General features: G+C 65.3%; 54 protein-coding genes and 1 tRNA gene. 25 read left to right on the top strand and 30 right to left on the bottom strand.

The genetic code is table 11. The features are described from left to right. Positions 1 to 14 precede the first annotated feature (14 nt). Positions 15 to 1,055 (top strand): gentisate 1,2-dioxygenase, encoded by a 1,041-nt coding sequence (gene gtdA, locus AC1RUR_RS30265; protein ID WP_492850854.1) that lies wholly within the window; start codon positions 15 to 17, stop codon positions 1,053 to 1,055. A 223-nt stretch (positions 1,056 to 1,278) separates the two neighbouring features. On the opposite strand, the gene AC1RUR_RS30260 is transcribed toward gtdA, so the two are convergent. From AC1RUR_RS30260 to AC1RUR_RS30245, 4 genes are all read right to left on the bottom strand, one after another. Next, positions 1,279 to 2,103: an ABC transporter permease gene (locus tag AC1RUR_RS30260; RefSeq protein WP_492850852.1), complete on the bottom strand. Its 825-nt coding sequence runs from the start codon at positions 2,101 to 2,103 to the stop codon at positions 1,279 to 1,281. Next, positions 2,096 to 2,869 carry an ABC transporter ATP-binding protein gene (locus AC1RUR_RS30255; protein ID WP_492850850.1) on the bottom strand — a complete coding sequence of 258 codons (774 nt, stop codon included), beginning with the start codon at positions 2,867 to 2,869 and terminating at the stop codon, positions 2,096 to 2,098. Before AC1RUR_RS30255 ends, AC1RUR_RS30260 begins: the two co-directional genes overlap by 8 nt. A 258-nt stretch (positions 2,870 to 3,127) precedes the next feature. Continuing rightward, positions 3,128 to 4,132 (bottom strand): ABC transporter substrate-binding protein, encoded by a 1,005-nt coding sequence (locus AC1RUR_RS30250; RefSeq protein WP_492850848.1) that lies wholly within the window; start codon positions 4,130 to 4,132, stop codon positions 3,128 to 3,130. Between the two features lie 42 nt (positions 4,133 to 4,174). Beyond that, entirely contained in the window at positions 4,175 to 5,539 is a 1,365-nt protein-coding gene (locus tag AC1RUR_RS30245) for an FAD-dependent oxidoreductase (RefSeq protein WP_492850846.1), read from the bottom strand. A 113-nt stretch (positions 5,540 to 5,652) separates the two neighbouring features. On the opposite strand from AC1RUR_RS30245, the gene AC1RUR_RS30240 reads away from it, so the two are divergent. After that, a complete protein-coding gene (locus AC1RUR_RS30240) occupies positions 5,653 to 6,537 on the top strand; it encodes a LysR family transcriptional regulator (protein ID WP_492850844.1) in 885 nt (294 codons plus the stop codon). 206 nt (positions 6,538 to 6,743) lie between these two features. Beyond that, entirely contained in the window at positions 6,744 to 7,007 is a 264-nt protein-coding gene (locus tag AC1RUR_RS30235) for a hypothetical protein (protein WP_492850842.1), read from the top strand. Positions 7,008 to 7,018: 11 nt separating this feature from the next. On the opposite strand, the gene AC1RUR_RS30230 is transcribed toward AC1RUR_RS30235, so the two are convergent. Next, on the bottom strand, positions 7,019 to 7,822 hold the full coding sequence (locus AC1RUR_RS30230) for an enoyl-CoA hydratase-related protein (protein WP_492850840.1): 804 nt from the start codon (positions 7,820 to 7,822) through the stop codon (positions 7,019 to 7,021). Positions 7,823 to 7,976: 154 nt separating this feature from the next. On the opposite strand from AC1RUR_RS30230, the gene AC1RUR_RS30225 reads away from it, so the two are divergent. After that, a complete protein-coding gene (locus AC1RUR_RS30225) occupies positions 7,977 to 8,951 on the top strand; it encodes a ketopantoate reductase family protein (protein WP_492850838.1) in 975 nt (324 codons plus the stop codon). On the opposite strand, the gene AC1RUR_RS30220 is transcribed toward AC1RUR_RS30225, so the two are convergent. Next, positions 8,943 to 9,632: an alpha/beta hydrolase family protein gene (locus AC1RUR_RS30220; RefSeq protein WP_492850836.1), complete on the bottom strand. Its 690-nt coding sequence runs from the start codon at positions 9,630 to 9,632 to the stop codon at positions 8,943 to 8,945. The genes AC1RUR_RS30225 and AC1RUR_RS30220 overlap by 9 nt on opposite strands. A gap of 126 nt (positions 9,633 to 9,758) precedes the next feature. On the opposite strand from AC1RUR_RS30220, the gene AC1RUR_RS30215 reads away from it, so the two are divergent. Beyond that, entirely contained in the window at positions 9,759 to 10,904 is a 1,146-nt protein-coding gene (locus tag AC1RUR_RS30215; RefSeq protein WP_492850834.1) for an acyl-CoA dehydrogenase family protein, read from the top strand. 116 nt (positions 10,905 to 11,020) lie between these two features. On the opposite strand, the gene AC1RUR_RS30210 is transcribed toward AC1RUR_RS30215, so the two are convergent. Further along, on the bottom strand, positions 11,021 to 12,001 hold the full coding sequence (locus AC1RUR_RS30210; RefSeq protein WP_492850832.1) for a helix-turn-helix domain-containing protein: 981 nt from the start codon (positions 11,999 to 12,001) through the stop codon (positions 11,021 to 11,023). Positions 12,002 to 12,152: 151 nt separating this feature from the next. Between AC1RUR_RS30210 and AC1RUR_RS30205 the strand changes: the two genes are divergently transcribed. Next, a complete protein-coding gene (locus AC1RUR_RS30205) occupies positions 12,153 to 12,878 on the top strand; it encodes an alpha/beta hydrolase (protein WP_492850830.1) in 726 nt (241 codons plus the stop codon). A gap of 38 nt (positions 12,879 to 12,916) precedes the next feature. On the opposite strand, the gene AC1RUR_RS30200 is transcribed toward AC1RUR_RS30205, so the two are convergent. Further along, positions 12,917 to 13,801 carry a LysR family transcriptional regulator gene (locus AC1RUR_RS30200; protein WP_492850828.1) on the bottom strand — a complete coding sequence of 295 codons (885 nt, stop codon included), beginning with the start codon at positions 13,799 to 13,801 and terminating at the stop codon, positions 12,917 to 12,919. 104 nt (positions 13,802 to 13,905) lie between these two features. On the opposite strand from AC1RUR_RS30200, the gene AC1RUR_RS30195 reads away from it, so the two are divergent. Genes AC1RUR_RS30195 through AC1RUR_RS30185 form a run of 3 tightly spaced genes read left to right on the top strand, consistent with a single transcriptional unit; the run spans position 13,906 to position 15,414 of the window. Further along, positions 13,906 to 14,334, top strand: a complete 429-nt coding sequence (locus AC1RUR_RS30195; RefSeq protein ID WP_492850826.1) for a DoxX family protein — start codon at positions 13,906 to 13,908, stop codon at positions 14,332 to 14,334. Between the two features lie 20 nt (positions 14,335 to 14,354). Continuing rightward, positions 14,355 to 14,816, top strand: coding sequence for a DsrE family protein (locus tag AC1RUR_RS30190; RefSeq protein WP_492850824.1), 462 nt, complete (start codon positions 14,355 to 14,357; stop codon positions 14,814 to 14,816). Next, positions 14,809 to 15,414, top strand: coding sequence for a TlpA family protein disulfide reductase (locus AC1RUR_RS30185; protein ID WP_492850822.1), 606 nt, complete (start codon positions 14,809 to 14,811; stop codon positions 15,412 to 15,414). Before AC1RUR_RS30190 ends, AC1RUR_RS30185 begins: the two co-directional genes overlap by 8 nt. 7 nt (positions 15,415 to 15,421) lie before the next feature. Here AC1RUR_RS30185 and AC1RUR_RS30180 read toward each other — a convergent pair whose 3' ends face one another. The 9 genes from AC1RUR_RS30180 to AC1RUR_RS30140 all read right to left on the bottom strand — a co-directional run bounded on the left by AC1RUR_RS30180 (position 15,422) and on the right by AC1RUR_RS30140 (position 24,621). Beyond that, positions 15,422 to 16,561 carry an amidohydrolase/deacetylase family metallohydrolase gene (locus AC1RUR_RS30180; RefSeq protein WP_492850820.1) on the bottom strand — a complete coding sequence of 380 codons (1,140 nt, stop codon included), beginning with the start codon at positions 16,559 to 16,561 and terminating at the stop codon, positions 15,422 to 15,424. 122 nt (positions 16,562 to 16,683) lie between these two features. Continuing rightward, positions 16,684 to 18,690: an SPFH domain-containing protein gene (locus AC1RUR_RS30175; RefSeq protein ID WP_492850818.1), complete on the bottom strand. Its 2,007-nt coding sequence runs from the start codon at positions 18,688 to 18,690 to the stop codon at positions 16,684 to 16,686. 202 nt (positions 18,691 to 18,892) lie between these two features. Then, entirely contained in the window at positions 18,893 to 19,612 is a 720-nt protein-coding gene (locus AC1RUR_RS30170; RefSeq protein ID WP_492850816.1) for a DUF2569 family protein, read from the bottom strand. A 119-nt stretch (positions 19,613 to 19,731) separates the two neighbouring features. Further along, positions 19,732 to 19,808 (bottom strand) — tRNA-Arg (locus AC1RUR_RS30165). A gap of 103 nt (positions 19,809 to 19,911) precedes the next feature. Next, positions 19,912 to 20,868 (bottom strand): tripartite tricarboxylate transporter substrate-binding protein, encoded by a 957-nt coding sequence (locus tag AC1RUR_RS30160; RefSeq protein WP_492850814.1) that lies wholly within the window; start codon positions 20,866 to 20,868, stop codon positions 19,912 to 19,914. Positions 20,869 to 20,919: 51 nt separating this feature from the next. Next, positions 20,920 to 21,291 (bottom strand): dimethylsulfonioproprionate lyase family protein, encoded by a 372-nt coding sequence (locus AC1RUR_RS30155; RefSeq protein ID WP_145639128.1) that lies wholly within the window; start codon positions 21,289 to 21,291, stop codon positions 20,920 to 20,922. Between the two features lie 27 nt (positions 21,292 to 21,318). Beyond that, positions 21,319 to 21,957, bottom strand: coding sequence for an RraA family protein (locus AC1RUR_RS30150; protein ID WP_492850812.1), 639 nt, complete (start codon positions 21,955 to 21,957; stop codon positions 21,319 to 21,321). 21 nt (positions 21,958 to 21,978) lie between these two features. Beyond that, on the bottom strand, positions 21,979 to 23,496 hold the full coding sequence (locus tag AC1RUR_RS30145; RefSeq protein WP_492850810.1) for an AMP-binding protein: 1,518 nt from the start codon (positions 23,494 to 23,496) through the stop codon (positions 21,979 to 21,981). Between the two features lie 96 nt (positions 23,497 to 23,592). Further along, on the bottom strand, positions 23,593 to 24,621 hold the full coding sequence (locus AC1RUR_RS30140) for an alpha/beta hydrolase (RefSeq protein WP_492850808.1): 1,029 nt from the start codon (positions 24,619 to 24,621) through the stop codon (positions 23,593 to 23,595). Between the two features lie 207 nt (positions 24,622 to 24,828). On the opposite strand from AC1RUR_RS30140, the gene AC1RUR_RS30135 reads away from it, so the two are divergent. Then, the gene (locus AC1RUR_RS30135; protein WP_492850806.1) at positions 24,829 to 25,446 is read left to right on the top strand and encodes a hypothetical protein; all 618 of its coding nucleotides are present in this window, start codon (positions 24,829 to 24,831) and stop codon (positions 25,444 to 25,446) included. 124 nt (positions 25,447 to 25,570) lie between these two features. Here AC1RUR_RS30135 and AC1RUR_RS30130 read toward each other — a convergent pair whose 3' ends face one another. Further along, on the bottom strand, positions 25,571 to 25,783 hold the full coding sequence (locus AC1RUR_RS30130; protein ID WP_492850804.1) for a hypothetical protein: 213 nt from the start codon (positions 25,781 to 25,783) through the stop codon (positions 25,571 to 25,573). A 36-nt stretch (positions 25,784 to 25,819) separates the two neighbouring features. Continuing rightward, complete coding sequence (locus AC1RUR_RS30125) at positions 25,820 to 26,821, bottom strand: 2-dehydropantoate 2-reductase (RefSeq protein WP_492850802.1); 1,002 nt, start codon at positions 26,819 to 26,821, stop codon at positions 25,820 to 25,822. Between the two features lie 162 nt (positions 26,822 to 26,983). Here AC1RUR_RS30125 and AC1RUR_RS30120 point away from each other — a divergent pair, with 162 nt between their 5' ends. Next, on the top strand, positions 26,984 to 27,577 hold the full coding sequence (locus tag AC1RUR_RS30120; protein WP_492850800.1) for a YidB family protein: 594 nt from the start codon (positions 26,984 to 26,986) through the stop codon (positions 27,575 to 27,577). 42 nt (positions 27,578 to 27,619) lie between these two features. Further along, positions 27,620 to 27,892: a GlsB/YeaQ/YmgE family stress response membrane protein gene (locus AC1RUR_RS30115; protein ID WP_083636342.1), complete on the top strand. Its 273-nt coding sequence runs from the start codon at positions 27,620 to 27,622 to the stop codon at positions 27,890 to 27,892. A gap of 143 nt (positions 27,893 to 28,035) precedes the next feature. Here AC1RUR_RS30115 and AC1RUR_RS30110 read toward each other — a convergent pair whose 3' ends face one another. Beyond that, on the bottom strand, positions 28,036 to 28,821 hold the full coding sequence (locus tag AC1RUR_RS30110) for an SDR family NAD(P)-dependent oxidoreductase (RefSeq protein WP_492850798.1): 786 nt from the start codon (positions 28,819 to 28,821) through the stop codon (positions 28,036 to 28,038). A 260-nt stretch (positions 28,822 to 29,081) separates the two neighbouring features. Here AC1RUR_RS30110 and AC1RUR_RS30105 point away from each other — a divergent pair, with 260 nt between their 5' ends. Genes AC1RUR_RS30105 through AC1RUR_RS30095 form a run of 3 tightly spaced genes read left to right on the top strand, consistent with a single transcriptional unit; the run spans position 29,082 to position 32,152 of the window. Further along, on the top strand, positions 29,082 to 30,146 hold the full coding sequence (locus AC1RUR_RS30105; RefSeq protein ID WP_492850797.1) for an acyl-CoA dehydrogenase family protein: 1,065 nt from the start codon (positions 29,082 to 29,084) through the stop codon (positions 30,144 to 30,146). A 16-nt stretch (positions 30,147 to 30,162) separates the two neighbouring features. Continuing rightward, the gene (locus tag AC1RUR_RS30100) at positions 30,163 to 31,323 is read left to right on the top strand and encodes an acyl-CoA dehydrogenase family protein (protein WP_492850795.1); all 1,161 of its coding nucleotides are present in this window, start codon (positions 30,163 to 30,165) and stop codon (positions 31,321 to 31,323) included. Positions 31,324 to 31,339: 16 nt separating this feature from the next. Further along, entirely contained in the window at positions 31,340 to 32,152 is an 813-nt protein-coding gene (locus tag AC1RUR_RS30095) for an enoyl-CoA hydratase/isomerase family protein (protein ID WP_492850793.1), read from the top strand. 182 nt (positions 32,153 to 32,334) lie between these two features. On the opposite strand, the gene AC1RUR_RS30090 is transcribed toward AC1RUR_RS30095, so the two are convergent. The 4 genes from AC1RUR_RS30090 to AC1RUR_RS30075 form a co-directional block, all read right to left on the bottom strand. Then, positions 32,335 to 34,449 carry an acetate--CoA ligase family protein gene (locus tag AC1RUR_RS30090; protein ID WP_492850791.1) on the bottom strand — a complete coding sequence of 705 codons (2,115 nt, stop codon included), beginning with the start codon at positions 34,447 to 34,449 and terminating at the stop codon, positions 32,335 to 32,337. A 186-nt stretch (positions 34,450 to 34,635) separates the two neighbouring features. Continuing rightward, positions 34,636 to 35,385, bottom strand: coding sequence for a VOC family protein (locus AC1RUR_RS30085; RefSeq protein ID WP_492851074.1), 750 nt, complete (start codon positions 35,383 to 35,385; stop codon positions 34,636 to 34,638). A gap of 2 nt (positions 35,386 to 35,387) precedes the next feature. Then, entirely contained in the window at positions 35,388 to 36,176 is a 789-nt protein-coding gene (locus AC1RUR_RS30080; protein ID WP_492850789.1) for an enoyl-CoA hydratase, read from the bottom strand. Between the two features lie 179 nt (positions 36,177 to 36,355). Continuing rightward, complete coding sequence (locus AC1RUR_RS30075) at positions 36,356 to 37,561, bottom strand: ABC transporter substrate-binding protein (RefSeq protein WP_492850787.1); 1,206 nt, start codon at positions 37,559 to 37,561, stop codon at positions 36,356 to 36,358. Positions 37,562 to 37,976: 415 nt separating this feature from the next. On the opposite strand from AC1RUR_RS30075, the gene AC1RUR_RS30070 reads away from it, so the two are divergent. Next, a complete protein-coding gene (locus tag AC1RUR_RS30070; protein WP_492850785.1) occupies positions 37,977 to 38,747 on the top strand; it encodes a thermonuclease family protein in 771 nt (256 codons plus the stop codon). A 133-nt stretch (positions 38,748 to 38,880) separates the two neighbouring features. After that, positions 38,881 to 40,272: a M48 family metalloprotease gene (locus AC1RUR_RS30065; protein WP_492851072.1), complete on the top strand. Its 1,392-nt coding sequence runs from the start codon at positions 38,881 to 38,883 to the stop codon at positions 40,270 to 40,272. 177 nt (positions 40,273 to 40,449) lie between these two features. On the opposite strand, the gene AC1RUR_RS30060 is transcribed toward AC1RUR_RS30065, so the two are convergent. Beyond that, positions 40,450 to 41,778: an MFS transporter gene (locus tag AC1RUR_RS30060; protein ID WP_492850783.1), complete on the bottom strand. Its 1,329-nt coding sequence runs from the start codon at positions 41,776 to 41,778 to the stop codon at positions 40,450 to 40,452. Positions 41,779 to 41,959: 181 nt separating this feature from the next. Between AC1RUR_RS30060 and cyoA the strand changes: the two genes are divergently transcribed. From cyoA to AC1RUR_RS30025, 7 genes are read left to right on the top strand one after another with little or no spacing between them, the layout of a single operon-like run. Beyond that, positions 41,960 to 43,123: a ubiquinol oxidase subunit II gene (gene cyoA, locus AC1RUR_RS30055; protein WP_492850781.1), complete on the top strand. Its 1,164-nt coding sequence runs from the start codon at positions 41,960 to 41,962 to the stop codon at positions 43,121 to 43,123. Between the two features lie 12 nt (positions 43,124 to 43,135). Then, positions 43,136 to 45,133: a cytochrome o ubiquinol oxidase subunit I gene (gene cyoB / locus AC1RUR_RS30050; RefSeq protein WP_492850779.1), complete on the top strand. Its 1,998-nt coding sequence runs from the start codon at positions 43,136 to 43,138 to the stop codon at positions 45,131 to 45,133. After that, complete coding sequence (cyoC, locus tag AC1RUR_RS30045; protein ID WP_492850777.1) at positions 45,134 to 45,763, top strand: cytochrome o ubiquinol oxidase subunit III; 630 nt, start codon at positions 45,134 to 45,136, stop codon at positions 45,761 to 45,763. After that, complete coding sequence (gene cyoD / locus AC1RUR_RS30040) at positions 45,760 to 46,140, top strand: cytochrome o ubiquinol oxidase subunit IV (RefSeq protein ID WP_492850775.1); 381 nt, start codon at positions 45,760 to 45,762, stop codon at positions 46,138 to 46,140. The genes cyoC and cyoD overlap by 4 nt, the downstream gene beginning before the upstream one ends. A gap of 13 nt (positions 46,141 to 46,153) precedes the next feature. After that, on the top strand, positions 46,154 to 47,014 hold the full coding sequence (locus AC1RUR_RS30035) for an SURF1 family protein (protein WP_492850773.1): 861 nt from the start codon (positions 46,154 to 46,156) through the stop codon (positions 47,012 to 47,014). Next, positions 46,986 to 48,395: an ATP-binding protein gene (locus AC1RUR_RS30030; protein ID WP_492850771.1), complete on the top strand. Its 1,410-nt coding sequence runs from the start codon at positions 46,986 to 46,988 to the stop codon at positions 48,393 to 48,395. Before AC1RUR_RS30035 ends, AC1RUR_RS30030 begins: the two co-directional genes overlap by 29 nt. Then, positions 48,385 to 48,918, top strand: a complete 534-nt coding sequence (locus AC1RUR_RS30025; RefSeq protein ID WP_492850769.1) for a response regulator transcription factor — start codon at positions 48,385 to 48,387, stop codon at positions 48,916 to 48,918. Before AC1RUR_RS30030 ends, AC1RUR_RS30025 begins: the two co-directional genes overlap by 11 nt. Positions 48,919 to 48,958: 40 nt before the next feature. Here AC1RUR_RS30025 and AC1RUR_RS30020 read toward each other — a convergent pair whose 3' ends face one another. Beyond that, a complete protein-coding gene (locus tag AC1RUR_RS30020; RefSeq protein WP_492850767.1) occupies positions 48,959 to 49,663 on the bottom strand; it encodes a glutathione S-transferase family protein in 705 nt (234 codons plus the stop codon). 109 nt (positions 49,664 to 49,772) lie between these two features. Here AC1RUR_RS30020 and AC1RUR_RS30015 point away from each other — a divergent pair, with 109 nt between their 5' ends. Next, positions 49,773 to 50,135 (top strand): winged helix-turn-helix transcriptional regulator, encoded by a 363-nt coding sequence (locus AC1RUR_RS30015; RefSeq protein WP_492851070.1) that lies wholly within the window; start codon positions 49,773 to 49,775, stop codon positions 50,133 to 50,135. Positions 50,136 to 50,226: 91 nt separating this feature from the next. Here the strand turns inward: AC1RUR_RS30015 and AC1RUR_RS30010 are convergent, their stop codons facing one another. The 4 genes from AC1RUR_RS30010 to AC1RUR_RS29995 all read right to left on the bottom strand — a co-directional run bounded on the left by AC1RUR_RS30010 (position 50,227) and on the right by AC1RUR_RS29995 (position 55,587). After that, a complete protein-coding gene (locus AC1RUR_RS30010; RefSeq protein ID WP_492850765.1) occupies positions 50,227 to 51,018 on the bottom strand; it encodes a CarD family transcriptional regulator in 792 nt (263 codons plus the stop codon). A 345-nt stretch (positions 51,019 to 51,363) separates the two neighbouring features. After that, positions 51,364 to 51,702 carry a ferredoxin FdxA gene (gene fdxA / locus AC1RUR_RS30005; RefSeq protein ID WP_211376938.1) on the bottom strand — a complete coding sequence of 113 codons (339 nt, stop codon included), beginning with the start codon at positions 51,700 to 51,702 and terminating at the stop codon, positions 51,364 to 51,366. Positions 51,703 to 51,834: 132 nt separating this feature from the next. Then, positions 51,835 to 52,092, bottom strand: a complete 258-nt coding sequence (locus AC1RUR_RS30000) for an RNA-binding S4 domain-containing protein (protein WP_492851068.1) — start codon at positions 52,090 to 52,092, stop codon at positions 51,835 to 51,837. Positions 52,093 to 52,170: 78 nt separating this feature from the next. Then, the gene (locus AC1RUR_RS29995; protein WP_492850763.1) at positions 52,171 to 55,587 is read right to left on the bottom strand and encodes a helicase-related protein; all 3,417 of its coding nucleotides are present in this window, start codon (positions 55,585 to 55,587) and stop codon (positions 52,171 to 52,173) included. Positions 55,588 to 55,803: the final 216 nt, after the last annotated feature.

Here is a 55,803-nt window from a genome sequence, read left to right as displayed (position 1 = left end):
ACAGGAGGCGCGCCATGGAAGCCGTGACCAAGACGCCGGAACGCGAGGCGTTCTACAGGAAGATCGACGGCGAAAATCTCACCGCGCTGTGGACGGTGATGGGCGATCTGATCACGCCGGAGCCGAAGAGCGCCTGCCGGCCGCATCTCTGGAAATTCGAAATCATCCGCGACTACATGACCGAAGCCGGCAAGCTGATCACCGCCAAGGAAGCCGAGCGGCGCGTGCTGGTGCTGGAGAATCCGGGCCTGCGCGGCCAGTCCAAGATCACGACCTCGCTCTATGCCGGCGTCCAGATGGTGGTGCCCGGCGACGTCGCGCCCGCGCACCGCCACAGCCAGTCGGCGCTGCGCTTCGTGCTCGAAGGCAAGGGCGCCCACACCGCTGTCGACGGCGAGCGCACCGCGATGGAGCCCGGTGATTTCATCATCACGCCGTCGATGACCTGGCACGATCACTCCAACGAGACCGACGAGCCGATGTTCTGGCTCGACGGGCTCGACATCCCGCTGGTGCAGTTCTTCGACTGCTCCTTCGCGGAGGGCTCGAAAGAGGATCAGCAGAGGATCACCAAGCCGGCCGGCGACAGCTTTGCGCGCTATGGCCACAATCTCTTGCCGGTCGACGTGAAGCGGAGCTCGAAGACCTCGCCGATCTTCAGCTATCCCTATGCCCACACGCGTGAGGCGCTGGAAAAGGCGAAGACGCGCCAGGAATGGGACGCCTGCCACGGACTGAAGCTGAAGTTCAGCAACCCCGAGACCGGCGACTTCGCGATGCCGACCATCGGCACCTTCATCCAGCTCTTGCCCAAGGGCTTCAAGACCGCGCGTTATCGATCAACCGACGCGACGGTGTTCTGTCCGATCGAGGGTAAGGGACGCAGCCGGATCGGCGATGCCGTGTTCGAATGGGGCCCCCGCGACCTGTTCGTGGTGCCGAGCTGGCAGTGGGTGACGCACGAAGCCGAGGACGACGCCGTGCTGTTCAGCTTCTCGGACCGCCCGGTGCAGCAGAAGCTGGATCTGTTTCGCGAGGATCGCGGGAACGCGTGAGGCGGGGCTCTATCCTCCGTCATGGCCGGGCTTGACCCGGCCATCCACGTGCCGCCGCGCCTGAGGAAAGGCGTGGATGCCCGGGACAAGCCCGGGCATGACGACCTGGATTGTGGAGCGCACCTACCTCCACATCGTCATTGCGAGCGCAGCGAAGCAATCCAGAGTCTTTCCACGGAGGCAGTCTGGATTGCTTCGCTGCGCTCGCAATGACGGAGTATGCCTACCGCCAGTGCAGCAGTCTGATCTCCAGCAGATTGATCACCTTCCCCACCGCCAATCCAAACACCGACAAAATCACCACGCCCGCGAGCAGCTGATCGGTCTGCATCAGATTGCCGGCCTGGAGCACGAACGCGCCGATGCCGTATTGCGCGCCGATCATCTCGGCACTGACGACGAGCAACAGCGCCACCGAGGCCGTAATGCGGAAGCCGGCGAGGATTGCGGGCAGCGCGCCGGGCCAGATCACCTTGCGGACGATGGTCGCGAACGGAACGTTGAAGCTCTGCGCCATGCGGATGAGGTTGCGCGGCACCGCATCGACGCCGCTATAGACCGAGATCGCGGTCGAGAAGAACACGCCGAGCGCAATGGTCGCGATCTTCGGCTCCTCGCCGATGCCGAGCCAGAGGATCAACAGCGGCAGCAGCGCGATCTTCGGAATCGGAAACAGCGCCGAGATGAAGGTGATTCCGACGCTGCGCGCGAGCCGCGACAGGCCGATGGCGAAGCCGACCGCGACGCCGGCCGCCGTTCCCAAGAGCCAGCCGACGCCGATGCGCAGCAGCGAAGCCGACAGATGCTGCCAGAGCGCCCCGGAGACGGCGAGCTGGTAGATCGCGCGCACGATCGCCAACGGCGCCGGCAGGAACAGCGGGTTGACGAGACCGGCGCTGCCGGCCGCTTGCCAGAGCGCGATGACGAGGGCGAGCGCGATCCAGCCGCCGAACCGGCTCGACGCAGGCACGAAGCCGGCGCCGCGAAAGCGGACGCGCCGCGTCGTCTCGTCCTTCGCAGGCATCTCCGTCGCTGCGCGATCAAGCATGCTGGACCTCGCGCTCGGCATCGATCGCCTCGTGGCGAATCAGCGACCAGATCTGATTCTGCAGCGCCAGCAGTTTTTCGCGCGCTTCAGCCTCCCCGCGCGCCGCGCGCGTCATAGGCACGGTCACGACCTCGCGGATGCGGCCGGGCCTGCGCGACAGCACAACGATGCGGTCGGCGAGCCGCGCCGCCTCTTCGAGATTATGGGTGACGTAAACCGCGCCCATGCCGCCATCGGCGAGCAGGCGAACGAAATCCTCCATCAGCAATTCGCGGGTCTGCGAATCCAGCGCCGACAGCGGCTCGTCCATCAACAGGATGGCGGGCCTGACCGCCAGCGCGCGCGAAATGCCGACGCGCTGGCGCATGCCGCCGGAAAGCTGTTTCGGATAGGCTGTACGGAAATCAGTCAGCGTCGTGCGGCGCAAGGCGTCCTCGACCAGCGCGCGTCGCTGCACGGCCGAAAGCTGGGTGTGCAGCAGCGGGAATTCGACATTCTCCTCCACCGTCGCCCAGGGCAGCAGCGCAAAGTCCTGGAATACGAAGGTCAGCGGATTGAGGCTGTCCGCCGGCGGCGAGCCCCGGAGCTCGGGCGCGCCGGAGGTCGGCTGCAACAGTCCGCCGAGGATCGACAGCAGCGTGCTCTTGCCGCAGCCGGAAGGCCCCACGATCGCCACCACCTCACCGGCGCCGACGGTGAAGGAGACATCGTCGAGCACGGCGAGATCGCCGAAGCGGTGGGTGATGTGGCTGGCGATCAGGTCCATCTCACGGCCTCAGTGTCGTCCCGGCGAAGGCCGGGACCCATAACCACCGAACTGAATTTGGCGAAGACAGGCAATGACCGCTTTGCGCCACGGCTCCCACTCGGCGTATGGGTCCCGGCCTTCGCCGGGACGACACTGGAGGCCTGGCAACAGCGGCGGCCGCACCGCATTCGGGCCGTGCGCCCTTCGAGGCCTGCCTTGCGGCAAGCCGCAAGACAGGCACCTCGGGGTGACGGGGATGGACTAGGGCGCGCAACATCAATCCGCCTTCACAAAATCCTTAGCGATGATCGCCTCCGCGTCAAAACCCTTGTCGGCAAAACCCTGCTCCTGCAGCCATTTGATCTGGTTGTCGACGTTCTTCACATCCAGCTTGCCGTCGGGATCGATATAGGCGCAATTGCCGACCACCTGCTCGACCGGCAGGTTGGTATACTTGGCGATGATCTCCAGGAGCGGTTTCGTCTTGTCGTTGATCGGCGCCACGCCGTCCTTCATCGCGGCGAGGATGACATCGTGATATTCTCGGTCGGCCTTCGCGAGCACGCCGAGAAATTTCGTCACCAGCGCCTTGTTGGTCAGCGTCTTCGGCGCGGCGAACACTGCGCCCAGCTGCCAGGGCGTCTCGTCGCCGACCCAGCCGAGGAATTTCGCGCCGCCCTCGTCCATCAGTTTTCGCGCAGTGGAAATCGGCAGCAGTGCCGCATCGACGGTTTCGCCCTTGAGCGCGGCCGCCGCATTCGAGAGCGATTGCAGCGGCACGATCTTCACGTCGGCGAGCTTGAAGCCGTATTTGTCGGCGAGCAGGCCGAGCGAATAGTGGAAGGAGGAGCCGACCTGCGTGACGGCGACGCGCTTGCCCGCGAGATCCTTTGGCGTCTTCAGGCCGGCGGCATAGGCGTTGTTGCTGGCGAAATAGCCGATCAGGGGATAGCCGGCCTTCTCGCGGCTCATGCCGCCGATCACCTTCAGCACGCCCTTGCCGGCGAGATTGTAGAGGCCCGCGGTGAAGGCGGTGACGCCGAAATCGACATCGCCCGAGGTGGTGGCGACCGCGATCGGCTGCGCCGCATCGAAGAATTTCAGCTCGACGTCGAGGCCGGCCTCGCGGAAATAGCCCTTGTCCTGAGCGATGAAGACGGGCGCGGAGGAGGACAGGCGGAGCACGCCGATCTTGGCCTTCACCGCATCCTCGGCCCGGGCCGTGCCCATCGCCAAGGTCGCAACCAAGCCCGCAAGTGCGAGCCGCGCAATCCCCATCATCCCGTTTCCTCCAGTGCTTCTCTTGGTCGTTCTTGCAATCCGTTACAGGCCCTCCGGAACGGGCTGGTCCCGCCCGATGAAGGCGCCCTGTTGTTTCAACGTTTCCTGCAACTTTTCAATGGGGATTTCGCGGGGGATCCGGTTTCCGGAGAGCGCCAGCGCGGCGGCGGAACCGGCGGCCTCGCCCATCACGAAGCAGGCACCGGAGACGCGCGCCGCCGACTGGCCCTCATGGGTCATGGAGGCGCAGCGGCCGGCGACCAGCAGATTGTCGACGCCTTCGGGCACCAGCATCCGGTAGGGCAGCTCGTTATAGCCGCGCGATTCCGGGATCGGCGGAAATGTGAAGACGACATCGCCGGGAACATGAGCCTCGATCGGCCAGCCGTTGACGCCGATGGAGTCCTCGAACGAGGCGCAGCCGAGCACGTCCTCGCCGCTGAGCTGGTAGCCGCCCGTGATGCGGCGGGTCTCGCGGATGCCGAGCTGCGGCGGCAGATCGACGATGTAGGATTTTTCAAAGCCGGGCACGGTGCGCAGGAATTCGAACGCCGCGAGCGCCTGCTTGCGGCCCTCGATCTCGCCGCGGGTGAGATCGTCAGGCTCGATGCCGTTGATGGCGTGGCCGTCCGCGCGCGCGACCTGGGTGAAATTCACCCGCCATTCGATGCCGGACTTCTGCGGCCGCACGATGGCGCTCTTGCGCGGGAATGTGTGGGTGCCGGCGGCAAGCGCCTTCTCCATCAATTGCGGGATGGTGCGCCAGGCCTCACCCGCCCGCTCGGGGTCGATGTTGTTCAGGCGCAACATCATCGACGGATACATGGGATGGCCGTGTTCGTCGCCGAACTCGAACGGCGCGCCCGCCCAAACGGCAAGATCGCCGTCGCCGGAACAATCGATAAAAATCTCCGAGCGCACCGCCTGCCGGCCGGCCTTGGTCTCGACCATCAGCGCGTCGATGCGGCGGTTATCGCCCATCACGACGCCGGCGCCGAGCGCGTGGAAGAGAATGTTGACCTTGTGGCTTGCAAGGAGTTGGTCGGCCGCGATCTTGTAGGCCGCGGTGTCGTAGGCCTGGGCGAAGACCTTGCCGAGGATCAGATGCGGGGTGTTGAGGCCGTTGAGCAGATCGATCCGCGCCAGGAGCTCGGACGCCATGCCCTGCACCAGCCGGTGGGCTTGCCCGTAAACATTGCCGTGGAGGCCGCAGAAATTGGTGACGCCGGCAGCGGTGCCCATGCCGCCGAGGAAGCCGTAACGCTCGATCAGCAGCGTCTTCCGTCCCGCCCGCGCAGCTGAGGCCGCCGCGATAATGCCGGCCGGGCCGCCGCCGAGCACGACGACTTCATATTCGCCATAGAGCGGCACCTGGCGTGCTGGTTCTTCGATCGTCGTGGCCCGCATGGCGCGTCCTGTCCCTGAAAATCCTTTGCTTGAGCCCGACTATGAATTAACGCGGACCGGGCTACAATCCGCCAAAATGGGCGATCAGCTTTCTCGAATCGCGAAAGATCGAAATGGACATCCTGGTCAACCTTCAGGCGTTCCTCGCGACCGCCGACGCGGCCGGCTTCTCCGCCGCCGCGCGAAAACTCGGCGTCTCGACCTCGGTGGTGGCCAAGCGCGTCACGCAACTGGAGGCGCGGATCGGCACGCCGCTGTTTCACCGCTCGACGCGGCAATTGCGCCTGACCGAGGCCGGCCAGCGCTACGTGCATCGCACGCGCGGCGTCGTGACCGACGCCACCGACCTGCTGTCGCGCATGGGCGAGAAGGGCCACGATCTCGTCGATCACCTCCGCATCAAGGCCCCGACCTCGCTCACCGTGGCGCGGCTCGCGGATGCCTTCACCGCCTTCCAGACGCAGAACCCGCGGCTCAAGCTCGATATCGTGCTGGTCGATCGTCCGGTCGACCCCGTCACCGAAGGCTTTGACATCGCCATCGGCGCCTTCCCGCATTCCTTTGGCGGCGTCGTCGACGAGCCCTTGTGCACGCTGAAGCGGCTGCTCTGCGCCTCGCCTGCCTATTTGAAGAAGCACGGCACACCAAAACATCCGCGCGATCTCGTCGATCATCGCTGCCTCAGCTTTCTGCCGACGGGACCGGAGTGGATTTTCGACGGGCCGCGCGGCCGCATCAGCATCCAGGTCAGTCCGCTGCTGTCCTGCAACGAGGGCCATGTGCTGGTGCGCAGCGCGATCGCCGGCAACGGCATCGCGCTGATCTCGCATTATCTCGTCGCGGATGCCTTGCGCGACGGCACACTCAAGCCGGTGCTGCGCGACTTTCCGATTCCGGAATTGTGGGTGAAGGCCGCGATTCCGGAGAGGCGGAGGAACGCAGCCGCGGTGCAGGCGCTGCTCACTTTGCTCAAAACGTCACTCGCGTCGTCGCTATGAGCCGCGTCGCACGGTCGTCGCAAGATCGCAGTTGCTCTCGACTGGCGGACCTGAGAGAAGGGCCACCAAATTTCGCCGTCATCGCCCGCGAAGGCGGGCGATCCAGTATTCCAGAGGCGTCAAACATATACGGAGAAGCCGCAGCGTACTGGGTCGCCCGGTCAAGCCGGGCGACGACAAGCAACATGGCTCAAGAAATGGATTCGATGCCCGTGAAATTCGCTCTCGCCACCCTGATCGTTCTCGCGATCTCCGCCACTTCCGCCGCAGCGGTGGAGCAGAACTGCCGCTTCATCCAGGCCAAGCCCGATCGCGAGGCCTGCTACAAGCGGCAGGAGGACGAGCTCGCGGCGAAGCGCAAGCCCGCCTCGCCGGCGAGCGAGAGCAAAACGCTCGAAACGCTGCGGCAGATGCGGCAAGACGACGACGCCGTCTATCGCAGCATCAACAACATCTGCCGCGGCTGCTGAGCGACGAACGCTCAGCCTTTCCCGCCGCCCCAATTCCCCGCCCGCTTCTCGGCGAACGAGGCCAGCCCTTCTGCCGCTTCCGCGCTCTGGCGCTTGAGCGAATGCAGCTGGACGAGCCGCGTATAGGCCGCATCGTCCACCGCCATCCCGCCGAACGAGCTCTCCAGCGCGAGGCGCTTGGTCTCGGCCATCGCCTCCGGCCCGTTGGCGAGCAGTTGCTCGACCACCTTGCTGCCTGCGGCCTCCAGTTCGGCGAGCGGTACGACTTCGTGGACGAGGCCGATGCGGCGGGCGTCCTCGGCGCCAAAACGCTCGCCGGTCAGCGCGTAACGGCGGACTTGCCGGACGCCAATGGCATCGCAGAGCTGCGGGATGATGATCGCCGCCGTCAGGCCCCAGCGCACCTCCGTGATCGAGAACAGGGCGTTGTCCGCGGCGATCACGACATCGCAGCCCGAGATCACGCCGGTGCCACCACCGAAGCAACCGCCCTGCACCAGCGCCACCGTCGGGATCGGCAAGGTGTTGAGCCGCTGCACGGCTTCGAAGGTCGCCCGGGACGCCGCCTCATTCGCCTCGGCCGATTGCGGCCGCACGCCGTTGATCCATTTGAGGTCGGCGCCGGCCTGGAAATGCTTGCCATTGCCCTTGAGCACGACGACGCGCAGGTTCGGCTTCCTAGCCAGATCGTCCATGGCGGCAAGGACGCCCGCGATCAGCGCGCCGTCATAGGCATTGTTGACCTCCGGCCGGTTCAACGTGACGGTCGCAACCCCACGCGTATCGAGGGTCCACAGGACGGGGCTGGCAGTCATCGGCGATCCTCCGGTCGTTTGCTTGGCGCGCACTATGGCCGAGGCAACGCATCCCGATCCATATCTTTCCAGCGTGGGGCGGCCGCGTCCATCGCATGGCGGCTTGTGTCATGCTGTCGCCTGATGGCATCAAGGGATCAGGGACAGGACATCTATGCGCATCTGCATTTTCGGCGCGGGCGCCGTCGGCAGCCACATCGCGGTCAGGCTGGCACGCGCCGGTCATGACGTCTCGTGCGTGATGCGGGGGGCGCATCTGGAGGCGGCGCGTGCCAATGGCCTGAAGCTGCGCGTCGGCGATTCCGAGGTCTCCGCCAAGGTGAACGCCTCTGGCGATCCCGCCCAGCTAGGCCCGCAGGACGTCGTCATCAGCACCTTGAAGGCGACCGCGCTGACCGGGCTGGTCTCCAGCCTCAAGCCATTGCTGCAGGACGACACCGCCATCGTGTTCGCGCAGAACGGCATTCCCTGGTGGTACGGCATCGGCCTGCCGCCGCGACACCCCACCCCGCCGGACATTTCCTTCCTCGATCCCGGCGGCCGCCTGCGCGCCTGCATCCCCAAGGAGCGAATCGTCGGCGGCGTCGTCTTCTCCTCCAACGAGGTGATCGCACCCGGGGTGGTGCAGAACCTCACCCCGGACCGCAACCGTCTCCTGATCGGCGAATGCGACGACCGCAATTGCGAGCGCATCACCAAGCTCCGCGGCGTCCTGAACGACGCGCGGCTGGAATCGCCGCCGGTGGCCGAGATCCGCGAGGCGATCTGGTCAAAGCTGCTGACCAACATGTCGCTGTCGGTGCTGTGCCTGCTGACCGGCCAGACCGCGCGCGGCGTGCGCGACGACCCTGCGTTCGCCGAGGTCATTCCGCGCATGCTGAACGAGGCCAACGACATCGCGCAGCACTTCATCCCCGAGGTCAAGCGCGTGACCCGTAGCGGCCCCGCCCCCAACCACAAGCCGTCGCTGCTGCAGGATTACGAGCTCGGCCGCGCCATGGAGATCGACGTGCTGGTGAAGGCGCCCGCCGCTTTCGCGCGCGCCGGCGGCCTGTCGACGCCGACGCTCGACCTGATCGCGGCACTCGCGATCCAGAAGGCGCGCGACAAGGGGCTTTATTCAGCGTGAGCTTGAGCCGAGTTGGTCGATCCAGGCCGCGAGCGTGTCGAGCACCTCGGTGAGCGCCTCATCGTTGGTCCGGCCGGACTTTTTCAGCACCGCAAAGGAATGATCACCGCCGGCGACCTCGTGCAGCGTCGCCTTGGCCCCGAGCCCACCGATCACGGGCTTGAGAAGGCCGAGATCGGCAAGCCCGTCGCGCGTCCCTTGCAGGAACAGCATCGGGATCTCGACATGAGCGAGGTGCTCGGCGCGCTCCGTCGACGGCTTCTTGTCGGCGTGCAGGGGAAAGCCGAGGAAAGCGAGCCCTTTGACACCAGGTAGCGGCGCCTTCGACTGCGCCTGCGAGGTCATGCGCCCGCCAAACGACTTGCCACCGGCGACGAGCTTCAATCCGGGGCAGAGCCGCGCTGCCTCCGCGGCCGCAGCACGAATGGCGGCATGCGCGACCGCCGGCTGGTCAGGACGGCCCAGCTTGTTTTCCATGTAGGGAAAATTGAAGCGGAGCGTCGCAATGCCGCGATCCGCGAGGCCCACTGCAATCTTGTCCATAGACGCATGCCGCATGTCGGTACCGGCGCCATGCGCCAGCACGTAGCAGGCGCGCGCCTTGGCCGGCTGCATCAGGATCGCGGAGACCGTGCCGATACGCTCGATGTCGAACTTGAGCTCTTGAGTTTTGACAGCCACAATCAACCATCCCGCCAGACGCTGTTACGGCCGCCTTGGTAGCGTCACCGGTGCAGCCTGAAAACACAATAATTGCCGCCGCCCGCTGGCCTACCAAACCGGAACGCTGCATCAACCGAGGTGATCATGTCCTACCGCTCCTCCTGGATGACCGAAGAGCTCGACGTCTTTCGTGACCAGTTCCGGAAGTATCTTGCCAAGGACCTGGCCCCGCATGCCGAAAAATGGCGCGAGCAGAAGATGGTCGACCGATTTGCCTGGCGCGGGCTCGGCGAGATGGGCGCACTGCTGGCGAGCGTGCCGGAGGAATATGGCGGGCTCGGCGCGACCTTCGCCTACGACGCCGCCGTGCTGGACGATCTCGAGAGCACGGTGCCGGAACTGACGACCGGCGTCTCCGTGCACAGCGCCATCGTCGCCCACTACATCCTCAATTACGGCTCGGAGGAGCAGAAGAAGCGCTGGCTGCCGAAGATGGCCTCTGGCGAGATGGTCGGCGCCATCGCCATGACCGAGCCCGGCACCGGCTCGGACCTGCAAGCCGTCAAGACCACCGCAAAGAAGCAGGGCAATTCCTACGTCATCAACGGCCAGAAGACGTTCATCACCAACGGCCAGGCTGCCGATCTCGTCGTCGTGGTCGCGCGCACGGGCGAGCAAGGCGCGAAAGGCATTTCGTTGCTCGTCGTCGAGACCGCGGGCGCGGACGGCTACAAGCGCGGGCGCAACCTCGACAAGATCGGCCTGCACGCCTCCGACACGTCGGAGCTGTTCTTCGACAACGTCACGGTGCCGCCGGAAAATTTGCTCGGCAAGGAGGAAGGCCAGGGCTTTGTCCAGCTGATGCAGCAATTGCCGCAGGAACGCCTTGCGCTCGCGGTCGGCGCCGTCGCCTCGATGGAGCGCGCCGTAAAACTCACCACAGAATACACCAAGGAGCGGAAAGCATTCGGCAAGCCGCTGATGGATTTCCAGAACACCGCCTTCACGCTCGCCGAACGCAAGACCGAGGCGATGATCGCGCGCGTCTTCGTCGACTGGTGCATCGAGCGGCTCGTCGCCGGCGATCTCGACACCGTCACGGCCTCGATGGCGAAATACTGGTGCTCGGACAAGCAGGTGCAGACCGCCGACGAATGCCTCCAGCTGTTCGGCGGCTACGGCTACATGCAGGAGTATCCGATCTCGCGCATCTTCATCGATTCCCGGATCCAGAAGATCTATGGCGGCACCAACGAGATCATGAAGCTGCTGATCGCGCGGTCGCTGTAGCGCTGGTTCACCTCAGGCGAAGGGCGTTTGAGGCAGTATCGTTCCGACAAAAGCGCTGTCGTCCCGGCGACGGCGGAGCAACGGTGTTGCCACAAGCCCGTTCCGCCCAACCTCCCTCACCGTGCACGCCAGTCGCGCGGCCGGCAGCCGAAGTGCTGCTTGAAGCGCCGGGTGAAGTGGGAGAGGTCCGAAAAACCCCAGTCGAACGCGATGGCGCCGATCGCGCGGCCGCAGAGCGCCGGATCCTTCAGGTCCGCAGCTGCGCCGACCAGCCGGCGGTCCATCACGTAGTCCGAAAACGTCGTGCCGGAGCGCTCGAACAGCTTGTGGACGTAACGCTCGCTGATGCCGACGGCGCCGGCAACCGCTGCGACCGTCAGCCCCGGCTCGCGCAGCCGCTCCTGGATGGCACGGCGCAGCGCCAGCACGGTGGCATCCGCAAAACTTGCAGCTTCCGCCGTCTGCGCCCGCGAGCGGCGCGACAGGCTGAGCGCAACGAGATCGAGCAGCACGTCGAACAGCCGAACGCTGTCCTCTTGCGTCATCCGCAATGCGCCGGCGTTCAGGGAGCGCGCGGTCTCGACGATGAGATGACCGACATGAGGATCGTCGGACACGCGCTCGGCCCTGAAATCGAACGACGGCGGCAGCCGGTCACGCAAGGCGCGCGACGGCACCCAGAACGACGCGACTTCCAGGGTCGGGCCGCGATCGTGCAGCAGCGTCACTTCGCGGTCGCTGTCGACGATGCCGACCTGGCCGCGCGACAGGCTGACCTCGCGGCCATCCTGGAGCATGCGGCAACGGCCGGCGAGCTTGAAGTTGAGATAGAAGCAGCTGTCGCGCGATGCGGCGATATCGGCACGCGAACGATTGACGGTGTGCTCGGGAAACATCACCCGGTTGATCGCGCCGGCGCCCAGCCCGATCGTCTCCACCTTGGCCGGGAAGCGCGACGTCGTCGCCGATTCCGGCGTCAGGTTCATGAATGCCTGGCAGATCGCCTCGCGGTAATAGGAAAACTGCTCGTCCGGCCGCGTCGCCGCGGTGTTCCAGACGACGTGCCGCGGCCGGCTTGGGGAATTGACCTGCTCCATCAGTTCGCTCCGAGACCAATCCGGTGCAGCGCCAGACAAGCGCGTGGCATCCCGGCCGGTTCAATATGGCGGCAACAACGACAAAGACCGACGTCCAGTCGGCAAGGCCGTCGCCCCGCCGATCTAACCAGCCTTCCGAGGGAGCTACAATATGTCGACCTACGTTCTCGTTCACGGCGCCTGGCACACCGGTGCCGAGCTCGAGCCGGTCGCAGCGCCGATCCGGGCCGCCGGCCATCAGGTCCACCTCCCGACCATCAAGGGCAACCGCCCGGGCGATGCCAGGACGACGGGGCTGAAGGAAGCGATCCAGTCCATCGCCGACTATCTCGCCGAGACCAATCTGACGGACGTGATCCTGCTCGGTCACTCCTATGGCGGCATGGTCATCACCGGCGTTGCCGACCTCGTCCCCGAGCGCATTCGCCGCCTCGTCTACTGGAACGCCTTCGTGCCCAACAATGGCGAGTCGCTCAACGACATGGTGCCGCCGCACTATGTTGGGCTGTTCGACATGATCGCGGCCGAGCGCGGCGACGGCTCGGTGGTGCTCCCCTTCCCGATCTGGCGTGAGGCCTTCATCAACGACGCCGATCTCGAACTGGCGCAGCGCGCCTATGACATCCTCAATCCGCATCCGCTCGCGACCTTCAGCGACAAGATCGCGCTGAAGACCAATCCGGCCGAGATGCCGCTGGCAAAGTCCTATATCAACTGCACCGAGGACACCGCGCTGCCGCACGGCTATCCCTGGCATCCGCGGCTGTCGGAGAAGCTCGGCCTGTTCCGCCTCGTGCAGGTGCCGGGGAGCCACGAACTGTGCTTCTCCGACCCGGCGCGCCTCGCCAGGGCGATCATGGAAGCAGGACGCGACTGACGGCCTCCACGCTGCTGATCTCGCGGTGCCGTAAGGCGCTACCTCATCCGCTTGTCGGCGGCGACGAAGTCGATGAAGGTCCGCACCTTCGCGGAGAGATATTTGCGGCTCGGATAGACCGCGAACAGGCGCCCTTCGAAGCTGATGTCGTCGGGCAGGACATGCGCGAGACGCCCAGCGGCGATGTCTTCGGCGACCAGCCATTTCGGCAGGAAGGCGAGGCCCATGCCTTCCAAGGCAGCCATGTGCAGCAGCGTTTCGTTGCCGCTGCGCAGCACCGGATTGAGCTTGACGGTTTCGGTGCCGTGCTCCCCCGCGAAAGAGAAGCTCTCGCCCGGATAGAGCGCATAGTGCAGCAGGGCCTGGCCGGCGAGGTCGGCTGGCTTCGTCGGGCGTCCCGCGCGATCGAGATAAGCGGGCGCGCCGACCATATGGAACGCAACCTTGGTGATGGGACGCGCGATCAGCGCCTCGTCGGGCGCGCCGGTCGCGCGCAAGGCGAGGTCAAAACCCTCCTCGACCAGATTGACCATCCGTCCGCTGAGATCGACATCCAGGCACACCTCGGGATAGCGGGCCTGGTAATCCGCCAGCACGCCCGCGAACATCGTGTTCGCCATCCACACCGGCGCGGTCAGCCGCAGCGTGCCGCGCGGAACGACAGTCGCATTGCTGACGGCGGCCTCGACCTCGTCGAGCGAATCCAGCATCTGCCGCGCCTGCTCGAAATAGAGCGCACCGCTTTCGCTCAGGCTGACGCGCCGGCTGGTGCGGTTGAGCAGCCGCGTGCCCAGACGCTTCTCGAGCTGCATGACGTGCTTGCTCGCCATGGCGGGCGAGATGCGCAGGCGCTGCGCCGCGGTCGCAAAGCTCTTCAGCTCCGCGACCAGGCAAAACACCCTCATGCTGACCAGCGAATCCATGAAATCATCAACATCCAGGAAATGAACTTATCCCGAAACATATAATGATCAAAAACGGAGAAACCATCAAATGGTGGCAACCCTCATATCCAGGAGAAACCACCATGTCCGCCACCACCCTCGAGACCGCCACACCCGGCCGCGCCCTTCGCATCGGCCTCTGGGCTGCGCAGGTTGTCCTCGCCTTCGTCTTCATCTCGGCGGGGTTCGTCAAGCTGACGACGCCGATTCCGCAGCTGGCCGCGATGATGCCGTGGACCGGGCAGTATTCCGAGACGTTCGTCCGATCCATCGCGCTGGTCGATCTCGCCGGCGGCATCGGCATCCTGCTGCCGGCCCTGACGCGGATCCTGCCACGGCTGACGGTGCTCGCCGCGCTCGGCTGCTCGGTGCTGCAGGTGATTGCGCTCACCTTCCACCTCTCGCGCGGCGAGGCCGAGGTCACGCCGCTCAATGTCGTCCTGCTGGCGCTCAGCCTGTTCGTATTGTGGGGACGCGGCCGGAAAGCCCCGATCGCGCCGCGCCAATTCTGATCGGCGGGAGCGCCGTCGCCATGATCTCAGCCAATGGATGGTCCCGGAGAGGCCTGCTCGCAGGCACCGCGATCCTCACGGCCGGCGGCGGCGCCGCCGCCAGGGAGGACCGCCTCGCCGACGGCGTCGTGATCCTGATCGATAGCAACGAGCCCTATGTCATGGGACATGCGATCAGCTACTCGGCCAACCTCTCCAAGCATTTTGCCGACAGGGGCGCGCGGTTGCTGATCGAGGTCGTCGCCAACGGCAAGGGCATCGACGTCTTCCGGGCCGACAAGACCCCGCTGGTCGAGCCGCTCGCGACGCTGCGGCAGTCGTTGCCCAATCTCACCTACAGCATGTGCGCCTCGTCAAAGGCGATCGCCGAAGCCAAGGAGCAGGTCACGATTCCGCTGATATCAGGCGCCAGCCTCGTCCCGTTCGGAATCGGCCGCGTGGTCGATCTGCAATTGAAGGGCTGGGCCTATATCCATGCGTGAGAAAACTGATGCGCCTGGCACGATGCTGTCCAGGCGCGCGCTGCTGATGGCGGCGCCGGCGATGCTTGTCCCTCCGCGCGCAAGCCGCGCGCAGGGCGGCGATCCGGCCTGGCCGCCGGTGTTCGAGGCTGGCCGCAGCCAGTTTACGGTGGTGCGGCCACGCGCGCTGATGCCCCAGCTCAAGCTTCAGGACCAGCATGGCAAAGACATTGTGCTGACGGCGCGGCCGGGCCGGATCACGCTCGTCAATTTCTGGGCGACCTGGTGCGCGGCCTGCAAGCTCGATCTGCCTGTCCTCGCAAGCCTCGCGGGATCGCGGCCGGACCGGCTCGACGTCGTCGCGATCTGCACCGACACGAAGGACCTGCGCAAGATCCGCGCATTCCTCGGCGGCCTCGCCGTGCAAAACCTCGCCTGCTATGTCGATGCCTATGGTACGGCGGCGGAAGCATCCGCCGCGATGTTCCCGCTCGTCGGCATGCCCATCACCTACCTGGTCGGAACGGGCGGCCGCGTCGAAGGCTATATCGCCGGCGCGCCCGACTGGCTCTCACCGGAGGGCGCGCGGTTGCTGCAATTTTATCGCGAGCAGAGCTAGCGCTGCGTCAATTCGGATGCCACCAGCGGCCGCCGATGACGACGCCCTCGGAGACGATCTTGCGGTCGCCGATCAGGTGTTCGCCAACGACGTCCTCATAGTCGAACTGGCCCTGCTTGACCGTAACAAGCGTGGCATCGCCGACGCTGCCCGGCTTGAGGCTGCCGAGTTCGGGGCGGCGCAGTGCCATCGCCGCGTTCACCGTCGAGGCGGCGACCACGTCGGACAGCTCCATGCCCATGCACAGGAATTTCGACATGGTCGTCACCTGGTCGAAGGCCGGGCCATCGATGCAGAGCTGATGGATGTCGGAGGAGATGGTGTCCGGGTAGAAGCCGTTGGCGAGCATCGCGCGCGCGGTCTTGAAGGCGAACGAGCCCTTGCCGTGGCCGATGTCGAACAGAACGCCGCGCTCGCGCGCGTCCAGCACCGCCTTCTTGACCGTGCCCTGCGCGGTCGCCGGCGTGTTCGGGAAGGGACGGAACGCGTGGGTCAGCACGTCGCCGGGACGCAGGCGCGCCAGCACGTCCTCATAGCTCGGCGGCGGATGGTCGATATGCGCCATCAGGGGCATGCCAACCTCGTTGGCGACCTCGAGCGCGATGTCGAGCGGCACGACCCCCGAGGTGCCCGAGGAATGCAAGCCCACACGCACCTTGATGCCGACGATGAGATCGCGGTTGGCATCGGCCACCTTGGCCGCCTCGATCGGATTCATCAGCCGCAGCTCCTCGCTCTCGCCGACCATGATCCGGTGCGAGAAGCCGAAGATGCCGGCATGCGAGACGTGCAAGTACGCGAGAATGCGGACCTGGCTCGGCTCGATCACATGCTTGCGGAAACCGGCGAAATTGCCGGGCCCGGCGCTGCCGGTATCGACCGCCGTGGTGACGCCGGAGAGGCGGCAGAATTCCTCGGCATCGATGCCGAGCGAGGTGCCGCCCCAATAGACATGGGTATGCAGATCGATCAGCCCCGGCGTCACGATGTATTTCGAAACATCGCGCACGTCAGTGCCTGCATCCGCCTTGAGCCCGGTGCCGATCGCGGCGACCTTGCCGCCTGAAAAGGCGACATCGGTCACGGCGTCGAGCTTCTGGGAGGGGTCAACGACCCGCCCTCCACGCAGGATCAAGTCGAAAGGCATCATTATCTCCGGATATCGCTGGGGCATTGTGAGAGGCGGGAACAGACCGGGCTGGAAGGTGGACTTCCAGCCCGGTCACCCCTGTTAGCAATTTTCGCGCCGCCGAAGCAAATCGGGCGCGGTCAGTGCCCGTTGGACTTTCGATCCGCGCGCGGCGCCTCGTCCTTCAGCCGCTCCAGCGCATCGGGCATCATGCGGCCGAACATCGAGCTCAGCATCGCGGTCGGGATCAGGCCCGAATTGCCGCTCTCCTGTCCCTGTCCGCCGGACATCAGGAATTGCGGCACCAGCGGCTGGTTGATCTTGGTGAGCGCTTCCGCGAATTTCGCAAAGTTCTGCTCGGCCAGCCTGAACTCGGGCCCGCCATAGGCATCGACCGAGAGCTTGGTCGATTGAGCGTTGGCGGTGCCCACGGCAAGCACGCGATCGGCCTCACCCTGGCCCTCGAGCCGCGACTGCTCGCCGACCGCGGCCGCCGTCACCTTTCTTGTCTCGGCGTCCTTCTGGGCGCGGGCGAGTGCCGCGGCGCCTTCGTTCTCGTTCACCTTGATCTGGATGAGCGACTGCGTCAGCGCCGATTGCGCCGCCGCGGTTGCTTTGGCTTCGTTGAGCGTACGCTCCTGCACGGCGGCCTTTTCCTGCTCCTGGTAGGTCTCGATCTGTTCGCGCGCGATCTGGCGCGAGCGGAGCTGGATCAGGATGTTCTCGATGGTGTGGTCGCCGCTCGCAGCCCGCGGCGTGCCGATCAGGACCTCCTGAAGGTCGAGCGAATAGCTTTCGAACTTCGCCTTCATCTGCGCCGCCGATTCCTCCTGGATCGAGGCCCGGTTCTGGAGCAGCTCGATCAAGGTCATCTTCTGCGCGATGTTCTTGAAGAACGCGCTCACCATCGGGTCGAGCGTCTGCTCGACCAGCTTCTTCACGTCGCCGAAGCGCTGGATGATCATCGGCGCCTTCTTGTAGTCGATGTGCATCACCACCGAGAGCGGCAGGGTCGGCTCGAACGCATCCCTGGTGATCAGCGAGATCTCCGACAGGTTCTCGTCCAGCTTCATCGCGCCGACCTCACCGCGCACCCATTTCAGGATGAAGTTGACGGTCGGGATGATCTCGATCTTGCCGGCATAGGTGTTGAACGCGTATTTGCCGGGCAGGAGCGGGTCCTTCCAGACGCCGCGGCCGCCGTTGAGGACCAGCTCGCCGTGGCGATATTGCTCACCCGACACGTCGCCAGAGTGCGGGCCGGTGTAGAAGATGACGACGCCGACATTGCCGACCGGGATCACGGTCTTCGGCACCGCCTCGACGGTCGCGAACAGGCGGTTGATGTACCAGGTGCCCTCGACGACGACCTGCAACTGACGGCCGCGATAGCCGCCTGCGGCCAGGAATTTCTCGGGCTCCTGGAAATTGTTGTGAAAGATCTCGTCGTCGCGCAGATCGGTGCCGACCTCGGGCGCGATGATCTCGCCTGACGGCAATGACGGGCCGTCATGCACGGTGACGATGCCGACGAGGTCGTGATCGGCCGCGAGCACGACGGGCGCAAAACCCCAGCGCTCGGCGATGGTGAGCTGCATGGCGTCGAGCACGCCGCGCTCCTGCTCGCTCAGGGCGTGGCCATAGACGCGATCATCGGTGATGATCGCGAACTGCGTCGTGTTGATCGCATAGGTGCCTTCGCGCAGGATTTTGCGCTGCGGGCCCTTCTGTCCGCCGCCGAGCAGGAATCGCCGCACGTCCTGGAAATCCGCCCTGTCCTCAGTGTCGTTGGCGCCGAGCACCTGCGACGCGCCGAGCGGTGCGCCGTCGCGCGCGAACACATAGGCGATCTTGCCCTGTCCGACCGTGACGAGATCCGATTTGTGGATCCGGTACATGAACGGAAAGAACACGTGCAGGCCGCCGCGCAACACTTCCGGCTCGTAACCGGCTTCACCGTTCAGCGCGATGAAGCCGCCGTCGATCGATCCCCGCGTCGACCAGAGCTTCTCGACGATGCCGACCTGGTTGTTCGGGATGTAACGAAAGATATTGGCCAGGCGCAGCAGGATAACGAGCGCGATCGCAGCCGCGGCCCACAGCGCCGGCTGAATCAGCCAGGCGCCATTGAAACCAGTGAGGTCCATAGTTCATCTCCACAATTCGCAACTGGGCGGCCTGGTTAACCAAGGCCACACCCCAGAATTGCGGGAGCGGAGATGTGGGTACGGGTTCTCCTTCGCAAGCCGGCTGTCGCGTAAAGCCGTGCCAATCTTTTTTTATTGGGCACTTGACGGGCGAAGAAATCGGGAGAACCGGCGGCTCCGCCAGGCGCGTCGTAAAGCGGGCCTACTTCGTGAACGTATTCGCGACTCTGCCGGAGCGAAGGACGTACGTTATCCAGACCGTGGCACTGATCGCACCGACAACCGTTTGTCCAACCAGTCGAGGTTCGACGATGAAAAAATCGCTGAAAGGACGGTTCAGGGCGGCGGAAAAAAACGTTGCGACGCAGAGGAGATCGACAAGCGGCATCAGCACCGCACAGATCATTTGCACGATGAAGAAGGCGGGAAACTTGTGGGAATGTGTGAACAGGAGCACCGTCGTCCAGATCGCGAAGCCAATCATGGCGGCATTTATCAGCATCTCGCTCCAGATGACCGTCGGAAAGTAAGTCCAGATGTCGTCACTGATCGACTGCAAATATTGTCCGACGTTGAAGACCAGGCGCAGGATGCCCATCACCTGGCCGAACGCGAGAAGCGCGAGCCAACCGCTGATGCCGGCCATCTCCGGCTGAACTTCCTTGAGGGCAGCGGCGTCTTCGGCGAGGACGGCGGGCTCCTGAATGGCGGCGACCGGTGGCGGTGCCGGATACGGCGGCGATCGAGGGAGCTGTTCCGCGATCTCACGCACCTCCTCGACCGGTTTCCAGTCCTCGAAGTCCTGCCGCCGTACCAACACGCCTCGCAAATCTGCGATGCCAACCAACAGCGGAAGGAGCTCCGAAATCGTCACCGGGCCGCGCTGCTGCCCGCCATCCGCGTAGAACCATAAATCCGCCATGCAAAGGTCCCCTACGCCCCGCCGTAGTCTAGCCGGCTGGCGGCACACGTCACGATAGAAAACCGCTTGGAGGGGTACCAGAGCTGCGCGCCCATGGTGTCGCGCAAACTCTCGGAAAATGGCGATCCCGGCATGACTCGAACATGCGACCTACGGTTTAGGAAACCGCCGCTCTATCCGGCTGAGCTACGGGACCGCGGAACCCGCCGGTAAGGCGGGTTGCCTGGAGGTGTACATATCAAAGCGAGGGCCGAATCGGAAGCCCTCGCCTCAATCAATGCAGACGTCAGCAGGCAAGCTTACGCCTTGATATTGTTGTCCTTCACCACCTTGCCCCAAGTGGCGACCTGCTTGTCGAAGAAGGTCTTGAAGGCGGGACCGTCCTGAAGCAGCAGCGTCATGTGCTGGGTCTCCTTGAGCTGGGCGGCGGTCGCGGGCTCGCTCAGGATCTCCCTGGACGCCGTCGTCATGGCGGCGACGATGTCGGGCGGCGTGCCCGCGGGCGCGAAGATGCCCCACCAGGCCAGCGTCTCGAAGTCCGGAAAGCCCGCCTCGATCGCGGTCTGCGTATCCGGCAAGGCCGGCAGCCGCTCGCGGCCGAGCTGCAGGATCGGACGCAGCATGTTGGTGCCGAGCTGGGCTGCGACCAGCGCCGCCGATCCCGCGATCAGATCGACATGGCCGCCGAGCACGTCGTTCATCGCAGGGCCGCCGCCGCGATAGGGCACGTGCATGATCTCGACGCCGGCCTTGTTGCCGAGCACGGTCATGGCGAGATGGCCGAGCGTGCCGATGCCGACGGAGGCGTATTTCACCGCGCCGGGGGTGGCCTTGCAGGCCGCGACCACGTCGGCAAAGCTCTTGTAGGGACGGCCGGCGCCGGCCGCGATCACGTAAGGCGCGGTGCCGATCAGCAGCACCGGCATCAGCTCGCGCTCGACGTCGACCGGCGGCTTGTCGAGGATGGACGGGATCACCGCGTGGGAATCGAAGGTCACCAGGAACGTCGAACCGTCCGCCGGGCTCTTGGCGACCTGCGCCGCGCCGAGCGCGCCAGCGGCGCCCGATTTGTTCTCGACCACGACGATGCGACCAAGCTTGGTTTGCAGGTTGCTCTGGAGCAACCGCGCCATCGCGTCGGTCGAGCCGCCCGGCGGGAACGGCACCACCAGCGTAATCTTGCCGGCCTGCGCGCTTGCCGGTGCCATCGCGAGGATGGCGGGCGCGGCCAGCAGCGCCCGTCGTGTGATCGTCATGGTCTCCCTCCCTGTTTGTTCTTGCGCCTGGCTTTTGCTCTTTGGCGCCTGTCAGGTCGTGCCGAAGCCCGATCCCGCCTTTTTGTATTCTGGCCGTGGTGGACTGAAAATGTCCAGCACGCGGGCCCCGTCGGGGCCGGCACGCATGGTGTGCGGCACATTGCCGGGCGTGCGCCAGAAATCGCCTTTCTTAACGGCAATTTCCTCATCGCCCTGGACGCGGATGGCGGAGCCGTCGAGCAGCACGCCCCATTGCTCCTCGGGATGATGATGCAGCGTGCCCTGGGCGTGCGGGGCCAGCGTCACCACCGACAGCATCGCCTGCTCGCCGGAGAAGATGCGCGTGGTTACCCCCGCCGCGAGCTCGCGGAACAGCCCGTCGTCGGGATTGTCGATATTGTGAAATTCTTCCTTCTGGCTCACGCAGTCCTCCCCTTCGTTCTCGTCTGATCAGGATTTGCCGTAGGAGCCCTGGTAGCGGCCCTCGCGGATCGCCTTCAGCGTCTCCTCTTCGCGCGCGACCTGGGCGCGCACGGCTTCCAGCAGTGCAGCCGCGCCAGCGGCGGGAAACGACACGACGCCGTCCTCATCGCCGACCACGATGTCGCCGGGCGAGACCACGCTGCCGCCGATCGTCACAGGGACGTTGATCTCGCCGGGACCGTTCTTGTAGGGGCCGCGATGGATCACCGCGCGGGCATAGCAGGGAAAATCATCGCCGGCGAACGCCGCGACATCGCGGATCGCGCCGTCGATCACATAGCCTTCGGCTTTGCGCCACTGTGCGATGTTCTTCATGATCTCACCGACCAGCGCCCGTGTCTCGTCGCCACCGCCGTCGACCACGATGACGTCGCCGGGACCGACCAGCTCGAGCGCGCGATGGATGGCGAGATTGTCGCCCGGACGGGTGCGCACCGTGAAGGCCGTGCCCACCAGCTTGCCGCCGCGATGATAGGGTTTCAGCCCCACCGCGCCCGGCAGCCGGGCGAGATTATCCGAGATGACCGAAGTCGGCGCGCCACGAAAGCCCGCGATGATATCGGCCGGCGGCTTCGGCACGCTGTTCGCAGCGATGGTGATGGTCATGTCCTGGATTCCTTCGGCAAATTACTCGGCATGCGCCCGCGCCTTCGCCGGCCAAATCCGGAAGGCGCGCCCTTCCTTCATCCACGCCGCGCGCTCGTCGCGCAACAGCGTGCGACGAACTTTTCCGGAATCATCGCGCGGCGGGGCGCCGACGATCTCGAAACTCTCGGGGTGCTTGTAGCGGCTGAGCCTGTCCTTCAGGAAGTCCGCCATGCCGTCGGCGATGGCCTGGCCGTCCGCACCCGGCTCCGGCTCGATGATGGCATGCACGCGCTGGCCCAATTCCGGATCGGGCAATCCTACCACCACGCAGGACCGCACGCCGGGGCATTCGGAGACAGCGGCCTCGACCTCGGCCGGATAGATGTTGGCACCGCCGCGCAGCACCATGTCGGCGAGGCGGTCACCGAGATAGAGATAGCCTTCCGCATCCAGCCGGCCGATATCGCCGAGCGATTCCCAGCCGTCGGTGCGGCGCTTCGGCTCGGCGCCGAGATAGTGATAGGTGGCATCCTTGCCGTCATTGTTGAGGAAATAGATCTCGCCGGTCTCGCCCGGCGCAACGTCGTTGCCGTCCTCGCCGACGATGCGCAGGCGCGCCATCTCGCCGATCTTGCCGACCGAGCCCTTGTGGGTCAGCCATTCGGTGCCGGATATGATGCAGGAGCCCTGCCGCTCGGTGCCGCCATAGAGCTCCCAGACGCGCTCGGGTCCGAGCCAGGCGATCCAGTTCTCCTTCAGCCAGGGCGGCATGGGAGCTGCCATGTGAAACACCGTCTGCAGGCTCGACACGTCGTAGGCCTTGCGCACGTGCTCCGGCAGCGCCCAGATCCGGTGCATCATGGTCGGCACGAAATTGACCCATTGCACGCGCTCGCGTTCGATCAGCCGCAGCGTCTCCTCGGCGTCGAACTTGACGAGGCCGGTGAGCTTGCCGCCGGTGAACAGCGCATAATGCGACACGATGAACGGCGCATTGTGGTAGAGCGGACCGGGATTGAGCAGCGAGACGCCGAAGGGGATATTGAGCGGCGGCGCGGCGACAGTGTCGATCACCGCCGGCTGATGATCGAGGATCACCTTGGGCCGGCCGGTCGAGCCGCCTGAGGTCATGGCCTTCCAGTAGCGTGCCACCGGCGGATCGAGCGGCGCGTCCGAAAACCCCTCCGGCACGAAATCCGCCGGCAAACGGTTCGGCGCGTTCCAGTCGGCCTCGCCGCCGACCACCAGCGCGGGCTTGAGGATGTCGAGCACCGCGGCGGCCTCACCGCGCGGCAGCCGCCACGACAGCGAGGTCGGTGTCGCCCCGCACTTCCACACCGCGAAGGACGTCTCGAAGAACGCATTGCCGTTGGGTAATCCGATCGCGACGAAATCGCCGGGCTTGACACCCTTGGCGGCGAACGCCCGCGCGCGCCGGTTGGCGCCGTGTTCGAGCTCGTCCCAGGTCAGCGTATCCTGCCCATGCTGGACGGCGATCGTGCCTTGGGGTTTGCGCTCGGCGTACCAGCGCGGCACGTCGGACAGGGGCAGCAGCATCAGGCGTTTCCACTTCGTCTTCTTGGCGGCGTCTCGGGGTGAGGCGCTCGCGGTGCGAAGTGTAACAGCCAGAGCCGGAGCTTCAAGGCAGCGGCGTCAGCGCTCCGCGCCGCAGCCCGGAATATCGAACAGGGCCGCGAGCCCGCATTTCGAGGTCAGCATCTTGTCGCCGTCATGGCCGACGCCGGGAACGTCCCAGACCCGGTGATTGGGCGTGCCGTGATCGCGCTTGGCCATCGCATCCACGTAAGCGTGGCCGCGGGCGTAACGATAGGGCCCCTGCGCCTCTGCCATGCAGCTCTTGTCCAGCGCGGAATGCTTCGGGTTGGTGTCGAGCGTGCCAAGCAGATAGATCACCTCGCGCTCGACATAGCGCTGTTCGAGCGCCGCCGGCGTCGCGTCGGCGAGATAGGGCGGCCGCTCGCCCATGCCGTATTTCCAGTTGTTGTAGCCCGGACAGGATGCGGCAATTGCGGGCACCGGCCGGTCGGCGCTGAAATAGGCATAGGACGAGGGGTTGGCGACGACATAGCGGACCTCGATGTGCTGGCGCGACAGCGCCACCTCGCCCTTGCCGGCGATCGCATAGCGCTGCGCGACCTGCCCTCCGCCGGAATGGCCTGACACCACGACTTGCTTCAGGTTCGGGAAGATGCGCCGGTCGGAGAGTTTGGCGAGGATCGCATCGAGCGCCTCGAACGAGGACACCGGATTCGGCCCCAGCGCGGCAGCACCGCCCTCCCATCCTTCCAGCGACCAGCGCAGCACGTCCGCAGGCAGCTTGTGCGCTTCGACGTCGATTTCCGCCAAGAACTGCGGCACGATCATGAGCGCGCTCCTGCCATAGTCGCCGGCGGCGACCTGCGCGGTGTTGGCCGAAATATAGTACTCGTCGGCATTGCGCAGACGTCCGTGCAGCACGATGACGGCGCGCGAGATTGCCGGCAGCGGCATCGACCAGTCGCTGGACAGATAGAGCGGCAGCATTCCCTGGCCGCCGACCGGGAGCCGCGCGTCCGCGATCGCCCTTACCGGCTTGCGATTGGGCGCATTTTCGTCCGCCGCGAAGGCACGGCCAACCGTCAGCACCAACGCGATTGCGGCGAGATGGGCCAACGCTCTCATGGTGGACATGTCCCTCGGAATTCAGATCGATAAAACTCTAAGCGCATCTGTCCCGCGCGGCTGTGACTCCCGCGCCACGTCAAGCAAAAAATGTCAGCATCGCAGCCATGAAATTCCCGGGTTCCACGGGTGACAAGCCGGCTATAAAGAGGCAAAAATTGGCCCGACTCAGTTCGGGTTGAGTCTTGCAAGGAATGCTCTCGTAGAATGTCGTCCGTGGTTGCATCGCGTCGTGCGGCGCTTCTCGTTGCCGCAGCAGGATTTTTTCTGCTGACGCTGGCGCATGCCCAGGCCCAATGGTGGAAGCGCGCGCCTGTCGACTTCGAGGAATGCGCCGACGCCGCCGAGAAGGCCGCGACCAAGACCGAAAAGACATCCGCACTCGCCGATTGCAACGCGAAGTTCGCGGGTCGGCGCAAGCCGGGCGGCGGCTATTCCTATTACGACTTCCTCCAGGACCGCACCTTCGACATCGCAGGTCCTAACCCGACGCCGGACGAGCAGAAGAAGATCGACGAAGCCTACACCGCCTATCTCGCCAATCAGCGCCGCAGCAATGAAGCGGCCCAGGCCACCGCGCGTCAGCAGCGCGAGCAGCAGGAACAACAGGTCCAGCAGCTGCAGCAGGTCGCGCTGCGAACCGAGACCGCGCGCGTGCCGGTGCCGGTCGAGCGACCGAAGGTGCAACAGAGCGTCGGCCAACGACCAAAGGGCGCATGCACCAAGGGCTCGTTCTCTTGCGAATGGCCGCGCCTGTCGGAAAGCCTGAACGATTTGAAGAAGCTGTTCAACCCGACGCCGAGCAAGCCGGCGAAGAAGGGGTGAGCTTCAGGTTCGTCATCGCGGGCGTTGCCGGGCGAATCTAGAATCACGCGATTTGTAGTCCGCCGCCGCCACACGCTCCGTCGTCGTCCCGGCGAAGGCCGGGACGACAGCGGAGGGTGCGGCGTCAGTTCGGATGCTTCTTCTTATTGCGCTTGGGAGTCGCGACCGGCGCATTCGCGGGCGCGGTCGAAGGGGAACTGCCCAATTGCGACCTGCTCTCCTGCAATCGCCGGTCATAGCCGGGCGAGTTCATGACGGTCGGCGGCCGGGCTTGCGCGAACGTGGACACGGTGCAGAGCGCGGCCAGCGCGAGCCCGATCATAACGAAACGTCCCATCGTTGCTCCTCCGGTCACGCGGCCCACGCTCGGGCGCTACCCGCGAATCTGCTGCGGCGACAGCCCGGGCGGGCCGCTGCCGGCAAGTTCAGCCTGCTTGATCAGCGCAACAATGCGGCGCATCAGCGGCACGGCGACATTGTTCTGCTCGGCAAGCGCGATGACCGCGCCCTGGAGATAGTCGATCTCGGTCTTGCGGCCCTGCTTCAGGTCCTGCCACATCGAGGAGCGCGCCTCGGGATCGATCTTCATGGTCCGTCCCAGGATCGCGTTGAAGATCATGTCGGGCAATCTCAGCAATGCCGGCGTCCAGTTCATCGGGATCGGTGTCGCGGAGACCGGATTGATGCCGGCGGCCGTCATCGCGGCCAGCCCCTCCGCCATCTGGTCGGCGAACAATTTTCGCCAGTCGCGATTTGCCAGCTGCGCGGCGAGCGGCATGTCGGAGAGAGCGCTGAGCGCGTTGTTCAGGTTGATGATCAGCTTGCCCCATTGCACGCCGGTGATGTCGCGGCTCGCGCGCATCGAAAGCCCGGGCACCGAGAGTGTCGCGGCCGTGCTCTCGGCATCCTCGCCGACATGGATGTCGCCCGAGGTCGAACGGTGGAAGCGCCCCTCACCCATCGCGATCACGTTGAAGGGCACCATGCCGGCGAGCACGCGCCGGCCGCCGAGACGCTCGCGCAGCACCGCGACATTGCCGATGCCGTTCTGCAGCGACACGATGACGGCGTCCTGCGGCGCGTGCTGCGCGATCTGGTCCGCGACATCGGCGGTGTCGGCGCTTTTCACCGTCACCAGAACGATGCCGGCGCTGTGGAAGATCGCGGGATCTTCCGACAGCGCGAGCTGGCCGGCCCCGAGCTTCTTCTCGGAGCCGTCGAAATCGGTCAGCCGCAGGCCGAACCGCTCGATCTCGGTCTTGACCCGCGGCCGCACCAGCAGCGCGACGCGACGGCCGGCAGCCGCCAGCGTGCCGCCGACGAAACAGCCGATGGCGCCCGCGCCGGCCACCACGATCGATCGATCCGCAACCACCTGACCCCGACTCCCTGAATGGCCGGCCTTCGATAGCAGAGCCAGGGGCCCCGCGGCTACGCCGCATCCGCCTTGTAACCGTCATGCGAGCCCCATATGTTTCTTCCCCGGGGGCTTGTCAGCGGCGGAGCTCGCCGAACGAGAACGCCAAAGGAGAGCACCATGGGTCTACTCGACGTCCTCAACGGCATGCAGAACGGCCCTCGCGGCCCGAGCACGCCGAGTTCTGCACAATCCTCCGGCGGCATGTCGCCGATGACCATGGCGATCATTGCCCTGCTTGGGTGGAAGGCCTTCAAGCATTTGACGGCCGGCCAGCCCGGCGCGGCGCCTGCCCCGCAGCAGCGCTCACCGCTGCCGCCTCCGACGCCCGTGAATACGGGCAGCAGCGCACTTCCCGGCGGGAGCGGCGGTCTCAGCGACCTGCTCAAGGGCGGCCTCGGCGGCCTGCTCGCGGGCGGCGCGGCCGGCAGCGTGCTCAGCGGCGGCCTCGGCGATCTCCTCAACCAGCTCCAGCAGGGCGGCCACGGCGAGACCGCGAACACCTGGGTCGGCAAGGGCGAGAACAAGCCGATCGCCCCCGGCGATCTCGCAAGCGCACTCGGCGCCGACCAGATCGAGAGCCTGTCCGCCCAGAGCGGCCTGTCGCGCGAGGACTTGCTCTCCGGCCTCAGCCAATATCTGCCGCAGGTGATCGACCATCTGACGCCGGACGGACGGCTGCCGACCGAGAACGAGCTCTCGGGCAGAATTTAAGCGAAGATTGATCTGCGCGTTCTCGGGAAGGGAAGCATTGTCATGAGCATGGGCGGCCTGTTGTGGATCATCGTCGTCGGCTTCATCGCCGGCCTCATCGCGCGTTGGCTCGCGCCGGGGCCGAACAATCCGAGCGGCTTCATCCTCACCACCATCCTCGGGATCGCCGGTGCGTTTCTGGCGACCTTCGTCGGCCAGGCGATCGGGCACTACAGCCCCGACCAGGGCGCCGGCTTCATCATGGCCACCATCGGCGCCGTGGTGGTGCTGTTCATCTGGCACCGGCTGGTGGCGAGCGGCGTGATCAAGGGATAGCCACAGGCTATCTGATAGAGGCAGGCTGCCTCCACATCGTCATGCCCGGGCTTGACCCGGGCATCCACGTCTTTCGGTTCACGCAGCAACACGTGGATGGCCGGGTCAAGCCCGGCCATGACGTGGAGAGAGCACGTCGGAGATCACGTAATCAAATGCATCCCCGCATCCATCCGCACGACCTCGCCGGTCATGTTGCTGGAGGCCGGCATTGCCAGAAAGCAGACGAGCTGCGCGATGTCGTCGGCGGATGATGCGACCTTGAGCGGCACCTTCGCCACGACGCTGTCGCGCACCTGCTTGGCGCCGGCCTCGCCGCGGCCCTTGGTGAACCAGGGCGTGTCGATATAGCCGGGACACACCGTGTTGACGCGGATCAGCGGCGCCAGTGCGCGCGACAGCGACAGCGTCATCGTGTTCAGCGCGCCCTTGCTCGCGGCATAGGCGATCGACGAGCCGACGCCGCTGATGCCCGCGACCGAGGACACGTTCACCACCGCGGACGGCCGCTCTGAGGCCTTCGCGCCGGCTTCCAGCAGGCTGCGCGCCGCGCGCACCATCTGGAACGGGCCGATCGTGTTGACGCCATAGAGGCGCTGGAAATCTTCCGCCGACAATCCGTCGAGATCGGCATGGGCAACGTGCTTGGTCGTACCGGCATTATTGACGAGGATATCGAGCCGGCCCCAGCCGCTGGCCGCCGCAACGATCTTGCGGCAATCGTCATCCTTCGAGACGTCGCCCTGCGCCACCAGCACTTCCGCCGCGCCGGCCTTGCGGCAAACTTCCGCGGTCGCCTCGGCTTCCTTCTGGCTCGACGAATAGTTGATGACGAGCCGCGCCCCGCTCCGTGCGAGAATTTCCGCGGTGGCGGCGCCCAGGCCGGATGCCGACCCCGTCACGATTGCGCACAGACTGTCCTTGGCCATCCGGATTTCCTTCCCAATTATTGAATTGCTGGCGCCCTGTTTAGCGAGTTTGCCGCGCCCTGCAAATCGAGCAAACTCCGCTAAGCGGAATTAGTCCAGACCGGTTCTTGCCCAGCTTTTGCCCCCATGCCGGTGCCGCAGATGGGCTTGCGATCAACGCTTGTCAGGGCCATGGCTTTTTCAGATCATCCGGCGCAAGAAGAGACCGCGCGCCGGCTTGACCTGGCGGGACGCGCCAATGGCAAAACCCGGGGAGCGCTGTGGCGGAGAGTGACAATATCGTCGTCGAGACCGCGGAAAAAATCTTCGCCGATCTCGCCGATCCGCAAACCATCAACAACGACAAGAAGGGTTCGTGGCAGGCGCCGCTATGGCAGGCGCTGACCGAGGCCGGCTTGCCGCTGTCCTGGGTGCCGGATGATCTCGGCGGCTCCGGCGCGAGCCTTGCCGACGGCTTTGCACTGCTCAACGCCGCCGGCCGCTTCGCGGTCGCGGTTCCCCTCGCCGAGACCATGCTGGCGGGCTGGCTGCTGGCGCAGGCCAGGATCGCCTCGCCCGACGGCGAGATGACGGTCGTCCCGGCGAACCCGAAGGATCGCATCACGCTCGATGCCGACGGCGCACTCTCCGGCCGCTGCCGCGGCGTGCCCTTTGCCAAGGCTGCGAAGCATTTCGCCGTGCTGGCGCAAGGCAAGGACGGCGTCGTGATCGCACTGGTCGATGCCAGCAAGGGCCGGATCGAATCCGGGCTCAATGTCGGCTACGACCACAGCGACACCATCACGCTGGACAAGGTCCAGCCCACCACGATCAAGCCGGCGCCGAAGGGTCTCGACCAGACCACGATGATGCTGATGGGCGGCGTCGCGCGCAGCCTTCAGATCGCGGGCGCGCTGGAATCGATGCTCGACATCTCCGTGCGCTACTCCAACGAGCGCGTCGCCTTCGAGAAGAAGATCTCGAAATTCCAGGCAGTGCAGCACAATCTCGCGCGCCTCGCCGGCGAATCCGCCGCAGCACTGGCGGCCGCGACATCCGCGGCCGATGCGATCGCGAATGCAAAGTCGTTCGACGACGAGGTCTATCTCGAAGCCGCCTCTGCAAAGATCCGTTGCGCCGAAGCTGCCGAAAAAGGCGGCGCCATCGCGCACCAGGTGCACGGCGCGATCGGCTTCACCAACGAGCACATCCTGCACCGCTTTTCGCTGCGGGCGCTGGCCTGGCGCGACGATTTCGGTTCGGAAAGCCATTGGGCCGTCGAGCTCGGCAAGCTGGTCGCCACACGCGGCGCCGACGAATTGTGGCCGCTCGTGGCGTCGCGCTGATCGGGAGACGAAATTCATGACCGCTGCCCTTCGTTTCGATCCGATCCGCCTGCCCGAGAAGTGCGAGCAATTGCGCAAGGAAGTACGCGCGTTCCTCGCCGAGGAAATCGCCGCCGGCACTTTCGATCCGCACAAACCCAACCGCGAGGACACCGACGCGCCGGAATTTTCCCGCCGGGTCGGCGCCAAGGGCTGGCTCGGCATGACCTGGCCGAAGAAATATGGCGGTCAGGAGCGATCCTTCCTCGAACGCTATGTGGTGACCGAGGAGATGCGCGTGGCCAATGCGCCGACGCGGCGCTTCTTCGTCGCCGACCGCCAGAGCGGGCCGGTGCTGATCAAATATGCGCCCGAGCACATCAAGATGGAGATCCTGCCGCGGATCTGCCGCGGCGAGATCTGCTTTGCGATCGGCATGAGCGAGCCGAACTCCGGCTCCGACCTGTTCGCCGCGAAGACGCGCGCGACCAAGACCGATGGCGGCTACCTCGTCAACGGCACAAAAATCTGGACCTCGTCGGCGCATATCGCCGACTACATGATCGCGATTTTCCGCACCTCGCCGCCGACCAAGGAAAATCGCCGTCACGGCCTGACGCAATTCCTGGTCAAGATGAAACAGCCGGGCATCCAGGTGAACCCGATCGGGCAGATCACCGGCCAGTATGAGTTCAACGAGGTCGTCTTCACCGACTTCTTCGTGCCTGACGATCATGTGCTCGGCGAGGTCGACGGCGCCTGGAAGCAGGCGACATCGGAGCTCGCCTATGAGCGTTCCGGTCCCGAGCGCTTCCTCGAAACCTATTACGTGCTGACCGAGCTGGTCCGCGCGGTCGGTCCCAATCCGGATACGCGCAGCGCCGAAGGCATCGGCCGTCTGGTGGCGCAGCTCCACACCATGCGGCGCATGTCGGTCTCCGTTGCAGGCATGCTGCAAGCCGGCAAGGAGCCCGTGGTGGAGGCGTCCATCGTCAAGGACATCGGCACGGTCTGGGAGCAGCAGCTGCCGCATCGCGTGCGCGACCTTGCCGCCTTCGTCGAGGAGACCGCGACCAACCGCGAGACGCTGGAGCGGCAGCTCGACTTCGCCATCAAGACCGCACCGAAACTCACCATCCAGGGCGGCACCACCGAGGTGCTCCGCGGCATCATCGCCCGCGGGCTGGGCTTGCGCTAATTCAATCGAGGACATCATGACCACCTACAAAGACATCGGCGTCGAGAAAGTCGGCCACGTCGGCACCATCGAGATCCGCCGCCCGCCGCTCAACTTCTTCGACATTTCGCTGATCAACCAGATCGCGGACGCGCTCGACGAGTTCGACCGCGACATCGAGATCCGGGCGTCCGTTCTCTCGGCGCAAGGCAAGGCGTTCTGCGCCGGCGCCAATTTCGGCGATCCGGCACGGCAGGCGCAGGAGGCTCGCGAGGCCGAGAAGAAGGGCGATCCGGCCGACAATCTCGGGCCGATCAACCACCTCTACATCCAGGCCGTGCGCATCTTCCGCGCCAAGAAGCCGATCGTCGCCGCCGTGCAGGGCGCGGCCATCGGCGGTGGCCTTGGTCTTGCTGTGTCGGCCGACTTCCGTGTCACCTGCCCCGAAGCGCGCTTCTCCGCGAACTTCACCAAGCTGGGCTTCCATCCCGGCTTCGGCCTGACGACGACGCTGCCGGAGCTGATCGGCAAGAACAACGCCGAGCTGATGTTCTACACCAGCCGCCGCGTCACCGGCGAAGAGGCGGTGAAGTGGGGGCTCGCCAACGAGCTGGTGCCGCAGGACCAGGTGAAGGCCGCCGCGATGAAGCTCGCCGGCGAGATCGCCGAATGCTCTCCGCTCGGCCTGCTGTCGACGCGCGCGACGATGCGCAATGGCCTCGCCGACCGCGTGATGGCCGCGACCAATCACGAGCTCGCCGAGCAGACGCGGCTGCGCGCGACGGAAGATTTCAAGGAAGGCGTCAAGGCGACGGAAGAACGCCGCCCGGCGAATTTCAAGGGGCGATGATTGCGGCGCGCCGTGTCACTCAAGCGCCACCACAAATTCTCCTGTCGTCCCGGCGCAGGCCGGGACCCATGACCCCAGGGAGAAATCGTAGCGCGAGGCTGGTCACCACGAGTCTTCGCCAAACCACTGCTTGTGGTTATGGGTCCCGGCCTTCGCCGGGACGACACCGGTCATTTGACTACCTACCTCCGCCCCACCACCAACGCATCCACGATCGTCACGCCCCGGCCCTCGGCGTGCACCAGCACCGGATTGAGCTCGATCTCCGCGATCTCCCTCGCGTGCCGCGCGGCGAGCACGGAGATGTCGGCGATCAATTGCGATAGCGCGGCAACATCCGCCTTCGCTGCTCCGCGGAATCCGTTCAGCAGCGGCGCCGCCTTCAGGCTCGCCAGCATGGTGCCCGCCTCTTCCGCACTCACCGGTGCCGGACGATAGACGACGTCGCGGAACAGTTCCGTGGTGATCCCACCGAGTCCGACCATCACCATCGGGCCAAAGGTCTTGTCCGTCATCGTACCCACGATGATCTCGACGCCCTTCTTCGCCATCGGGCCGACCAGCACGCCCTGGATCACGGCCTCCGGACGGTGTTTGCGCGCGTTGTTGATCAACGCCTCGAACGCCAGAAACACCTCTCCCTTGGTGGTGATGTTGACGCGGACGCCGCCGACCTCGCTCTTGTGCGCGATATCGGGCGACTGGACCTTCATCACCAGCGGAAAGCCGACGCGGGCGACCGCGTCATCGATCTCGGCCTTGTCCTTCACCAGCACTTCGTCCGGCAATGTGATGCCGGCGGCGCGCAGCAAAGCCTTGCTGTCGGCCTCTGACAGGACCGGCGAGGTCAGATGCGCGGAGAGATCGCGTGACGGCAGCCGCGCGTCGTCCGCGGGCTTTGGCAGCCTGAACTGCGCGTAGTCGACGATCTGCCGCAGGGCAACGCCGGCATGCGTGAGGCCCGAGAGCACGACGACGCCGGACTTGGCAAGCTCGCGTCGCGCGAAGTCTGACGGCACCGTGTACGAATAGAACACCACCGGCTTGTGCCGCGCCGCCAGCACCGGCGTCAGCTCGGCCTCGTTGAACGGCCTGCGCACCTCGCTCGACAGCGACAGCACGACCAGGATCGCATCGACCTCATCGGAGGCCGTGAGCAGGTCGACGCTCTTCTGGAGACCGCCCGAGGTCACGCCTTGCGCGGTGACGTCGATCGGGTTGCGCGCAGTGCCGTAGGACGGCATCAGCGCCTTGATCCCAGCCTGGATTGGCTCGGACAATTCCGGCACCTGCAAGCCTTGCAGGGCCACGGCATCGGCTCCCCAGATGCCGGCGCCGCCGGACACGGTGACGACGGCGACGCGATCGCCCTTCGGCAACGGGTTGCTGACCAGCACCGCCGCGATCGTCAGCGCCTCGTCGAGATCGTTGGAGACAATAAATCCGTACTTCGCGAACACCGCATCATAGGCCGCCGACCAGCCGGCCATGCTCGCAGTGTGCGAGGCCGCGGCGCGCTGACCCGCGCCGGAGCGGCCGACTTTCGTGACGATGACCGGTTTCTTGATGTCGGCTGCCCGCCGCGCCGCCGCGAGAAACTCGTCGACGTCACGGATGCCTTCGATGAACAGCAGGATCACGTCGGTCGATGCATCCTGCACCAGGTAGTCCAGGAATTCGCCGGCGCCGAGATCGGATTCATTGCCGGCACTGACAACGTAGCTCACGGCAACGCCCAGCGCCCTGGCGCGGTGATAATACGCAAAGCCGATGCCGCCGCTCTGCGCGACGATGCCGATCTGCTTCGTCGTGGCGATCAGCGGCACCGCACCGGGCTTGACGTCGACGGCCGGACTGAACGTCGCCGCCACGCGCTGCGCCTGGCTGAGGAAACCCTCGGCGTTCGGACCGGAGATCCGCATCCCCGTGCGCTTGGCCAGCGCCGCGATCGCGTCCTGCACCGCCGCGCTGTCGCCGCCCTCCTCGGCAAAGCCGGAGGAGATGATGACGGCGTTCTTGACGCCGGCGGCGGCGCACTGCTCGAGCGCGGGCAGCACGGCGCGGGCGGGAATGACGATGACGGCGAGATCAACGGCAGCGTCGATCTCGGCAATTGATTTGTAGCAGGCAAGCCCGTCGATCTCGGCGTAGTTCGGGTTCACCGGATAGATCTTTCCGGGATAGTCGTTCTTGCGCAGCATCGACAAGAGCCGTCCCGGGATCTTCTCGTGGTCGCGCGAGGCGCCGATCAGCGCGATGCTGGCGGGTGCGAAGAAGCTGTCGAGCGGATGCGGCATGAGGAGTTTCCCTTCTTCGTAGAGCCGTTCGGCACCCGCTCGACCCGTCATCCTGAGGTGCGAGTGATGGGGCGCGGAGCGCCCCATCGGGAGCCTCGAAGGATGAACGGCCCGGCCGATGGCCGTCGCCCTTCGGGGCTCGCCGAAGAGGCGAGCACCTCAGGGTGATGGAGAACGGTTAGGGGATCAACTCACCCGGAACGTCACTCCGCCCAGCAGGAACTCGTTGCCCGCCACCGCGTGCCCCTTCGCCCTCGCCGCATGCAGCACGGCAGCAACATCGGCGACCCGGAACTCCAGCGCGCTCATGATCTCGCTCGCTCCCTTGACGAACCGGAAGCTCGCGTTGGGCAGCTTCAGTTCGGCCTCGTCACTCGGCGCAACACCGATGATCTTCCCCCAATGCTCCGCAAGCCCTCGCGGATCCGGGCCCTGCATCTCCACCGCCGTCAGCGCCTGCGTCACATCCTTGCGGATGAACTCTTGCCAGTCCGGTCCCGCCGGCGGATACGGCCCCAGAATGTCGTCGCTGCCGTCGGTGTGGTTGAACTCGATGAAGGCGGCGCGGCAGTCGCGCGGATGGAGCTGCACACCGTGATAGGGCGCGTGGTCGATCACGTTCGCGGTGCGCACGCCCATCGCATTGGCGTTACGGCCGCGCTCGTCCGGATCGTTGCAGCAGAAGATCGCCATATAGCCGCCACGGCCGCCGGTCTTCTCGATGAAGCGGCCGGCGGTGGTGCCGCCCTTGAACGGTGCGACCACCTCCAGCAGGATCGTATCGACCGGGAGCAGCGCATTCTCCAGGCCGTATTTCGCGACATTGCCGTCGCGGTAGCAGACGGCGAGGCCCATGATCTCCGCGATATCGGAGATGACGGGCGAGAGCTGCGGCGCGACCAGGCAGATCTGGCGCAGGCGCATGTAGGGCGCCATGGTCATGCGCCCTTGAAGGTCGGCTTGCGCTTCTCGACGAAGGCCTTTGCGGCCTCCTTGTGGTCCTCGGTGTCGCCACAGCGGGTGTGATGGATCGCCTCGCCGTCGAAGCAATCCTCCAGCGCAAGATGCTCGGCATTGTTGATGTTGCGCTTGATGAAGCCGAGCGCGATCGAGGGACCCTGCGCCAGCGACAGCGCGAGCTCGTGGGCGGCGGTGTCGATCTCGGCGTCGGGCACGACCCTGGTCACCATGCCGATGGCATGCGCCTCCTTCGCCGTGAGCACCGGTGAGGTCAGATAGAGCTCGCGTGCGCGCGCGCTGCCGAGCAGCTGGGTGAGGAAATAGGTGCCGCCGTAATCGCCGGAGAAGCCGACCTTGGCAAAGGCGGTGGTGATCTTGCAGGATTCGGAGGCGACGCGCAGGTCGCAGGACAGCGCCATCGAGAGGCCGGCGCCGGCCGCGGCGCCGTCGAGCTGCGCCACCACGGGTTTCGGCATCTGGTGCAGGATGCGCGAGACCTCCATGCCGCGGCGCAAATTCGCAAGCTTCTGCTCGAACGGCAGCGGCGCGCGGCCCTCCGCCATCGACTTGACGTCGCCGCCGACACAGAAGGAGCCGCCCGCGCCCTTGAACAGCACCGCGCGCACCTCCGGATCGTCAGCCGCGCGCCGCGCCGCCTCGACCAGCCCCCGCACCATGTCCGGGTTGAGCGCGTTCTTCCGCTCCGGGCGGTTCATCGTGATGGTGAGCAGCCCGCCTTCGAGCTTTTGCAGGACCATGTCGTTCATGGGAGGTCTCCCTTGTTGTTGTTCGGCCAAACTCTCACGACGCCGTCATTGCGAGCGAAGCGAAGCAATCCAGAAATGTTTCCGCGGATGCGGTCTGGGTTGCTTCGTCGCCAGCGCAAAATTGCTTTGCAATTTTGTCGCGGGCTCCTCGCAATGACGTCGTGACTTACGTCACGCCGTCACTTCTTCACCAACGGACAGCGCGACTGCTCCAGTGACTGGAACGCTTCGCTGCCGGGGACGGTGGCTAGCAGCTTGTAGTCGTCCCAGCGGCCCTTGGACTCCGACGGCTTCTTCACCTCGAACAGGTACATGTCGTGGATCATGCGGCCGTCCTCGCGGATCTTGCCGTTCTTGGCGAAGAAATCGTTGATCGGCGTCTCCTTCATCAGCTTGATGACCGCGGCTGAATCCGTCGTGCCCGCCGCCTTCACGGCTTTCAGGTAATGCGTCACGGACGAATAGACGCCGGCCTGCGCCGAGGTCGGCGGCCGCTTCATGCGCTCGGTGAAGCGCTTGGAGAATGCGCGTGTGTCATCGTTGAGGTCCCAGTAGAAGGCTTCCGCCAGCAGCAGGCCCTGCGCCGTCTCCAGCCCGATCGAGTCGATGTCGGTGACGAAAGCGAGCAGCGGCGAGACCTTCTGGCCGCCCTTCATGATCCCGAACTCGGCCGCCTGCTTGATGGCGTTGACGGTGTCGCCGCCGGCGTTGGCAAGGCCGATCACCTTGGCCTTGGAAGCCTGGGCCTGGAGCAGGAAGGACGAGAAATCCGACGTGTTGAGCGGATGGCGCACGCTGCCGAGCACCTTGCCGCCGGTCTTGGTGACGACGGCGCTGGTGTCCTTCTCCAGGTCCTGGCCGAAGGCATAGTCGGCGGTGAGGAAGAACCAGGTGTCGAGGCCCGATTTCACCGCCGCAAGACCGGTCACATTGGCCTGGCCGTAGGTGTCGAACACGTAGTGCACGGTGTAGGGACCGCAGGCCTCGTTGGTGAGACGGATCGAGCCGGGGCCGTTGAACATGATGATCTTGTTGCGCGCCTTTGCGATCTCGCCGGCCGCAAGCGCCGTCGCGGAGGCCGCGACGTCGTAGATCATCTCGACGCCTTGGTTGTCGAGCATGTCGCGGGCGATATTGCCAGAGAGGTCGGCCTTGTTTTGATGGTCGGCCGCCAGCACCTGGATCTTGCGTCCCAGCACCTCGCCGCCGAAGTCTTCGACGGCCATCTTGGCTGCGGTCTCGCTGCCGGGACCGGTGATGTCGGCATAGAGGCTCGACATGTCGAGGATGCCACCGATCTTCAGCGGTGGCTTGTCCTCGGCCTGCACGGCGCTCGCACTCAGGGCCAACGCGGCGGCAAAAATGCCCGGCAAAATTCTCTTCATCGAAAAAGACCTCCCTTATCGCGCCGTGCTCTGATGGCGGCTTGGTTATTGCTCTTGGCAGTCGCTATTGCCACAATCATGCCGCATGCACGAGGGGGCAGCAAGCGCGAGGCGCGATACGCGTCTTGCAATGGCAGCGTGTTTTCCGCAAAACGGAATGGTGGAATGACGCAAAATGTTTCCGCGTCATTGCGTGGGGCAACAGCGAAGCTCCACACTCTCTGCCGCAGGGTGGGCAAAGGCGCGCTCTTCGCGCCGTGCCCACGGCCCTCGCGATTGGCAATGACGTGGGCACGCTTCCGCCTTCGCTCTTCGAGCTACGGCGGACAAGTCGCTTTGCCCACCCTGCGAGGCCCTTTCGTGGTTGGCGTCGTTTGAGTTAAGATCGAGGCGCAACGCAACCTCTCCGGGCAACGTGACGCGACTGCTTCACCTCATCGCCGCAATCCTCTTCGTAGCAGACCACACCGCGTTCGCGGCACCGTGCCAGTTCGAGTCGCAGGGCGATGGCCGCGTCGCCGCGATCGTCGATGCCCGCAGCGTCCGCCTGGATGACGGCCGCGAGATCCGCCTCACCGGAATCGAACCGACCGCGACGACGAAGCAGGCGCTGGGCTCGCTGCTCGTCGGCCGCGACGTCACGCTGCGGAGCGCTGACGACACGCCCGACCGCTATGGGCGCCAGGGCGGGCTGCTCTTCATCGGCGAGAGCGACACCCCGGTGCAGGCGATGTTGCTGGCCCAGGGCGAGGCCATCGTCTCCGCCGAGATCGCCGACAAGGACTGTGCGGCGGCCCTGATGTCGTCGGAGGCCGAGGCGCGGCGCCAAAAAAAGGGCAATTGGGCTGACCCGTCGGCCATAAAAAACGCGGAAAGTCCGGACGATATTTTGGCGGGGATCGGGCGCTTTATGGTGGTCGAGGGCAAAGTCCTGTCGGTCCGGCAAGCTGGGGCAATGACCTACCTCAACTTCGGACGGAACTGGACACGCGGCTTTGCCGTGACTATTTCAAGGCGCGCGTTACCGGCGTTCGAAAACGCCGGGATGGCCCTTAAGTCCCTGGAAAATCGGCGTATTCGAGTTCGGGGCTGGGTCGAGGGGAATACGGGGCCGCGTATCGATGTGCTCAGGGTGGGGCAGATCGAGCTGGTGAGTGCAAACGAGCCGACAGGGGTAAGGCCTTAAACGGGCCGGGCACGGGTCAAGCGACGTGAATGGGGTGCTAGAACAGCACAGGAAGGGTGAAGGCCGCCGCCTCCGGGCTGCGCCGGCCGCGCTATGCCTCGTGCTGGGCACGGCTCTCGCCGGCTGCGGCGACATGAACCGGTTCCAGACCGCAGCGGTGCCGGCGACTGTCGCGATGCCCAAGCCGAAGCCGGCCGTCGCGCAGACCCCCGCCACCGAAAAGGAGCACGAGCGCATCCTGGCGAGCTATGGCGGCACCTATGACGACCCCAGGCTCGAATCGCTGGTCACCAAGACCGTTGACCGGCTCGTCGCGGCCTCCGACCGGCCCGACCAGGGCTACCGGGTCACGATTCTCAATTCCGGCGCCGTGAACGCCTTTGCGCTGCCGAACGGCCAGCTCTATGTGACGCGCGGCCTGCTTGCGCTCGCCAGCGACACGTCGGAATTGTCCTCCGTGCTCAGCCACGAGATGGCGCATGTGCTGTCCAAGCACGCCGCGATGCGCGAGGACCAGGCGCGCCAGGCCGCGATCGTCACCCGCGTCGTCACCGACATGAGCAACGACCCCGATCTCACCGCGCTCGCGCTCGCCAAGACCAAGCTCACCATGGCGAGCTTTTCGCGCAACCAGGAATTCGAGGCCGACGGCATCGGCGTCGGCATCTCCGCCAAGGCGCATTTCGACCCTTATGGTGCCGCACGGTTTCTTTCTGCGATGGAGCGCAATGCCGAGCTGAAGGCCGGCAAGACTTCGCTCGATCCGCGCGCGCAGGACTTCACCTCGTCGCATCCGGCAACGCCCGAGCGTGTGCAGAACGCGCAGACCATCGCCCGGCAATACGTCGCTCCGGAAGGCGGCGAGCGCGACCGCGAGACCTATCTCGCCGCGATCGACAATCTCGTCTATGGCGAAGACCCGAGCGAAGGTTTCGTCCGCGGCCGCCGATTCCTGCATCCGAAACTCGGCTTCACCTTCCAGGCGCCGGACAATTTCACCCTCGACAACACCGCGCAGGCGGTGATCGGCGTGCGCGACGGCGGCTCGCAGGCGATGCGCTTCGACGTGGTGCGGGTGCCGGCCGAGCAGTCGCTCGGCGATTACCTGAATTCGGGCTGGATGGAGGGCGTCGAGAAGGCGTCCACGGAAGACCTCACCATCAACGGTTTCCCGGCGGCATCCGCCACCGCCAAGGGCGACCAGTGGCAGTTCAAGGTCTATGCGCTGCGTTTCGGCAGCGACGTCTACCGCTTCATCTTCGCGGCACGGCAGAAGTCGACCGAGAGCGACCGCAACGCGCGCGAGACCGTCAATTCATTCCGCCGCCTGACCCTCGACGAGATCCAGGCCGCGCGCCCGCTGCGCATCAAGGTCATCACCGTGCAGCCCGGCGACACCGTGGAATCGCTCTCCCACCGCATGGCCGGGGTCGATCATCCCGCCGAGCGCTTCCGCGTGCTCAACGGCCTCGATCGCAACGCGCAGGTGAAGGTGCGGGACCGCGTGAAGATCGTGGCGGATTGAGGCGCGCTAGCTCTTCAAATTCCATCGTCGTCCCGGCGAAGGCCGGGACCCATAACCACACGCAGTGCTTTGGCGAAGACTCGTGGTTGCCAGCTCGACCCATAACCCCGCCCTGGGGTTATGGGTCCCGGCCTTCGCCGGGACGACATCTCATTTGTGGCTGCAGATGAGCCCTAACTAACCGCCCGCGTCCATATCGCCGGCTTCGCGCTGGCCGCTGAGCCAGAGCGCGAGCAGCGTCCAGAACGCGCCCGAGAGCAGATAGGCACCCGAGGCGATGACGCCGAGATTGGTCGCAAGCAGCAGCGCGACCAGCGGAGCGAAACCGGCACCGAACAGCCAGGCCATGTCCGAGGTCAGCGCCGAAGCCGTGTAGCGGTACGCCTGCCGGAAGTTCGAGGCGATCGCGCCCGAGGACTGGCCGAACGAGAGACCGAGCAGGATGAAGCCGATCACCATGTAGATGGTCTCGCCGAACGCGCCGGCGTCGAGCAGTTGCGGCGCGAAACCGCTGTAGATCGCGATCGCGATCGCCGATCCCATCAAGAGCGACTTGCGGCCGACCCGGTCGGCGATGATGCCGGAGGCCACGATCGCGGCGACACCGAATACGGCGGCAACGATCTCGATGATCAGGAATCGCACCGGGCTTTCGCGGGTGAACAGGAACACCCAGGACAGCGGAAACACCGTGACCATGTGGAACAGCGCAAAGCTCGCCAGCGGCGCGAACGCACCGAGCATGATGTTCTGGCCTTCGCGCGCGACCGTCTCGGAGATGCGCGCGGGCTGCAATTCGCGGGTCTCGAACAGCGTGGCATATTCCTCGGTCGTCACCATGCGCAGGCGCGCGAACAGCGCCACGACGTTGATGGCGAAGGCGACGAAGAACGGATAGCGCCAGCCCCAGTCGAAGAAATCATCGGCGGAGAGGTTACCGGCGAAATAGGCGAACAGCGCGCTCGCCACGATCAGCCCGAGCGGCGCCCCGAGCTGCGGCACCATCGCGTACCAGCCGCGCTGGGAGGGCGGCGCATTCAGCGCCAGCAGCGAAGCCATGCCGTCCCAGGCTCCGCCCCAGGCCAGACCCTGCGCGATACGCGCCAGCGCCAGCAGCCAGATCGCCGCAACACCGATGTCGTGATAGCCGGGCAGGAAGGCGAGCGCCACGGTGGCGGTGCCGAGCAGGAACAGCGCCGAGACCAGCTTGGCCGTTTTGCCGTACTCGCGGTCGACCGTCATGAAAATGACGGTGCCGATCGGCCGCGCGATGAAGGCCAGCGCGAAGATCATGAAGGAATAAAGGGTGCCGGTCAGCTCGCTCGTGAACGGGAACACCAGGCGCGGGAACACGATCACCGAGGCGATCGCGTAGACGAAGAAGTCGAAGAATTCCGAGGTGCGGCCGATGATGACGCCGATGGCGATCTCGCCGGGACTGGCCTGGTCGTGGCCGTGCTCGCCCGAGTGGAGGTCTGCCATTGCGGGGGTCTGTGCCGTCGCCATTCGTGCGCCCTTAACGTCCTGAAAACCAAAGCCGACCGCCCGGCGGGGCGCCAGGCAATCCGGGCCTGTCTGACCCAACATTCCGCACTGCAACATTGGACAAATTGTCCAATGTCCGGATTGCTGCGCCGCAGCTACCCGTTGGCCCCGCAAAGGAAACTCATTCTCAAAGGCTCGGCCCGTGTCCCGTCTCAAGATCCTGGCGCTGCTACCCCTGGCAGTTGCGCTCAGTGGCTGCAACTACGTCGTGCTGGCGCCAGCCGGCGATATCGCTACCCAGCAGCGCGACCTCGTCATCATCTCCACCGTGCTGATGCTCCTGATCGTCGTCCCCGTGATGGCGCTGACGGTGCTGTTCGCCTGGCGTTACCGCCAGTCCAACACCACGGCCCGCTACGAGCCGGAATGGGATCACTCGACCAAGCTCGAGCTGGTGATCTGGTCGGCGCCGCTGCTGATCATCATCTGCCTGGGCGCGCTGACCTGGATGGGCACGCATCTGCTCGACCCCTATCGCACCCTCGGCCGCATCCATGCCGACCGCGCCGTGGACCAGTCCAAGGCCCCGCTCGAGGTCGACGTCGTCGCGCTCGACTGGAAGTGGCTCTTCATCTATCCGGACTACGGCATCGCCACCGTCAACGACCTCGCCGCTCCCGTCGATCGTCCGATCAACTTCCGTATCACGGCGTCCTCGGTGATGAACTCGTTCTACATCCCCGCGCTGGCCGGTCAGATCTACGCGATGCCGGGCATGGAGACGAAGCTCCACGCGGTGGTGAACCACGCCGGCACCTTCAAGGGTTTTTCGGCGAACTATAGCGGCGCCGGCTTCTCCGGCATGCACTTCAACTTCCAGGGCCTCGACGACAAGGGCTTCGACGCCTGGATCGCCAGCGCCAAATCAGCCGGCGGCTCGCTCGGCCGCGCCGAATATCTCCAGCTCGAAAAGCCCAGCGAAAACGAGCCGGTGCGGCGCTACGGCACCGTCGATTCCGATCTCTACCGCCTGATCCTCAACATGTGCGTCGAGACCGGCAAGATGTGCCAGAGCGAGATGATGGCGATCGACGCCAAGGGCGGCCGCGGCCATGAGGGCCTGAACAACACGCTGCCGCTGGCCTACGACAAATACGCCCGCCGCGGCAGCCCGCTCGGGCCCGAGCCGACCTTCGTCGCCGGCATCTGCACGCCGGATGCGCCGCAAGGCGCCGCGACCACCGCGTCGATCAAGGCTCCCACCGACACCGCGCCGCTCATCGGCGCCGGCCTGAAGCGGCCGACCTTCACGCCGCTGAAGTCCTCGTCCTTCTTCCTCGGACAACGTCCGAAGTCAGACTCCTAAAGAGATCCAGCAATGTCTCCTGATCTTCTCAAGCTCATCTTCGGCCGGCTCGGCATCGAATCGCTGCCGCTGCATGAGCCGATCCTCGTCGGCACCTTCGTGATGGTCGCACTCGGCGGCGCCACGCTGCTCGCCGGCCTCACCTATTTCCGCCTTTGGGGCTATCTGTGGCGTGAATGGTTCACCACGGTGGACCACAAGCGCATCGGCATCATGTACATGATCCTCGGCATCGTGATGCTGCTGCGCGGCTTCGCAGACGCCCTCATGATGCGCGCGCAGCAGGCGCTCGCGTTCAGCGGCTCCGAAGGCTTCCTCCCCGCTCATCACTACGACCAGGTCTTCACCGCCCACGGCGTGATCATGATCTTCTTCGTGGCGATGCCGTTTGTCACCGGCCTGATGAACTATGTCGTGCCGCTCCAGATCGGCGCGCGCGACGTGTCGTTCCCGTTCCTGAATAATTTCAGCTTCTGGATGACGGTCGGCGGCGCGGTGCTGGTGATGGCTTCGCTGTTCATCGGCGAATTCGCCCGCACCGGCTGGCTGGCTTATCCGCCGCTATCAAACATCGGCTACAGTCCAGACGTCGGCGTCGACTATTACATATGGGCGCTTCAGGTCGCAGGCGTCGGAACGACGCTGTCCGGCATCAACCTGATCTGTACCATCGTCAAGCTGCGGTGCCCCGGCATGACCATGATGCGGATGCCGGTGTTCACCTGGACCTCGCTCTGCACCAACATCCTGATCGTCGCCTCCTTCCCCGTTCTGACCGTCGTACTCGCGCTGCTCTCGCTCGATCGTTACGTCGGCACCAACTTCTTCACGAACGATTTCGGCGGCAGCCCGATGATGTACGTGAACCTGATCTGGATCTGGGGCCATCCCGAGGTCTACATCCTGGTTCTCCCCGCCTTCGGCGTCTTCTCGGAAGTGACCTCGACCTTCTCCGGCAAGCGGCTGTTCGGCTACACCTCGATGGTCTACGCCACGGTGGTCATCACCATCCTGTCGTACCTGGTCTGGCTGCACCACTTCTTCACGATGGGGTCGGGCGCCAGCGTCAACTCGTTCTTCGGCATCACCACGATGATCATCTCGATCCCGACGGGCGCGAAGATGTTCAACTGGCTGTTCACGATGTATCGCGGCCGTATCCGCTTCGAGCTGCCGATGATGTGGACGATCGCCTTCATGCTGACCTTCGTGATCGGCGGCATGACCGGCGTGCTGCTCGCGGTACCGCCGGCCGACTTCGTGCTGCACAACAGCCTGTTCCTGATCGCACACTTCCACAACGTGATCATCGGCGGCGTGGTGTTCGGCGCGTTCGCCGGCATCAACTACTGGTTCCCGAAGGCGTTCGGCTTCAAGCTCGATCCGTTCTGGGGCAAGATGTCGTTCTGGTTTTGGGTCACCGGCTTCTACCTCGCTTTCATGCCGCTCTATGTGCTCGGCCTGATGGGCGTGACCCGCCGCCTGCGCGTGTTCGACGATCCGAGCTTGCAGATCTGGTTCGTCATCGCCGCGATCGGCGCCGTCTTCGTCTTCATTGGCATCCTCAGCATGCTGATGCAGTTCGCGGTCTCTTTCCTCAAGCGCGAGCAGCTCAAGGACGTCACCGGCGACCCCTGGGATGCGCGCACGCTGGAATGGGCGACCTCCTCGCCGCCGCCGGACTACAACTTCGCGTTCACCCCCGTCGTTCACGACAATGACGCGTGGTGGGACATGAAGAAGCGCGGCTACCAGCGTCCGCTCACCGGGTTCAAGCCGATCCACATGCCCTCCAGCACCGGCACCGGCATCATCCTCGCCGGCTTCGCCACCGCGATGGGTTTCGGCCTGATCTGGTACATCTGGTGGCTGGCGGCTGCGAGCTTCATCGCGATGCTCGCCGTCGGGATCGGTCACACCTTCAACTATCACCGCGACTTCGACATTCCGGCTGACGACGTCATCCGGACAGAGGACGCGCGCACCAAACTGCTCGCCGGAGCCAAGTAAATGACTGTCGCTGTCAATCCCTCGCAAACCGGCGAGCCGGTCTTCTACGTCGCCGACGAGCATCCGCATCCGGAAGGCTACAGCACCTCGCTGGGCTTCTGGATCTACCTGATGAGCGACTGTCTCATCTTCGCGATGCTGTTCGCCGCGTTCGGCGTGCTCGGCGCCAATTACGCCGCCGGGCCCGCGCCGAAGGACCTGTTCGACCTCGACCTCGTCGCGGTGAACACCTCGATGCTGCTGCTGTCCTCGATCACCTATGGCTTTGCCATGCTGACGATGCAGCAGAACAAGGTCGCCCAGACGCAGATGTGGCTGGCTATCACCGGCCTGTTCGGTCTCGCCTTCATCGGCATCGAGCTCACCGAGTTCGCCCACATGATCCACGAAGGCGCCACCCCACAGCGCAGCGCCTTCCTGTCCGCCTTCTTCACCCTGGTCGGTACCCACGGCCTGCACGTCAGTTGCGGCCTGATCTGGCTGGTGACCCTGATGGTGCAGGTCTGGAAGTTCGGCCTGATCGAGGCCAATCGCCGCCGCCTGATGTGCCTGTCGATGTTCTGGCACTTCCTCGACGTGGTCTGGATCGGCGTCTTCACCTTCGTCTATCTCCTGGGAGTTCTGCGATGAACACCGATACCCACGCAGCTGGCGCGCACGACCATCATCACGACGACGGCCACGCCCACAGCACGTTCTCGGGCTACATGCTCGGCTTCGTGCTCTCGGTCGTGCTGACCGCGATCCCGTTCTGGCTGGTGATGAGCGGCACGCTGCCGAGCAAGCAGATCACCGCACTGGTCATCATGGCCTTCGCGGTCGTGCAGATCGTCGTGCACATGGTCTACTTCCTGCACATGAACGCCAAGTCCGAGAATGGCTGGACCATGATGGCGCTGATCTTCACCATCGTCATGGTGGTGATCGCGCTGTCCGGTTCGCTGTGGGTGATGAACCACCTCAACAGCAACATGATGCCGATCCACCAGATGAGCGGAATGAAGTGAGCGAGGCTCTGGCGTGAGCGAGACCCGGACCGTGACAGGCAAGACAGGCGAGGCGCGCCACAAGGCTGCGCGCCCGCCCTTGTGGCTCACGGCCCTCTCGCTCGCGGCCTTTGCCGTTCTGATCGCGCTCGGCGTCTGGCAGATCGAACGCCGCGCCTGGAAGCTGGCGTTGATCGACCGCGTCGAGCAGCGCGTCCATGCCCCGGCCCAGCCGATCCCCTCGCCCGCGTCGTGGCCCGCCATCTCCGCCGCAAACGACGAATACAGGCACGTCACCGTCACCGGCCGCTTCCTGCATGACCGTGAGACGCTGGTTCAGGCCGTCACCGAGGAAGGCCCCGGCTATTGGGTGCTGACGCCGCTTAAACGCGACGACGGCACGCTGATCCTGGTCAACCGCGGCTTCGTGCCGTCCGAGCGGCGCAACGCATCGACGCGCCGAAACGGCAATCCCGACGGCGAGGTCGCGATCACCGGCCTCTTGCGCATCACGGAGCCGAAAGGCGGCTTCCTCCGGAACAACGTTCCCCAGCACAACCGCTGGTACTCGCGGGATGTCGCCGCGATCGCAGCGGCCCAAGGCCTCCGGAACGTCGCGCCCTTTTTCGTCGATGCCGACGCCGGATCACAAACCGCCCAAGGCCCGACCGAAGGCCCGATCGGCGGATTGACCGTGATCCGCTTTCCCAATAACCACCTGATCTACGCGCTGACGTGGTTTGCCCTGGCTTTCATGCTGGCCGGCAGGCTTTTCGTCACATTCGGCGGCGGGCTGTTCCGCCGCAAGCGCTTCGTCCACGAACCGGTCGGCAGCTCCGATGCTCCCGCCCGCAGGACGGGATCAGATGCTGGAACGATCGTCGAACAAGCCTGACGGCGGAAGAACGACTCCCCAAGGGCTTACCAAAGGGCTTGGCGAGCTCGCCGTCACACTGCAATCGCAGGCGGACGCGCGCAGCGAGCTGATCGGCGCGGCGCCGACCGACGACGAGACCAACCGCAAGAACATGGCGCTGCTGATCCAGCTGCGCTGGACCGCGGTGGTCGGCCAGATCGTCACCATCGGTGGCGTGCATTTCTGGCTGGGCATCCCCCTGCCGCTGGAGCGGATGGGTGCGGTGATCGGCGCGCTGGTCCTGCTCAACGTCTCCAGCCTGGTCTGGGTGCGCCACCGCGCCGCGATCTCCAACAACGAGCTGCTGGTCGCCTTGATGCTCGACGTCGCGGCACTGACCGCGCAGCTCTATCTCAGCGGCGGCGCGACCAATCCCTTCACCTCGCTGTTCCTGCTCCAGGTGACGCTGGGCGCGGTGCTGCTCGATTCGCGCTCGACCTGGTCGCTGGTCGCGCTGACCTGCGCCAGCTTCGTCTGGCTGACGCTGGCCTACCGGCCGCTCGACCTGCCGCCGAACCCGATCAGCGAGACCTACAGCCTCACCGTAACAGGCATGCTCCTGGGCTTCGTGCTCAATGCCGTGCTGCTGGTCGTGTTCGTGACCCGCATCAACAGGAACCTGCGCGAGCGCGACGCGCATCTGGCGGCGCTGCGCCAGCATGCGGCCGAGCAGGACCACATCGTCCGCATGGGCCTGCTGGCCTCCGGCGCCGCGCACGAGCTCGGCACCCCGCTGGCCTCGCTCTCGGTGATCCTCAGCGACTGGCGCCGCATGCCCGAGCTCGCCGCCGATCAGGAGCTCGCCGAGGATCTTTCGGAGATGGAGACCTCGCTGCAACGCTGCAAGTCGATCGTGACAGGAATCCTGGTGTCGGCGGGCGAAGCGCGCGGCGAAGGCTCTTCGCCGACCACGGTGACGGCCTTCGTCACCGCGCTGGTCGAGGAGTGGCGCAACGCCCGTTCGGCGCGCACGCTCTATTTCGTCAACACGTTCGGCGAGGACGTCGCGATCGTCTCCGACGTGGCGCTGAAGCAGGTGATCTTCAACGTGCTCGACAACGCCTATGAGGTCTCGCGCGATTGGGTCGAGCTCCTGGCCGAGCGCGAGGGCGATAATCTCGTTCTGTCGATCTCTGACCGCGGCCCCGGCTTTGCGCCGGAGATGCTGGCGCAGCTCGGAAAACCCTATCACTCGAGCAAGGGCCGCGCCGGCGGCGGGCTCGGCCTCTTCCTGGTTGTCAACGTCGTGCGCAAGCTGGGCGGCAGCGTGACCGCCGAGAACCACAGGAAGCGCGGCGCCACCGTCCGCCTGACGCTACCGCTCGCAACGCTCGCGATCGGAGGCAGCTTTGACGCCTGACCGTTCGCTCATCGTCGTCGAGGACGACGAAGGCTTTGCGCGCACGCTGAAGCGCTCCTTCGAGCGCCGCGGCTACGAGGTCGTGCTGGCCGCCTCGATCGAGGAGGTGCGGAAAGTGCTGGAGGAGCGATCCTTCGGCCATGCCGTGGTCGACCTCAAGCTCGGCGGCGCCTCTGGGCTCACCTGCGTCGAGCTGCTGCACACGCATGATCCGGAGATGCTGATCGTGGTGCTGACCGGCTTTGCCAGCATCTCCACCGCCGTCGAGGCGATCAAGCTGGGGGCCTGCCACTATCTCGCAAAGCCCTCGAACACCGACGACATCGAGGCCGCCTTCAACAAGGCCGAAGGCAATGCCGAAGTCGCGCTCGATGCGCGGCCGACCTCGATCAAGACGCTGGAATGGGAACGCATCCACCAGACCCTGATCGAGACCGACTTCAACATCTCGGAAGCGGCACGGCGGCTGGGGATGCACCGGCGCACGTTGGCGAGGAAGCTCGAGAAGCGGCCGGTGAAGTAGGAGGAGCGGATCGCGATCCCTCCTCTCTTCCTCGTGGCGCCTATTGGCCGAACCGAGCGATGATTTCGGCTAGCGCGGGATGGCCCGTGCAGAATCCCGCTCCCCGACTGACCTCCCCGTTCTCCAGAGCAGTTGCGTAGACCACGGCGGGGTCAGCTTCGAGGCGTTCCCGCAAGGCCGCCAGCTTCGGCCAGCGGCGCCGCTCCGCGACTGCGTGGAAGTCAAGCCAGCGTGCCACGCCTGTCAGCAGCGCGTCAGCCAGTGTCGGCCTGTCGCCGAGCAGGAAGGGCGTCGCTTCGATCAGTCCTTCGAGCTTGTCGTGGCGCTCGATCACCTTCACCGTACCAAAGTCCCGCAGAGCCGACTTCATGGCGGGCGTCATTGCTTCCCCTTCCATTGCGGCCCAGAGCGGCGCGAAGGCTGCCGTAAAGCCGGTATTCACGAACGCCATGAGCCGATGCATGCGATCGGCTTGCGGCGATACCGGATCGAAGCTGATGCGCCGTTCGAAGTCCCTGGATTCGAGCCAACCGGTGATCGCCATCGTTTCCGTCAGCACTGCGCCTTGTTCCGTGATGAACGCGGGCGTCTCGTGTCGTGGATTGATCTTCGCATATGACGGGTCTCGCATCTCGCCCATCATATCGACGCGACACAGTCGATATGGCCTGCCCAGCCATTCGAGAGCCGCAACGAGTCCCATGGAGCTTCCCATCGGGAAGCCGTAGATTAGGATCGGGTCCATGATTCATTCTCCGTGATTTCTGATGATCACGCTGCGCAGCGTTGCTGCGGACCCTAGTCAGTCGCCGCACCAAGTAAATTACGAACTTTTTTGTAACCTGGAGTGTCCGATGAAAGATCTCGTCTCGAGATGCCCTATCGAGGAAGTGATGCAGATTCTGAGCGGTCGCTGGCCGACGCTTCTGATCTACTATTTGAAGCAGGGCACCAAGCGCTTCAGCGACCTGCGCCGGGACAATCCGACCATCTCGCACCGAATGCTCGCCCTCGAACTTCGCAAGCTGGAGGACGCCGGCGTCGTGACCCGCACCGAGTTCGACGGATATCCGCTGCGGGTCGAGTACGACCTGACCTCCGCAGGTCACAGGCTCGTGCCGTTGATCGACGCATTGGGCGATTGGTGGTCGGCGGTTGCAGCCGGAGCCGATGACGAAGGCCGCAAGACCCGGATTGGCTCGTCACGAAGCGCGTGACACATCGCCGACGAGCACAGCCATTCGTCCAAACAAAAAGCCCGGCCTTACGGCCGGGCTTTTGATCTGTTGCAATCGATGCGAGGGGCGCTTACGCGGCCTCGTCGGCGACGGTGGTGTCGTCGCCATCGGTATCGTCGGTATCGCCCTCGGCATCCGCCTCGCCCTCGGCGGCTTCCGCCTTGGCGTTGCGGCGCGGGCTCTTGGCGAGCTGGGCCTCGATTTCCTTGACCGCTTCGGTCTCGGTCGAGTGCTGCACCACCGCGATCTCGCGGGACAGACGGTCGAGCGCCGCTTCATAGAGCTGGCGTTCGCTGTACGACTGCTCGGGCTGCGACTCCGAGCGATAGAGATCGCGCACGACTTCCGCGATCGCGACGATGTCGCCCGAATTGATCTTCGCTTCGTACTCCTGGGCGCGGCGCGACCACATGGTGCGCTTGACGCGGGCGCGGCCCTTGAGGGTCTCCAGCGCCTTCTTGACCAGCGCGGGCTCGGACAGCTTGCGCATGCCGACATTGGCGACCTTGGCGGTCGGCACGCGGAGCGTCATCTTATCCTTGATGAAGTTGATGACGAACAGCTCGAGCTTCGCGCCGGCGATCTCCTGCTCCTCGATGGCCAGGATCTGGCCAACGCCGTGAGCGGGATAGACGACGAATTCGTTGGCCTTAAAGCCCTGGCGCTGGGTCACGACCTTCTTTTCCTCGACCTTCGGCGCAGCAGCCGCCGGCTTCACGGCCGGCTTGGCAGCGACAGGAGCCTTGGCAGGAGCAGCAGCAACAGGGGCCTTCGGCGCAGCGGGCTTGGCAGCGGGAGCCTTGGCAGCAGCAGGCTTCGAAACGGTCGCTTTCGCGGCCGGCTTGGCAGTCTTGTGAGGCATTGCGCTTCTTTTGTTCTTCGAGGACTTTGCAGCCGGCGCCTTTGTCGCGGTCCGACCCTTGGATGCGCTACGGCTGGCCGCGGCGACTTTTTTGGCCTCCTTATGGGAAGCCCTCGCTGAAGTACTCTTTTTACGCGTTTTCTGTGACACAGCCTGCGCGCGGAAACTGCCACGCCCCTGTTCGACATTTGGTTTCACGGGAACCCGGCGGGGCCAACTGGGCTGACGAGGGTTCGGCTTAATGTGCCCAATATAGCACATTTCCCGCAAAAATCAATGATTTAGGGGTCTTGAGGGCTGGTTTTCAGCGGTAACGAAGGTATTAGGGTTAAGTTTAGGCCCGGATTAGTCTCCGGAGCCGGGGTTCGGAGAAAAATATTTCTCGAACTTGCCTTCCTGGCCGTCGAATTCCTTGGCGTCGGCGGGTGATTCTTTCTTCTGGGTGATGTTCGGCCAGCTCTTGGCGTAGTCGGCATTGACCGAGAGCCATTTTTCCAGGCCCGGTTCCGTGTCCGGCTTGATGGCGTCGGCGGGGCATTCCGGCTCGCACACGCCGCAGTCGATGCACTCGTCCGGGTGGATGACGAGCATGTTGTCGCCCTCGTAGAAACAATCGACCGGGCAGACCTCGACGCAGTCGGTGTACTTGCACTTGATGCAGTTTTCAGTGACGACGTAAGTCATCCAACGCTCCGAAAAGCTCTTTTAAAAGTCGCGGCTTGCGTAGCGCGGATGGCCCGGCGCTGCAAGGTCGGGAACGGCCGATCATGACGGCTTTGCGCGTTTGACCGGCCAAGAAATGAATTTAAAGCGCAATTAATTGCGCTTTCCTTCGCCGAGCTCCTCGTAGAGCACGCGGGCCGAGGCGGCATCGCCGCGGCGCTCGCTGAAGGCAACGACTTTCAGGACACGCACGGTGCGATCGAGCGCGACGGTCAAGACGTCGCCGACCTTGATCGCGTGGCCCGGCGATGTCTCGCGTGCGCCGTTGACGCGCACGTGGCCTGTTACAACGAGCTCGGCCGCGGAGGTGCGCGCCTTCACCACCCGCGCGTGCCACAGCCATTTGTCGATGCGCTGCCGCTCGGTCGTGGGCTACTCCATCTGACGCGTTTTCTTCACGCGAACCGCTCCACACGTCGCTTGAAAACGCTATTCCTTGCGCCCCGCGAGCTGCTCCTTCAGTGCAGCGAGCTTTGCGAAGGGCGAATTGGGGTCGACCGGACGATCGCGCTCGCGCGGGTTCGCGCTCGAGGCGTAGGGACGCAGCGACGGCCCGCCCTGACGATCGCGGCCCTTGTCGCGGTCGCGGCCGCGATTGTCGCGGCCCTTGTCGCGATCGCCGCCGAACTTGCCCTTGTTGCGATCGCGATCCTTGTCGCGATCCTTGCCCTGATCCCGACCCTGGAAGCTGCGGTTCTTGTCGTCGCGGCGCTCACCGCCCTCGCCACCTTCACGCGGCTTGCGGAAATCCTTCGCCCCGTCCCTGCGATGGCCGCCATGGCGATGACGCTCACCGCGCTTCTCGCCGTCGGCTGACTGCGCGGCCTCGCCTTCCGCAGGCGCAGCGCCGGCCTCGGCACCGGCTTGCGGGCGCTGGTTGTGGTGACGCTGGTGGCGATGACGCTCGTGGCGCGGCTTGCGATCCTCGTGGCGGCCGCCGGGACGCCAGACCTCGACGAGCTCCGGCTCGGCGGGGACGGCCGCGGCCTCGACTGGCGCGGCGGCATCGGGCGATGCAGCCGCCTCGACCGCGGCGGCTTCGGCAGGCGCGGCCTCAAGGCCGGCAGCCTCCGCAGGAGTAGCTGCTTCCTCCGTCGGCGGCGCGATGCCGGGAGCATCTTCGGGCGTGACGGGAGCCTCGGCCGATGCTTCGAGCGCCGGCTCGTCGTGCGCGGGCTCGTCGTGCTGCTCCATGCCCGGCGCGTCTTCGACGGTGACGGCGTCTGCAGCGGCTTCGATCGGCGTGTCCGCGGCGGCGGCGCCCTCGACCGGCGTTTCGGTCGCAGGCGTTTCGGTCGCAGGCGGCTCGGCGGGAGCCTCTGCGCCGGAGGATGCTTCAGCAGCGACCGCCACAGGCTTCGGCGGCAGCGGCGCACGCTTCTCCATGCGATAGCCGAGCGCACGCAGCACCGAGGCGAAATCCTCGCCCGCCGAACCCGTGAGCGAGGTCATCGCCTGCGTCACGACGAAGCCGCGGCCGTCGAACGCACCGGCGGGCTTTTCGCCGGGCGCGTTCTCGCGCCAGGCCAGCGCCGGACGGATCAGATCGGCAAGGCGCTCCAGGATGTCGACGCGCACGGCCCGCTCGCCGGCCTGCTTGTAGCCGAGCACGCGATAGGCATCGCGCGGCAGAGCCTTGTCGACCGGGAACGAGGTGCGGCCCGAAGAGGCCAGATGCTGCGCGCCCGAGAGCGAGGACAGATCGACATTGTCCTGCTTCAGCGCCCACAGCAGCGCGGCGATCGCGCGCGCGGCGGGCTTGAGCAGGCCGGGGAAATAGAGGTGATAGGCGCCGAAGCGGACGCCGTATTTGCGCAAGGTGGCGCGCGAGGGCTGGTCGAGATCCTTCAGCTCGTTGGCGATCTTGGGACGCTCCAGCACGCCGAGCGCCTCGACCAGCTGATAGGCGATGCCGCGGGCAATGCCGGTGACGTCCTCGGCCTTCGACAGCTCGAACATCGGCCCGAGCAGCTTTTCGATATGCGTCTTGAGCCAGAGGTCGAGGCGCGCCTGGACCTTCTCACGGGGCGCACCCGTCAGACGCTCGTCCGAGATGATGCGGATGCGCGGATGCAGCGCGTCCTCTGCGGCAGACAGTCGCGCCACAGCATCGCCGGTCCAGCGGATCGTGCCTTCCGAGGTCAGCACGAACTGCTCGTCCGGCGCATTGCCCAGTTTTTCGGCGCGCGCATTGATCTCGCCGGCGAGCACCGCTTGGGCCGCAGCCTGCAAGGCTTTCGCATCGGAGCCGGCTTCCGCCGCATCCGGTGCAAAGGTGAAGCCATCGAGACGGCCGATGACATGGCCTTCGACGATGACTTCGCCGGTCTTGCCGATTTCAGTATTCAAGCTCGTGTTCTCCCGCAGGCGGCGCATCAATACACTGGTCCGGCGATCAACGAAACGCTCAGTCAAGCGTTCATGGAGCGCATCCGATAATTTATTTTCGACCTCGCGGGCGATCCCCTGCCAGCGTTCGGGGTCTTTCAGCCAGTCCGGACGGTTGGCGACGAAGGTCCAGGTGCGAATCTGCGCGATCCGGGCCGACAGCGTGTCGATATCGCCGTCGATGCGGTCGGACTGGTCGACCTGGGCGGCAAACCAGGAGTCGGGAATGCATCCCTTCTGCATCAGGAAGCCGTACAGCGTGGTCACGAGCTCGGCATGGGCGGCCGGCGACAGTTTTCGGTAGTCCGGGACCTGGCAGGCCTCCCATAGCCGCTCCACGGCGGCCTTGCCATGTGCGGTATCGCGCACATCGGCGTCGCGGGCGGCATGGTCGAGCACGCGCATGTCCTCGGCGATCGGCGCGCGCGTCAGCGCCTCATGGCCGGGCGACTGGTTCAGTGACACCTGGAGCGCGCCGAGCGAGGAGAAATCCAGCTTCGAATTGCGCCATTGCAGCATCTTCACATGATCGAAGGTGTGGTTCTGGAGCGCGTTGACGAGCTCGGGCTCGAACGGCGCGCAGCGGCCGGTGGTGCCGAAAGTTCCGTTGCGCGTGGCCCGTCCGGCGCGGCCGGCGATCTGCGCGAATTCGGACGGCGTCAGCCTGCGGAACTGATAGCCGTCGAACTTGCGGTCGGAGGCGAACGCGACGTGATCGACGTCGAGATTGAGGCCCATGCCGACGGCGTCGGTGGCGACGAGATAATCGACGTCGCCGTTCTGGAACATCTCGACCTGCGCATTGCGCGTGCGCGGGCTGAGCGAGCCGAGCACGACAGCGGCGCCACCATGCTGGCGGCGGATCAGCTCGGCGATGGCGTAGACCTCATCGGCCGAGAACGCGACGATGGCGGTGCGGCGCGGCTGGCGCGTGATCTTGCGGTCGCCGGCGAATTCGAGCTGCGACAGCCTGGGACGCGTGATCATGGACACGCCGGGCAACAGGCGCTCGATGATCGGGCGCATCGTGGCTGCGCCCAGCAGCAGCGTCTCGTCGCGGCCGCGGCGGTTGAGGATGCGGTCGGTGAAGACGTGGCCGCGTTCGAGGTCGGAGGCGATCTGGACCTCGTCGACGGCGAGGAAGGAGACGTCGAGATCCCTCGGCATCGCCTCGACCGTGGAGACCCAGTAGCGCGGATTCTTCGGCTTGATCTTCTCCTCGCCGGTCACCAGCGCGACCGCCTCGCTGCCGACCCTGGCGGCGATCTTGTTGTAGACCTCGCGCGCGAGCAGGCGCAGCGGCAGCCCGATCAGCCCCGAGGGATGCGCGAGCATCCGCTCGATGGCGAGATGGGTCTTGCCGGTGTTGGTCGGCCCGAGCACCGCAGTGACGCCGGCGCCAGGTACGCGACCGGACAGCGCGCGCTCGGAAGCGAAGGGGGAGGAGGAAAAGGGCATCTGGGGGATTAGGTAGTGCCGATTTGGGCGAATGTCAGTGCTGTTTGGGGCGGTGGGGTGCAGGCACTCTGTCAGCCATGTCTCCGAACGCTGCGGCGGAGCCCCTTGCTCCGCTGTCATGCCCCGGCTTGACCGGGGCATCCAGGGCGGATTCAATCACTCGTCGCAACACCCTGTGTATCGCTCACTCGTAGCAATTGGTCGAGAGTTTCCGCC

The sequence above is a fragment of the Bradyrhizobium sp. GW821-FHT12B03 genome (genome assembly GCF_058807535.1).
The sequence above is the reverse complement of the archived record's forward strand: the minus strand, read 5'-3'. Positions and strand labels throughout refer to the sequence as shown.

Coding starts and splice junctions, on each gene's coding strand:
- gtdA (WP_492850854.1), top strand. CDS start 15: ATGGAAGCCGTGACCAAGACGCCGGAACGCGAGGCGTTCTACAGGAAG.
- AC1RUR_RS30260 (WP_492850852.1), bottom strand. CDS start 2,103: ATGCTTGATCGCGCAGCGACGGAGATGCCTGCGAAGGACGAGACGACG.
- AC1RUR_RS30255 (WP_492850850.1), bottom strand. CDS start 2,869: ATGGACCTGATCGCCAGCCACATCACCCACCGCTTCGGCGATCTCGCC.
- AC1RUR_RS30250 (WP_492850848.1), bottom strand. CDS start 4,132: ATGATGGGGATTGCGCGGCTCGCACTTGCGGGCTTGGTTGCGACCTTG.
- AC1RUR_RS30245 (WP_492850846.1), bottom strand. CDS start 5,539: ATGCGGGCCACGACGATCGAAGAACCAGCACGCCAGGTGCCGCTCTAT.
- AC1RUR_RS30240 (WP_492850844.1), top strand. CDS start 5,653: ATGGACATCCTGGTCAACCTTCAGGCGTTCCTCGCGACCGCCGACGCG.
- AC1RUR_RS30235 (WP_492850842.1), top strand. CDS start 6,744: ATGCCCGTGAAATTCGCTCTCGCCACCCTGATCGTTCTCGCGATCTCC.
- AC1RUR_RS30230 (WP_492850840.1), bottom strand. CDS start 7,822: ATGACTGCCAGCCCCGTCCTGTGGACCCTCGATACGCGTGGGGTTGCG.
- AC1RUR_RS30225 (WP_492850838.1), top strand. CDS start 7,977: ATGCGCATCTGCATTTTCGGCGCGGGCGCCGTCGGCAGCCACATCGCG.
- AC1RUR_RS30215 (WP_492850834.1), top strand. CDS start 9,759: ATGTCCTACCGCTCCTCCTGGATGACCGAAGAGCTCGACGTCTTTCGT.
- AC1RUR_RS30210 (WP_492850832.1), bottom strand. CDS start 12,001: ATGGAGCAGGTCAATTCCCCAAGCCGGCCGCGGCACGTCGTCTGGAAC.
- AC1RUR_RS30205 (WP_492850830.1), top strand. CDS start 12,153: ATGTCGACCTACGTTCTCGTTCACGGCGCCTGGCACACCGGTGCCGAG.
- AC1RUR_RS30200 (WP_492850828.1), bottom strand. CDS start 13,801: ATGGATTCGCTGGTCAGCATGAGGGTGTTTTGCCTGGTCGCGGAGCTG.
- AC1RUR_RS30195 (WP_492850826.1), top strand. CDS start 13,906: ATGTCCGCCACCACCCTCGAGACCGCCACACCCGGCCGCGCCCTTCGC.
- AC1RUR_RS30190 (WP_492850824.1), top strand. CDS start 14,355: ATGATCTCAGCCAATGGATGGTCCCGGAGAGGCCTGCTCGCAGGCACC.
- AC1RUR_RS30185 (WP_492850822.1), top strand. CDS start 14,809: ATGCGTGAGAAAACTGATGCGCCTGGCACGATGCTGTCCAGGCGCGCG.
- AC1RUR_RS30180 (WP_492850820.1), bottom strand. CDS start 16,561: ATGCCTTTCGACTTGATCCTGCGTGGAGGGCGGGTCGTTGACCCCTCC.
- AC1RUR_RS30175 (WP_492850818.1), bottom strand. CDS start 18,690: ATGGACCTCACTGGTTTCAATGGCGCCTGGCTGATTCAGCCGGCGCTG.
- AC1RUR_RS30170 (WP_492850816.1), bottom strand. CDS start 19,612: ATGGCGGATTTATGGTTCTACGCGGATGGCGGGCAGCAGCGCGGCCCG.
- AC1RUR_RS30160 (WP_492850814.1), bottom strand. CDS start 20,868: ATGACGATCACACGACGGGCGCTGCTGGCCGCGCCCGCCATCCTCGCG.
- AC1RUR_RS30150 (WP_492850812.1), bottom strand. CDS start 21,957: ATGACCATCACCATCGCTGCGAACAGCGTGCCGAAGCCGCCGGCCGAT.
- AC1RUR_RS30145 (WP_492850810.1), bottom strand. CDS start 23,496: ATGCTGCTGCCCCTGTCCGACGTGCCGCGCTGGTACGCCGAGCGCAAA.
- AC1RUR_RS30140 (WP_492850808.1), bottom strand. CDS start 24,621: ATGAGAGCGTTGGCCCATCTCGCCGCAATCGCGTTGGTGCTGACGGTT.
- AC1RUR_RS30135 (WP_492850806.1), top strand. CDS start 24,829: ATGTCGTCCGTGGTTGCATCGCGTCGTGCGGCGCTTCTCGTTGCCGCA.
- AC1RUR_RS30130 (WP_492850804.1), bottom strand. CDS start 25,783: ATGGGACGTTTCGTTATGATCGGGCTCGCGCTGGCCGCGCTCTGCACC.
- AC1RUR_RS30120 (WP_492850800.1), top strand. CDS start 26,984: ATGGGTCTACTCGACGTCCTCAACGGCATGCAGAACGGCCCTCGCGGC.
- AC1RUR_RS30115 (WP_083636342.1), top strand. CDS start 27,620: ATGAGCATGGGCGGCCTGTTGTGGATCATCGTCGTCGGCTTCATCGCC.
- AC1RUR_RS30110 (WP_492850798.1), bottom strand. CDS start 28,821: ATGGCCAAGGACAGTCTGTGCGCAATCGTGACGGGGTCGGCATCCGGC.
- AC1RUR_RS30100 (WP_492850795.1), top strand. CDS start 30,163: ATGACCGCTGCCCTTCGTTTCGATCCGATCCGCCTGCCCGAGAAGTGC.
- AC1RUR_RS30095 (WP_492850793.1), top strand. CDS start 31,340: ATGACCACCTACAAAGACATCGGCGTCGAGAAAGTCGGCCACGTCGGC.
- AC1RUR_RS30090 (WP_492850791.1), bottom strand. CDS start 34,449: ATGCCGCATCCGCTCGACAGCTTCTTCGCACCCGCCAGCATCGCGCTG.
- AC1RUR_RS30085 (WP_492851074.1), bottom strand. CDS start 35,385: ATGGCGCCCTACATGCGCCTGCGCCAGATCTGCCTGGTCGCGCCGCAG.
- AC1RUR_RS30080 (WP_492850789.1), bottom strand. CDS start 36,176: ATGAACGACATGGTCCTGCAAAAGCTCGAAGGCGGGCTGCTCACCATC.
- AC1RUR_RS30075 (WP_492850787.1), bottom strand. CDS start 37,561: ATGAAGAGAATTTTGCCGGGCATTTTTGCCGCCGCGTTGGCCCTGAGT.
- AC1RUR_RS30065 (WP_492851072.1), top strand. CDS start 38,881: ATGAACCGGTTCCAGACCGCAGCGGTGCCGGCGACTGTCGCGATGCCC.
- AC1RUR_RS30060 (WP_492850783.1), bottom strand. CDS start 41,778: ATGGCGACGGCACAGACCCCCGCAATGGCAGACCTCCACTCGGGCGAG.
- cyoB (WP_492850779.1), top strand. CDS start 43,136: ATGTCTCCTGATCTTCTCAAGCTCATCTTCGGCCGGCTCGGCATCGAA.
- cyoC (WP_492850777.1), top strand. CDS start 45,134: ATGACTGTCGCTGTCAATCCCTCGCAAACCGGCGAGCCGGTCTTCTAC.
- cyoD (WP_492850775.1), top strand. CDS start 45,760: ATGAACACCGATACCCACGCAGCTGGCGCGCACGACCATCATCACGAC.
- AC1RUR_RS30030 (WP_492850771.1), top strand. CDS start 46,986: ATGCTGGAACGATCGTCGAACAAGCCTGACGGCGGAAGAACGACTCCC.
- AC1RUR_RS30020 (WP_492850767.1), bottom strand. CDS start 49,663: ATGGACCCGATCCTAATCTACGGCTTCCCGATGGGAAGCTCCATGGGA.
- AC1RUR_RS30015 (WP_492851070.1), top strand. CDS start 49,773: ATGAAAGATCTCGTCTCGAGATGCCCTATCGAGGAAGTGATGCAGATT.
- AC1RUR_RS30010 (WP_492850765.1), bottom strand. CDS start 51,018: ATGCCTCACAAGACTGCCAAGCCGGCCGCGAAAGCGACCGTTTCGAAG.
- fdxA (WP_211376938.1), bottom strand. CDS start 51,702: ATGACTTACGTCGTCACTGAAAACTGCATCAAGTGCAAGTACACCGAC.
- AC1RUR_RS29995 (WP_492850763.1), bottom strand. CDS start 55,587: ATGCCCTTTTCCTCCTCCCCCTTCGCTTCCGAGCGCGCGCTGTCCGGT.